This window comes from Bordetella genomosp. 10 (assembly GCF_002261225.1).
Lineage (GTDB): Bacteria > Pseudomonadota > Gammaproteobacteria > Burkholderiales > Burkholderiaceae_B > Bordetella_C.
In genome coordinates, this window is sequence record NZ_NEVM01000005.1 from 398,350 (window position 1) to 453,858 (window position 55,509).

Consider the following 55,509-nt stretch of genomic DNA (forward strand, 5'->3'; position numbering starts at 1 on the left):
CAGGGCCGCGAGCATCAGCACGAAAGCGTAGATACGGAAATGCAGGTTCATGGCTTGGCTCCTTCGGTCGCATCGAGTTCACGGCTCCACGACAGGCCGTTGACGTAGATACCGAGTGGGTTTTTGCGCAGGCGCTGCTCGGTGCGTGGGGTTTGCAGGACAGTGGAAATCACGGCGTTCCAGCGTTCGGTGCCGGCGGCAGCGCCGTTGACGAAGTGCTGTTCCGTCCAGCGCACGTTGAAAGACGAGTCGCTGGCGCGCGTGACGCTGGTGATCTGCACCGTCACGGTTTCCTTGCCGACACGCGCGAAGGGATCGTTCTTGCTCGCGTAGTCGTTGAGCACGGCCGCGCCCTTGTCGGTGGTGTAGTCGTAGGCGTCGAGCCAGTTCTGCCGCACCACGATGGGGTCGATGGACAACGAGCGAACCAGCGTGACGAAGTGCGCAAGGTAGAACGCGATCTGCGCGTCCGCCGGCCGGTACGGTGTGGTGGCTTCTCCCACAGCGCGCACCTGGCCCGTCTTGTCCACCTCAACCACGTAGGGCGTGACGATGGACTGCGCCGAGCGCCAGACCAGGCCGCCCGCCATCAGCAACGCGAGCGCGAGGCAGCCGAAGGCCATGAAGCGCCAGTTCTTCGCCTGCACGCGCGCCGAGCCGATGCGCCCGTCCCATACCTGCGCGGCGGACTGGTACGGAGTGGCAGGCTGCGGCGTACTGGCGTAACGCACCTGGGGTCGCTTGAATCGCATGGCAGGTTCTCCTCAATAGTCGCGTCATTCGTCGGGCTGACCCAGGCTTGGGCCTTGCCCCGAGCCACCGCCATCCCCACCGCGCAGCGTGTATGCGGCCGTACTCGCGGCATGGCTGATCTGCTGGCGGCGATGTAGTCGCTTGGCCCAGGTGGGTTGTTTCTGGTCGGCGGGATTGGTCGGTGCATCGTCGGCGGCGGTCTGGCCGGATGCGGCAGCGCCCGACGCAGCACTGCCGCCAGCCTCCGGCCCGGCGCTATCCGGCCGGAATGCGGCGGCGGCACGTTGCCCGAATGAGCGCGCACCGGCGGCGGCCTTCTGGCCGACCGCCTGCGCCCCGGTTTTGGCGACGTTGCCAAGGCCCGCTGCTGTGCCTTTCGCGCCACCTCCGGCAGCAGCGGAGCCGGCCTGAAATGCCGCGCCAGCACTGCCCGCCGTGGATGCGGCCATGCGCGCGCCCTTGCCGAGCGCACTGGCGGCGGCTGGCGCCATGCGCGCACCGGCAACCACGGCACCACCGACGCCGGTAGCGGCAGCACCGATGGCAACGGCGGTGCCGGCCGCGCCCAATGCCGCGCCGGCCATTGCGCCCGCGCCGAGCTGCGGCGCACCGGACACAAGGCCGGTCGCAATGCCCGGCCCGTAGATGCCGAGCGCGAGCATGGCGAGCGAGGCCAGCATCACGACCAGCGCGTGGTCGATGGACGGTTCGGCCGGCGTGGTCGGAAACTGCGCGAACAGGCCCGTCCCAATACCGACGATGACAGCCAGCACCAAGACCTTGATGCCGGCCGACACGACATTGCCGAGCACTTTTTCGGCGAGGAACGCGGTCTTGTTCCAGAGCGCGAACGGCACCAGCACGAAGCCGGCAAGCGTGGTCAGCTTGAATTCGATGAGCGTGATGAAAAGCTGCACCGCGAGCACGAAAAAGCAGACGATGACGGTGAACCACGCGAGGAACATCACGACGATGGGCGTGATGTTGATGAACACTTCGGGGAAGCCCGCCATCGCACTGATCTGGTCGAGGATCGGCGCAGCGGCGTCGATGCCGGTCTTGGCTAGATGCCCCGGTTGCAGGAACGTCTCCATGCTCACGGCCGAGCCGGTTGCCTTCAGACCCAGGCCCGCGAACGAACGGAACACGATGCCGGCCAGCCAGTTGAAGTTGCCGATGATGTAGGCGAAGGCACCGACATAGAGCACCTTGCGGATCAGCTTGGCGAGCACGTCTTCGCCCTGACCGGTCGCGTAGCCGAGCGCCCAATACAGCCCGGCCAGCGTCATATCGATCACTACCAGCGTCGCGGTCAGAAAAGCGACTTCGCCATGTAGCAGGCCGAACCCGCTGTCGATGTAGGTGGAAAAGACGTTGAGGAAATGGTCGATGATCGAAACGTCGTTCATGGCGTTTCTCCTTCACTCGTAGCCGACACTGGCCCGTCGAACGTGGCGGAAATCGGCGGCAGGTCGGCCAGCGTCTGGTATTCGTCCGGGCCGACGTGCCCGAAGAAGAAGCGCCGCACGTTTGCCTGCATCACCTGCGAGCAGAACGCGCCGTCGTGTTCGCCGCGACGGCATTGCGCGACGAGCGTGTGCAGCCGCGTCGGGTCGGCGGCCAGCGCATCGACCGACAGCGCCTGCGGCCGATCACAACCGGCCAGCAGGCATAAGGCGATGAGGACAGGTGCGCGCGTCATGGCCGTACCCGTCAGTTCCCGTAGAAGCTCACCGACTCCGGCGTGTACGTCGTGCCGGTGCCGAGGAACCGCTGCGTAATAACGCGGCCCTGTTCGACGGCCGCCGCCTGCCGCGCCAGTTCCAGCGACGCGGCACGCCCCTGCGTGAGCTGGAGCTGCTGCGTCTGGATGGATTGCTTCGCCTGCAACGCGAGGAGCTGGTTCGTCGCCTGCTGCGCTTGCAGCGCACCGGTCGCCGACTGGCTTTGCCCGACGAGATCGGTCAGCACGCCCTGGTCAGTGGTCACGTTCTGCGACACCTGCGCCTGCATCTGCATCGCGGTCTGCAAGCCGTTGAGCGTGTTCTGCCAACGCTGGTGCGCGTCTTGGTACATCTGGTTGCCGCTCACGGTCGCGGCGTACTGCTGTGGGTACAACTGCGCGAACTGCTGATCCATGCTCTGCACCTGGAACGCCAGCCCCTGCGCCTGCGCGATAAGCTGCTGCGTAGTGGCGAGCGTCGATTGCAGCCGGCCGACCACGTTGAACGGCAGGCTCTCCAGATTGCGGCCCTGATTTATCAGTGACTGCGCCTGGTTCTGAAGTTGCCTGACCTGGTTGTTGATCTGTTCCAGCGTGCGCGTGGCGGTCATCGTGTTCTGCACGAGGTTGGTCGCGTCGATGACGGCCCATTGCGCGTGCGCGGCCGGCATGACGCCGACGAAGGCTGCGACAGCAAAAGCGAGAAGACGGATCTTCATGGCGAGTTCTCCAGCGATTGGGAAGCGAGGAAGGACGCGGCGGATGGCGCGGACGGCAATAAGTCAGCCGCCCAGCCGAGGCCGCGATGGCGCAGCCAGGCGCCGGCAAAGCCCGGCACGCCGGCATCGGCCAGCACGCCGTCGATGTCGCGCTGGTCTTGCGATGTGGATGCGCCCGCGAACGCGAGCGTGACCGGCCCCAGGTCGAGATCGAAGAGGCGATTGCCAGCGGTGGACTGGTAGTAGTAGTCGCGCTTGGGCTGCGCGGTGGCGACAATCTCGATTTGCCGGCTGTTGAGGCCGAAGCCCTCGTAGATCGTCCGAATCTGCGGCTCGGTGGCCTGCGGATTTGGCAGGAAGATGCGGCTCGCGCAACTCTCGATGATCGCGGGTGCGATCGACGAATCCTTGATGTCGGCGAGCGACTGCGTGGCGAAGATCACGCTGACGTTCTTCTTGCGCAGGGTCTTCAGCCACTGCCGGATGCGTGCGGCGAATACCGGGTCATCGAGGAACAGCCAGGACTCGTCGAGAACCAGCAGCGTCGGCGCACCGTCGAACCGCTCGTCGAAGCGCGCGAACAGATAACCGAGCACAGCCAGCACCGCAGCCTTGCTGTGCATCAGTTCTTCCATCTCGAAGCATTGCACGTCGGCCCCGCCGAGCCGGTCGTGGTCGGCATCGAGCAGCCTGCCGTGTGCGCCGCCGAGCACATAGGGCGCGAGCGCCTGGCGCAGCGCATTGGATTGCAGCAGCACCGATAGGCCCGTGAGCGTGCGCTGTTCGAGCGGCGCACCAGCCAGGCTGCCGAGCGCCGACCAGATGGCGGCTTTCTCGTCCGGGCCGACGGTGATGCCTTCATGCAGCAGACGGCCTTCGACCCATTTAGCCGCCCAGGTGCGGTAGCCCTCGCGGTCGATGCGCGCGAGCGGCTGGAACGCGATCGAACCGTCCGCGCCAAGGTCGTAGTGCTCACCGCCCAGGCCCAGGACCGTTGCCCGCATCGAGCGGCCCATGTCGAAGGCGAAGATGCGCGCACCGGGATAGCGGCGGAACTGCATCGCCAGCGTGGCGAGCAGGACGGATTTACCCATGCCGGTCGGGCCGGCGATCAGCGTATGGCCCACGTCGCCGATGTGCGTGACGAGCCGGAACGGCGTCGCGCCCTCGGTGCGCGTCACGATCAACGGCGGGCCGTCGAGGTGTGCGTTCTTCTCCGGCCCGGCCCACACGGCGGACACCGGCATCAGATGCGCGAGGTTCAGCGTCGAAACGATGGGCTGGCGCACGTTCGCATACGCATTGCCAGGCACGGCCGACAGCCACGCCTCTACCGAATTGAGGGTTTCGGGAATCGTCACAAAACCCCGGCCCTGAATCGCGCGCTCCACCATGCGCAGTTTCTCATCGGCCGTATCGGCCTCGGCATCGAGCACCGCCACGGTTGCCGTGACGAAGCCGTAGGCGACCTGATCGCTGCCGAGTTCCTGCATTGCGGCGTCCGCATCGGCCGACTTGTTGCTGGCGTCGGTATCGACGAGCGGGCTTTCCTGCTGGAAGATCGTTTCGCGCAACAGCGCGAGGACATTCTTGCGCTTGGCGAACCACTGCCGGCGCAGGCGGCCGAGTTCCTTCTCGGCTTCCGACTTGTCCATGCAGATAAAGCGCGTGCTCCAGCGATAGGCGAAGCCGAGCCGGTTGAGGTCGTCGAGAATCCCCGGCCAGGTCGAAGTCGGGAAACCACGCACGGTCACGACGCGCAGGTGCTGGTCGCCGAGCATGGGTGCGTGGCCACCGATCAGCGGCATGTCGGCCAGCAGCGCGTCGAGGTGGAACGGTATTTCCGGCACGCCGACGCGGAAGCGCCGCGTCGAGACGGTCGCGTGCAGATAGGTCAGCGTTTCGGCGTCATCGAGCCAGTCGATTTCCGGCATCACGCCGTCGAGCAAATCGAAGACGCGCGCAGTTTCCGCGACGAACGCGGTCAGGCGCTCGCGCCAGTCCACACCGGCCGTCAGCGTATTCTCATAGAGCAGCTTGGCCGCACGCGCACGGGATTCCTCGGGCGGCAGGTATTGAAGCGTCAGGTGATAGCCGCTCTCGAAGTGGTTGCCCGATTCCTCGAAGGTCGCGCGGCGTTCTTCGTCTACCAGCCAGGACAGCGGCTCGGGGAAATCCGAGTGCGGATAGTCCGCCGCTGGCTGGCGTTCGGCTTCGACGTACAACGCCCAACCCGCGCCGAGTCGGCGCAGCGCGTTGTTCAGTCGGGCCGTGGTGGCGACCAGCTCGCCTTGCGTCGCGCTGTCGAGGTCGGGGCCGCGAAAGCGCGCCGTACGCTGGAAACTGCCGTCCTTGTTCAGCACGACGCCCGGCGCGACCAGTCCGGCCCACGGCAGCCAGTCGGCAAGCAAGGCCGGACGCTGGCGGTATTCGACGAGATTCAGCATGCGAATGGTCTCCCTCTGGCCTCACACGTCCAGCAGCGGCTTGTGCTTCAAGTGCCGGGCGAACACCTGCATGAACTGCGGATCGACGCGCGCACCCCACACGGCGAGCGAATGGCCGACGATCCATAGCGCGATTCCGGGAATCCACAGTTGCAGGCCGAGGCCCACGGCACCGGACAGCGTGCCGTTGGCGATCGCCACGGTACGCGGCGCACCGCCCATCAGGATCGGTTCGGTGAGCGATCGATGCAGCGGCACCTCGAAGCCAGGCAGGTCGTTGGCCGTGCTCATACGACGGCCCCGCCGGAAAAGCTGAAGAACGACAGGAAGAACGAGGACGCCGCGAACGCGATGCTCAAGCCGAACACGATCTGGATGAGCTTGCGAAAACCGCCCGACGTGTCGCCGAAGGCGAGCGCCAGGCCCGTCGAAATGATGATGAGCACCGCGACGATCTTGGCGACCGGCCCCTGGATCGAGTCGAGGATGGATTGCAGCGGCGTTTCCCACGGCATCGACGAACCGGACGCCTTCGCCGTGCCGGCCGCCATCAGCATGACGGTGGCAAGCATCAGCCCCTGGCGTGCTGGCGCAACCAGACGATGCAGGCGAATAAAAGCCGAAGCCGGTTTTACGGAAAAACGGAAAGCAGCAACGTGCATCTGCGTCATGACAGTTCTCCAGAGTGGTTGGGGGACGGGAAAGGCAGCTCGGGATGCGGAGACGGCTCCAGCGCATCAGCCAGGCGGTAGCCCTCGCCGTCGAAGCCGATGACGCGGGCGATGCTCTCGATGCGGCGCTTGCGGCCGCGGCCGGCGATGTGGATGACGACGTTGACCGCCTCGGCGACCAGCGCGCGCGGCGGGTTCACGGCTACTTCGAGAATCAGTTGTTCCAGGCGCAGCAGTGCGCCGACGGCGGAGCCGGCGTGGATGGTGGCAATGCCGCCGGGGTGGCCCGTGCCCCATACCTTGATGAGATCCAGTGCTTCGCCGCCACGGACTTCGCCGACGATCACGCGGTCAGGCCGCAGGCGCATCGTGGCGCGCACCAGCTCGGTCATCGACACGACGCCTGCGCGCGTGCGCAGCGGTACGTGGTCGCGCGCTGTGCATTGCAGTTCGATGGTGTCTTCGAGCACCAGCACGCGGTCGCCCGTGGCGGCGATTTCCGCGAGCAAGGCATTGGCGAGCGTGGTTTTGCCGGTGCTGGTGCCGCCCGCGATCAGGATGTTCTGCCGTTCGCGCACGGCATTACGCAGGAACGCCGCCTGCGCGTCGGTCATCATGCCGTCGGCGACGTAGCGATCGAGCGGGATCACACTCACGGCGCGCTTGCGCAGCGCGAACGCCGGGCCGGGAGACGCTGGCGGCAGGATGCCCTCGAAGCGTTCGCCGGTTTCGGGCAGCTCGGCGGTCAACAGCGGCTGGCCGCGATGCACTTCCGCACCGACGTGTGCGGCGACCAGGCGGATGATGCGTTCGCCATCGGCTTCGGACAGCTCCACGCCCAGCGGCGCGCGACCGGACGACAGCCGATCGACCCACAGGGAGCGATCGGGGTTGAGCATGATTTCCACCACGTCCGGGTCTTCGAGCTCGGCGGCGATGACCGGCCCCATCGCCGTGCGCAACATGCGGATGCGCCGGTCGAGCGAGGTGCTGGCGAAGGACTGGGGAACGGCGCTCATGAGGCACGCTCCGCATCACGTTCATGAGCTTCGGCCTGCGCCGCCGCATCGTCGAGCCGCGCAGCGTCCGGGTTCAGTTCGTCCACCACGTCGCGCACGAGACTGCGCCCGCGCATCAAATGACGGCCGAGTTGTTCGACGAACTGCTCGAAACGCACCTTGCCCTGCGCGCGTGCCGCGTCCCGATGTGCTTCGGGAACCGGCGTGCTGACGGTCAGGAAGTAGCGGACGAACAGCGCCAGCGTCTCGATCTCGATGTTCTGGTCGCGCTCCAGCCGCTCGAACTGGCGCGTGAGCCGGTCGAGCCGTTTGGCAATGGCGGCCTCGCGCTGGTCGCCGGCATCAGGCGACAGCCAGGACGTGAGCGCCGCTGCGACGATGGATGACTTGGACACGCCTTTCTTGGCGGCTAGCTCGTCAAGGCGCTTGGCGTGCCCGTGTGGAATGAACAGGTTGAGGCGGTACTGGCTCATAGTTCGATCCCGTCCTGTTGGTCGAGAGACGCCAGCCGGGCCGTGCGCTGCATGGCCGGGTCGAGCTGGCGGGGAAGCGGCAACGGCAGGTCGTCGTCATCGAGCAGCGCCAGGTCGTTGCCAGCAGGCTGCGGTTCGGGGCTATATTCGGCGACCTCGGAGAGTTCCGGCTGCCGGCGCGGGCCGCCGTCATCGACGGGGCCGGTGCCCGACAGGTCGGCGGCAACGGCTGGCGTAGCCGGCATGGCGGGAATCGCCAGCGCGCTCCAGTCGTCGGGACGAACTGGCGGCACGTCGGCATAGCGCCCGGCGGTGAGCGCGAGCGGTGGCAGTACGCGCCGCTTGAAATTGGCGTCGGTGTAGTAGCGCAGCTTCTTCGCGCGGATCGGTGCCACACTGGACACCATCACCACGGCATCGTCGGGCGGGAGCTGCATCACTTCGCCCGGCGTTAGCAACGGGCGCGCGGTTTCCTGACGCGACACCATCAGATGCCCGAGCCACGGCGCGAGCCGGTGGCCGGCGTAGTTGCGCTGCGCGCGCAGCTCGGTCGCGGTGCCAAGCGTTTCGGAAATGCGCTTGGCCGTGCGTTCGTCGTTCGTGGCGAACGTCACGCGCACATGGCAGTTGTCGAGGATGGAGTGGTTCTGTCCATATGCCTTGTCAATCTGGTTGAGCGACTGCGCGATCAGGAAGCTGCGGATGCCGTAGCCGGCCATGAACGCCAGCGCCGTCTCGAAAAAATCGAGCCGACCCAGCGCGGGGAACTCGTCGAGCATCAACAGCAGCTTGTGGCGGCGCGCGATGCCGTCGCTGCCGTCGAGCGACTCGGTCAGCCGCCGACCGATCTGGTTGAGGATCAGGCGCACCAGCGGCTTGGTGCGACTAATATCGGATGGCGGTACAACGAGGTACAGCGAAACGGGATGTTCGGATGCGATCAGGTCGGCGATGCGCCAGTCGCAGCGCGAGGTGACTTCGGCCACCGTGGGATCGCGGTATAGGCCGAGGAACGACATGGCCGTGGACAACACGCCCGACCGCTCGTTGTCCGACTTGTTCAACACCTCGCGCGCAGCGGACGCGACTACTGGATGCGGTGCGTCGCCTAGGTGCTGCGTCGTCATCATCCGGTGCAGCGTCAGCTCGAACGGGCAAGCCGGATCACTGAGGAAGTTGGCGACGCCGCGCAGCGTCTTGTCCTCGCCTGCGTACAGCACATGCAGGATGGCGCCGACCAGCAGCGCGTGCGAGGTTTTCTCCCAGTGGTTGCGGCGTTCTAGGGCGCCTTCGGGATCGACCAGGATGTCCGCGATGTTCTGCACGTCGCGCACTTCATGCGCGCCGCGTCGGACTTCGAGCAGCGGATTGTACGCGGCCGATTTCGCATCGGTCGGGTTGAACAGCAGGCAATGCGAGAAGCGCGAGCGCCAGCCGGCGGTGATGCTCCAGTTCTCGCCCTTGATGTCGTGGATGACGGCGGATGCCGGCCAGCTCAACAGCGTCGGCACCACGAGGCCGACGCCTTTGCCGGAGCGCGTCGGCGCGAAGGTCAGGACGTGTTCCGGGCCTTCATGGCGCAGGTACTGCCCGTGATGCAGGCCGAGGAACACGCCGGCGGGCTGGTCGAGTCCGGCCTTGTGTATATCGGCGGCTTCGGCCCAGCGTGCCGAGCCGTATGTCGTGACGAGCTTCGATTGCCGCGAGCGCCACACCGACATGGCGATGGCGACCAGCGCGGCAACCAGACCACCGCTGCCCGCGATGGCACCACCTATGCTGAAGATGTGCGGCGCATAGCCATCGAACAGGAACCACCACTCGAACAGTCGCCACGGGTGATAGACCGGCGTATCGAGAAAGTCGAACCACGGCGAGCCAAGGCGTAGCTGATACCCCAGGGCAGCGGCTGTCCATTGTGTGGCGACCCACACACCAACGATCACGATGCCAAAAACGGCGGCGATCTGCCAGAACAGCACGCCCTGAGCTTGCATTGACTGGCCTCCGATTTCCCCTGCACTGATTTCTTGCCCCAAAGCGGCACAATGACGTGCCGTATAGCAAGGATCATTTCTGGATCAGTACCGGTCAAAGACTGTTATCGAAAGCAGGATGACGGAAAAAAACAGGTTTCAGGCTGCGAAGAAACCAATAAAAATGCCGCGAGCGTGGGCGCGCTGCGGCGTGTTTGCAAAATAATGCGATTTTCTGCGAAGGATTGGCGATCAGAACTTCGGTGTTGTCTCCGATGGCGTGTAGGGCGTCTCTCCGTCGCCATAGAATCGCTTGCGCGTGGCTTCAGCGACTCGATTGCAAAGCACGTCACCAAGCGTCGAGCGGTCGGTCTTGCATTGCTATCGCAGCTGTACCGGATCGGCAGCCAGTTCATCCACGCTGGCCCGCTTGGGTCTCTCCGATGGGCCGCAAGCAGTCAGCAGCAGGGCCAGCAGGAGCGAGAGAGATTTCTTCATAGCTCGATTTCCTCTGGGGGATCAGGTTCGGGCGGCAGAGCGGGCCTTGTGCCTTCGGGCAAGTCGATGAGCTGCACCCGCTCGATGAACCGGGACAGCACTTCCGAAACTTCGCCTTCGCGCCGCAGCAGGTAGGTCGTCAGCATTGGCGAACGTGCGGCCAAGGGACGGGCTACTACGCCAGACTCCCGACTTGCCGTGATGTGCGGGCCGCCGGCCAGCCCCAGGGCGAAGCCGGCCGACACTACGATCATCATCAGCTCCAACGAAGCAACGCGCTCAACTATCAGTGGTTCCCTGTCAGAGCGACGAAGCACACGTTCGATTTGCCGCGCGTGACCTTCGCACGTCAATGGATCGCATAACACCAATGGGAATTGCAGAACTTCGTCCAGCGGGATGCGCTTGTGCTTAAGCAGATGGTGCCGGGTGGGCACTGCCACCATCAACGGATCACTCCATACAGCTTCTGCAACCACGCCTTCGCCCACTTCATCCGACTGTGCGAAGCCTACGTCGTACAGATCGCCCTGCAGCCCTTTTATCTGCTGCGATAGCGGCACCTGGAACAGCCGAATATCTACCTCGGGTTCCTCCTGCCGGCACATTGCCAATAAGGCCGGCAGGCGCGACGGTGTGATGCCGTCGGACAATGCAATGCGCAACTGCCCCTGGAAGCCGTTGGCCGCTGCTATCACACTGTCGCGGGCTTGCTGCAAGGCTGTGAAAACGCGAGGCACATGCTCAAAAAACAACTTCCCCGCCGGCGTCAATCGTGTGCTTCGGCTGGTGCGGACGAACAATTTTTCACCGAGGTCATCTTCCAACTCCCTGATGGTGCGCGACAACGGAGATTGTTCGATGTGTAGCCGCTCGGCAGCGCGGGCAAAGTGGAGTTCTTGTGCTACAGCCAGAAAGCAACGCAAATGACGTAATTCCATAGCTGACCGCCCTGATAATTCATGCACTCGATGATGAATCAACTGTTCATCACGGTTCGCCTTCCGCGATCACCTCATCGATTTTTTCCCGATCATTTCTTGCTGGAAGTTCCCGGTTGACGAGCCAAAGCGCGAGGCCGATCAGTACTCCTCCCGCAGCCTGCATCCAGGAAACCGCCGTGTCCAAGATGAAATACGCAAGGATGACCGTGAAGAGCGGAGCCAGGAACAGAAATCCGCTACTCCTCGTTGCTCCACCTCTTTTCAGCGCCACGAACCAGAGGCCAAATGAGCCTGTTGACGCGGGGATGGAGAGCCAGAGAAACCAAGCCCATTGCTCTCGCGTCACATCGCTCGGCCATTGTTCGCCATCGAGATAGGCGATGGCCAAGATGGCGATCGCGCCCACCAGCATTTGCCAGAAACTCAAGGCCCAGGATGAGAGCGGCAATGCTGCCCGCTTATTGATGAGCGTCGCGCTTGCCCAGCAAAGCGCAGAGACGATGCCGATGATCTCGCCAGCCAGCGTCATCCCGCCAGAAAACATGGATGGGCTGATACCAATGGCAAGCGCAACACCGACAACGCCAAGAAGCAACCCGACGAGCCTCGCTCGGTGCAGGCTTTCGCCAAGGAAGATGCGACCCAGGACAGCAACCCAGATGGGATTAGTGAAAAGCAGGATGGCGGCGGTCGATGCGGAGATGAACTGCATGGCCCAGAACAGCAGCCCCATGACGGCGGCCGTCTGAAGCAAACCAATCAGGATCACCAGTGCAACATCACGCAGCCCTGCTTTGGTTGGCAGGAGCGCGGCCACAATATTTCGCTCGCCGGCCAGCACAAGCGGCAAGGTCGCCAAGGCCGCGACAAAGAAGCGCCACCCGACCAGGATCATCGGCGTGAAGCCCTGCTGCAGCAGAATTTTTCCAGCGACAAAGCTGGACCCCATCAAGAAGGTCGATGCGAAAAGCGTGACAAGGAAGCCAGCCTGGCTGGATGCAGGAGCGTGGAAATTTCGTGCCATCAGCGTGCCCCCTCTTTGGAGCTTGCAAATTCCGCAAATTCCGCGATATGAGAAGCCAATGCTTCCGGCACATCCTCTGGCAGGAAATGCCCAGCCTCATCAAATACCTGGATTTGGGCATTGGGCATCTTCCCGGCCAAGCGCTCTGCGAAGTGCATAGGCTGGAATGTGTCGAGCTTGCCCCAGACGATGAGCGTAGGCAGCGCCAGCTTCTCGACGTCTTCCATGCGCGAGGAAAGTTCTTCCGTCCTCAACGCCCGGGCTGCACGCAGGTATGCGTGCCTCCCGTCAATGCCATGGAACGGACGCTCATAGGCCTCGACCAGTTCAGCGGTCACCCGATCGGCATGGAACATGCCTCGTGAAAAGCCTTTCGCCAGGCCCTTCTTCAGATCGAAATCTGCTGCGCCAAGGATTTCGTCCCACCCCGGCTCCTTCAAGCGGGCAATCCCAGGCTCTGGAAACGAGTCATAGAGAATGGAGTCGATCAGAACGAGGCGATCCAGAATTTCGGGATGGTCGATGGCCACGAGCTGGGCAATCCCACCTCCGATGTCGTGGCCCACTATGGTCGCGCGCTTCCACCCCAGGGCCGAAAGCGCCTGAAAGATGATTTCGGATTGCGCGTGGATTCCAAGGTCCGCGTCCGAAGGCTTGTCGGAATCGCCATAGCCGAGAAGGTCGATCGCAAGCACTTCATGGCCTGATGCGGCGAGGAGCGGCATGATGTTGCGCCAAAGATGGCGGCTCGTAGGAATGCCGTGAACAAGGGCGATGGCACTCCCGTGGCCCTGGCACGTGTAGGCAATGCGGTGACCGGCCACGTCAAGAAAGCCATTTTCAAGAATTCCGGTATCCATGGCACTTCCTCATGTTGAAAGGGCAGAAACACTCACTGATGACTCACTGCGCCCCATCCGCATGAACCGCAAGAATTTCGCGGAGTGGGCACGCCGAGCCGTCGACCTCTGCTGCTGACGTCGCCGCTGAGCCACTGCACTTCCAGCCGGTTTCCGCGTTCCAGGTCGCGCAACATGGAAGCGGTCATGTCGGCGGGCAGTTGGTCGCAGAAGCGAAGCCGGTCCACGGCAAAGTCGACGGCGAGGTTGACGCCTTCGGCCCGGCCGACGTCCACCACCTCCTGCATGACGCCTTCGAGCAACTTGCGGGAGGCCGGGTTGCCGCGCACCACGCCTATCGGGCGCCGCGTGGACGCGGTGGTCGCCGAGAGGCCAACCAGAAAAACGAATTTCTCCCAGATCACTCTGGTGATGTCGTCGCTGATCTCGGCGTCGATCCCCGACTGGATGTAGGCCCGATGGAAGCGCTCGATACGCGCGCTGCGATAGCCGCCGTACTCGCCAAAGACCAGCTTCTGCAAGTTGTTGGCATGACCGATGACGCCCGGAGCCTCGATGGTTGCCGCGATGTAGCAGACGCCACCTGCTACCGGCTTTTCTCCAAGCGTGGCTCTCAGCAATTCGTCCTTGATCACCCCGTTCTGGAACGAGATCACCATCGTTTCGGGTCCGATCAGCGGCTTGATCGCTTTAGCGGCCGTCTCGGTATCCCAGAGCTTGACACCGAACAGAACGACATCGACTAGCCCGACGTCCGACGGCGTGTCGGTTGCTCTGGGCGTGGGGACATGCATGTTCCCAAGCGGACTGTGCACAGTGAGGCCTTGGGACTTGATGGCAGCCAGGTGAGCCCCTCTGGCAATGAAGCTGACCTCGTTGCCTTCGAGGGCCAGCTTGGCTCCGAAGTAACCTCCGGTGCCCCCGGTTCCCATGATCGCAGCCTTCATTTTCGGCTCCATTCTTGAATTTGAATTCAATAAAATTCTAGACTCGACAAGTCGCCATAGCAATGTATTTTTGGTACATTGTGAGAATTCTTGATTGATTGATCATCAATAAGCCATGGGCCGAATACGAAACTTTGACCGCGATGCGGTGCTTGAGAGCGCGGTGGACGTCTTCTGGGAGCGGGGCTATGACGGGGCAAGCATGCAGGAGATCTGCCGGGTCACCGGGCTCAACCCGGGCAGCGTCTACGCCGCCTTCGGTGACAAGCACGGCCTCTTCATCGAGGCTTTGAAGAGCTACATGGCGTCCATGTCGCGAGAGACGATCGCGCGCCTGAACAGCAATCCGTCCGGTCGGGCCGGCATTGCCGACTACTACGCGGCGCTCATCGAAGCGATGCTGGACGGCAAACGGCGCTGGGGATGCCTTGTGACGAACTCGATCGTTGAGTTCGCCATGAATGATCCGCAGATCAGCGAAGCCTTCCAACTCCACCTGGCCAGGCTGGAAACAGCCTTATCTGGTGCGATCGAGCGGGCAAAGCAAGCGGGAGAACTATCGCGGGACGTCGATGCGGCCGAAGCGGCCGTATTTCTCGTCTGCACGACGCAAGGACTCAATGTCCTGGCCAAGACCCGGCCCGACCGGCGCACGCTGGAGGCGATCACGCGGCATGCGTTCGCGGCGGTTGGATTCAAGGCCTGAATAGCCATCGGCCCAAGTCGCAGTAGGTGCGCTGCCGCGAGTTCGACACACCAAGATCGAGGGATAGGCATGTCCCGGTAGGGCGCTCAATGCGGTGCCGGGGAACCCGAATCCCAGCCCACGCGCAATCCTCCCCAGAACGCCTTGCTCATGCTGCCGTCGAAAACATCAAAAACTAATCGCCGCGATCCCTGTTAGTACGATCACCGCTCCGACTATGCGGCGTGCGAGATGACCCTCACGGAAGAGCTTGTACGCGAAGAGAGAGCCGATGATGATGGACGACTCACGCAGAGGGGCGACCAGCGCGAGCGGTGCCGTCAGCATGGCGGTTAGCACGAGGATGTAGGCCAGTGGAGAGAATACGGCCACTATGACTATCGGCACGGCATCAGCACGGATAGCTGTGTGAATGTGATGCCGCTGGCGCAGTGCGCTTGGAGTCAGGATCAGGGTTTGCAGAAGCAGTGTGCCAGCGTAGTAGCTCACGGGCGCCAAATGCAGCGACGTGACCGCGTAGCTGTCCCAGACGGTATAGCTTGCGATGGTGGCCCCCGTAGCACCTCCCCAAAACATCCCCTGGAGCGGGCGGCGGCTTCCGCTTCCAAAAGGGTTGCCGGTAACGACGAGGATGCCTAAGACGACGAGGAGCGCGCCGAAAAGCGCGACGACGGAGAGCCGCTCCCCCAGAAGAAGAATCGCAAACAGCATCGTCAGCACCGGCCCTGTGCCACGGGCGATCGGATAAACCACCCCGAGTTCGGCACGATCGTAGCCAGCCTGCAAGGTCAGGGAATACGCAATGTGCAATGCCGCCGAAACGGCCGCTCCCACCCCGAGCCGCCAATCGATCGCCCCTTGGTCCTGAACCATAAGAACGAGACCGACCGGGACCCACAGCAGCGTCGAAGCACAGCTATAAGCCCAGACGAACAGTAAAGTGTCTCCCCGCTTGTACTTCGACGCCAGGTTCCACACCGCATGGGCTACCGCTGCGGCGAGAACCATTGCGATGGTGCCGGGCTGCATCAGGAAATGTCGGGAAGATCGATGCCCGCCCGCTCCGCCAAGCGGGTCCGCTCTTGATCGCGCAGCGCCAGGGATGCGACCAACGCATCGATAACGACGAGCTGAGCCAATCGACTTCCCGCAGCGGCCATCTGTGCCGGTAGTGGTACGCCGCCGACGACAAGCGCGACGTCGGCGAGGGTCGCCAGGGGCGTGTCGTACTGATTGGTGACGGCGATCAGCGAGGCGCCAGCCGAGGATGCCGCATCGGCGACGGCTAGCGTTGAAGACGTGCGGCCGGTCGAGCTGACCGCGATGACGACGTCTTCTGCGCCCAGGAGCCGTGCCGCGATCATGGCCGACAAATGATCCGTGATGCCCACGGTCATCACGCCGATCGTACGCAGACGGAAGACCGCATCGGCGGCAACCGTCGAGGAAGGTCCAGCACCGAAGGCAAACACCTGGCGCGCGCGCTGGATCAAGCCGACGGCTTTATCAAGCGCAGAGAGTTCGATGGCCCCACTGAGCGCGGTCAGTGCATCGGTACCAGCACGAATGGATGTTTCGAGCACTGAGGCTGACGTCGCATCCTCGGCGAGTGCTTCAGGAGGCGCGAAGAACCGGGCTGTGCCGCGAGCACGCGCGATCTCGATCTTCAGCTCGGTAAACCCGCTGAACCCGAGCGCACGCGCAGCGCGGATCACTGTCGGCGGAGAAACGCCGGCACGGGCGGCAACCTCGGCGGTCGTGCTTGCTCCAAAAAACAAAGGATCGGTGAGGAGGAGATCGACAACTTTCGCCTCGCTTGCGGCTAGGTCGCCGCTTCGGGCTTGAATGCTGCCGATCCATTGCCGCAACCGGTGCTCGCTCTCTGAAACGCTATTACCAAATTCATTTTTCATGTGTAATATATTACCTTCGCCACGTGAAGGGCACAACCACCACGTGGGCAGATGCCGTTAAAGGAGTCCGCTTTCATGAATCCTGAAATCAACCCTGGCGTCGCTGTCGTCGGTCCCGGTGCCATTGGCACTACGATCGCGGCGGCGCTACACGAGGTCGGCCGCACGCCGTTGCTGTGTGGACGTAGCCCCCGCGATCACCTGACCCTGCAAGATGGCGACCGCTTTATCAGCGTACCCGGTCCGGTTCGGACGAATCCGACACAAATTGCTCACACGGCTGATCTTGTCTTTTTGGCAGTCAAGGCGACACAAATCGAGGCGGCAGCAGAATGGCTCGCGGTGTTGGTCGGGCCGGAAACAGTGGTGTGCGTTTTGCAGAACGGGATCGAACAGTTGGACAGGGTCCGCCCGTACTCGCCACACGGGCAAATCGTTCCTGCCGTCGTGTGGTTCCCTGCGCAGGCGCAATCCGACGGCTCGGTACGCTTGCGTGGCGAAGCGCGTCTCAGCCTGCCAGACACATCAGCTTCCCGCGTAGTGGCCGCAACACTGCAAGGCACACGGTGCGCCGTAGATTTGGCCGCGAACTTCAGCTTCCTGGCTTGGCGCAAGCTGATGCAGAACGCGGTGGCTGGACTCATGGCACTCACGCACCGCCGCTCAGGCATGTTCAGTCGCGCTGATATCGGCAGGCTTACGCTAGCTTATTTGCAGGAATGCCTAGCCGTGGCACGTGCTGAGGGCGCTGAACTCGGCGACGAAGTGCCGCAAGAGATCCTCGATAAGTTCCGGGCGGCGCCCACAGACATGAGCACCTCCATACTCACGGATCGAGAAGCTGACCGACCGCTCGAATGGGATATCCGCAACGGCGTCATTGCGCGTCGCGGCCAGGTTCACGGCATTCCGACCCCGATCAGCGACATCCTGGTGCCGCTTCTTGCGGCTGCGAGCGACGGCCCAGGTTGACCCTAGAGTCGATGATCGCGCTGTTATTTCTCTTCTTTCTCGCCCTTGGTGCTGGCGTGCTCAGCGGCGTCGTCGGCACCGGCTCGTCGCTCATCATGCTGCCCGTCCTCGTCACGCTGTACGGGCCACGGATCGCTGTACCTGTTATGGCGATTGCGTCCTTGTTCGGGAACATCGGGCGGGTGATTGCCTGGTGGCACGAGATCCGTTGGCGGCCGGTGTTTGCCTATTCGTTGGCGGGAGTTCCTGCGGCTGTGCTCGGGGCGCGCACGCTGCTGACGATCTCTCCTGCCACTGTGGACGTGTTCCTGGCAGCTTTCTTCCTTGCGATGATCCCGCTGCGCCGCCTCATCAGACGATCGAACCTCCATCTGAACCTCTGGCACATGAGCTTTGCTGGGGCGATTGTCGGGTTCCTGACCGGATTCGTGCTGTCCACCGGGCCGCTCAGCGTGCCGGTATTCACCGGGTACGGAATGAGTGGCGGTGCATTTCTGGGATCGGAGGCGGCAAGCGCTATCCTGCTCTATGCCGGCAAGCTTGGTACGTTTGGTGTGTCAGGCGTACTTACGCGGCCCGTCATCGCACGTGGACTTGCCATCGGCATCGCATTGCTCGCCGGTTCGATGATTGCCAAACGTCTCGTCCAGCGACTCCAAACGCGCACATTCGAGCTTCTCATCGATGCGGTTCTCGTCGCTGGGGCGGCAGGAATGATCCTGTCCCTCAACGGATGAGCGGTAGCGGAAAAGGTGGACTCGCTCGCTTAAGTTCACGCCGTTTCAACCAACAGTTGGCCCACGTTGCCGTCCGATCTCCCAAGACACTCCGCCGCCGCGCACCGTCGCGGCGAGCTGCTGCCCAAGACGCTGTTCGATGATCGGCTTCCACGGCACGAGGCTGAACCCTTTGCCGTCATTGAGCATCGCATAGCGCCCGCTGGCAAGCATGATAGAGCGCCGGTAAATACCAGCCACTCGCTGCCCGTCGGCTACTGGTTGATGCTCCAGGCTGGTCTCGGCGGCAATGTCCCTCGCGGCATGCGTCAGTTCCCGATTGCGCAGCGTCGCCAGCAGGTTGCGGGCGAGGATCACCCGCTGCCCGCGCCGATGAGCTAGCCCCTGTTCTTCGAGGAAATCGGTGCGCTGCTGCAAGGCTTCCTTCGCTTCGGAACCAAAGCCCAGGTCGCCCAACCCTCGTCCGCCGCCGATCAGTTGCTGGTCGAGCCAGGTGGCTCCGATCATGCGGGCCTGCCGCTCGATGGGTAGATGCGATTTCAGCTCTACGGCCACGCCACCCAGGCGCTGCGCGTCGTACTGGCGGCCACGCTCGGCCAGGTCGTCCGGCACCTTCCATAGACCTTCGGCCACGCGCTCCACGATGCCGGCCCGGCGCAGGGCTTCCAGCCGCCGGACATGAGCGGCGACAACCTCCTGCGGGTCGCGTCCGGGCGTGGCCCGGCCCTGTTCGATGGCCAGGTGATGATCGGCGCGGTACAGGCCATCGCTCGCCAGCGCAGCGATGTTCTTGTCGGCCGCGCGCATGTCGGCCGAACCCTTCACTTCCACCACCGCGCCCGTGGGGTAGTTCGCCAGCTCGTCACGGGCGTTCGGTGCGACGTAGTGGGCCTTCCCGTCCACGCCGTCGATGACCAGATAGCCGCGGTCGTGCAGCTCGTCGGCCAGCCCCTTGGCAGCCACGCGGCCGACGATGGTGCGGCCGTCGTCGCCCGGCTCGAACACCGCCAGCTCGCGCGGCTGGCCACTCATGGCCCGCTGCATCGTGCGGATGATGTCGCCACGTTCGCCCAGGGCGCGCAAGGTCTTCTCGGCATCGGCATGGATGGCCCAGGAGCCGACCTGCGTCTCGTCGGCCAGGCCCAGGCGCTGCAAGCGCTGCAGACGGCCGATCAGCAGCAGGCGCTGGCGTTGCAGCCGGGGTTCGTTGAGGTGTTCCATATACACAAGGCCATCGTCGCTGGCCTCGCGCTGCAAGGTGCGATCCAGGCTAGTCCACCTCTCCTGATCCACTTCGCGCCCCAAGGTCTGCTGGATCTCAAGCTCAGTGCGCGGCCCCAGCCATTCGGTTGCCAGCTCGGCGGCGCGATGGCGGAAGCCGTGGGCGATGTAGTCACCCGCGATGATGAGGTCTTTGCCGGTGTCGTCGCGCCCGCGCACGATCAGGTGGGTGTGCGGGTTGTCGGTGTTCCAGTGATCGACCGCCACCCAATCCAGCCGCGTGCCCAGGTCCGCTTCTATGCGGTTCACCAGATGCCGGGTATAAGTGCGCAGGTCATCCAGTTCGGCCCCGTCCTCGGGAGAGACGATGAAACGAAAGTGGTGCCGGTCGTCGGCGCAGCGTTCTTTGAAGGCGTCGAGGTCGGCCTCATCGGCCTGCGGCCCGTAGGCGCGGCCCGGTTCGCCATCGCGGCCCGCGCCGTCGCGCTCGATGTAGCGCAGGTGCTTGACGAGCGATTGCGGACTGGCTCGCTGGTGATTGACCAGCAGGGTCTTGATGGTCACGCGCCGCGACATGGGCGTGAGCTTCGCCCCTGCGAAGCGTGCCGCCGTATGGCCGCGCCCAAGCCGCGAACCGGGGCGTGCGACGTTGCCACCGGCGGCGGAATGTCGCATCGAGGACTTGCCGCCGCTGGCCTTGCCTGTCTGCTTGAGCACCTTGGAAACGAAGCTCTGCCCTTGGCCCTTGCCCCGGTTTTTGGGGGCGCTGGGGCGCACGCGGAAGTCGTCGTCGTGGCGGTCGGTCATGGCTGCGCTCCCTGCAAGCTCTGGCGTGTCCTGTCGTGCGAAGCACGCGGACATGCCTGCATTGGCGCGACCTTCGCGCCGAACACGGCACGGCGGCGAAGCCGCTCCGTGCCGCGCCACCCCCATGTGCAGACTGGTTTTCGACGCGGCCCAGTGCCGCGTCCTTTTGTCTTGCCTTCCGCCTTTGCCCCTCGCTGTCGCTCCGGGCGTCGGCGGCCCGGCGGCGCTGCGCTGCTTGCAGCCAGCGCGCCGGCGAACGCGCCAATGGCCGCAGGCCGGGCGCGTTCGAGGCAAGACGCCTGCACATGGGAAGGCAGCGCGAAGTGCGGCGCGGATGCGCTCGCACTGCACGTGCGACGACATGCGGAAAGCCATGGGATCGGCATGCCCGATGGCACGACAAGATGCACGGCAACGTGCAGCGAGTCGGCGGCCATCATGGGCGTCGCTCCAGCCACACCGGATGCGCGATGCCGATCACGGTGGATGCGCTGACCGGGCCGAAATAGCGGCTGTCGAACGACGCCGGATTGGTCACGCTCAACAGGAACAGCTCGCCCGGTTCGAGGTGGCGGCAAAGCTGCAAGGATGGCAGAGGCCGGCCGATCCGGTCGGCAGGCAGCACGGCGGCCACCGGCACGTCGTCGATGCGTACCTGACCGGCGACGATGCAGACGTGTTGCGGCGGGACTGCGCCCACACGTTTGAGCAGCGGCACGCGGGTCGGCAGGTAGCCGCGCTGCGCAGCGAGCGCGGCGGCCGTGGCCGGCAGCGGCACCAGCACGATGCTGTCCACGGACAACGGACGTGGCAGCGGGGCGGTGCGCGGGTCGAACGGGGCGATGCGATACCAGCCGACCGCCACGCTGTCGGACGGGTTGTAGGTCAGGCGCGGCAGCGGCGACACGAAAGCCGCCCAGGCTAGCGCAGCAAAGCCGATGGCGGCCAGTGTCGCCACGACGATGCGAGTGCGCAGGCGCGAGCGAGGACGTGGCGCGATTTCGGGTGTGCGTGCGGTGGTGGAATCAGCGGTCATGGCAGCGCCCTCCCGGCCTGCCAGGCCGCGTGCCGCTCGGCGGTGTATTCGGGAAGCGCAAGGCGCGCCGCCAGACGGTTGCCCAGCGTGCGCCAGTACGCGGGCGACACGTCGACGGCGGCGATGCCCAGCGCCTCGATGGCGTCGATGCGTTCCAGCACGGCGCGCACGTTGGCATCGCCTTCGGCATGCAGCAGCAGGCGCGCGCCCGGCTGCACGCCGGGAATGCGCTGCATGGCGTCCAGTGGCGTGCAAGCCTGCATCACCATGAGCTGCCAGCGGATCGTGCCGTAGTCGTTGGCCTGCCAGCGGATGCGGCAGAGCATCGCGCCCGGCAGGAACACCGCGTAGCGTCGCCAGCGGTCGAGCCGCAGCGTGTGCGCGGGTTCGCCGAAGCGCAGGTGGAGCTTGAAGCGTAGTTCGATGTAGGCCAGCGAAACGCGGGTCAGCGGCACGTTGCTGGCCTGTCCGTCGGGTGCCGACAGCGCAGGTAGCGGCGCAGCCGATGCCGCGTTCGTGGCAGGCATTGCGGATGCCGTCATGGCGTGTTCTCCCTGCGGTGCTCGGGAAACTTCCGCTCCAGCAGCCCGCGCAGCAGGTCGGCCACGGTCACGCCTCGCGTGAAGGCCGACACTTTGATGCGCGCGCGCATGGCGGGCGTGATGTCGAGCGTGAGGCGGGCCGTGTAGAGGTCGCCTTTCTGGATGCTGTCGGCGTCGCCCTGGCGAATCCACGCCTCGGCGTGCGGATTCGCGGGCGGACGTGCGCCGATGCCGACGCGCTTGGCTGTGCGCGCGCCGTTGCGTGTGCTGTTGCCGCTGCTCATGTCGGCCACCGCAGCAGTTCATCGACCAGCGCGGCGATCTCGCGTGCGGCAGCGCTGTCGGGCGCCGTCTCGCGGGCGAGTCGGCCAGCGGCCACGCTGTCGGCGAAGACGATGCGCTGGCGCACTTCGCTGCGCAGCGCCGGCAGCGGCTGTTCGGCCAGCGATTGCCGTGCTTCCCTGCCGATGATGGTGGTACTGACGCGCCGATTGATGACGAAGGCCGCGCGCAGCGCAGGCCGGAACACCTGCGCCTCGCGGATCAGCGCCACCATCTCGGCGCTGGCCCAAAGGTCATACGGGCTGGGCTGCACAGGAATCAGCACACGCTCGGCCGCCAGCAGCGCGGAGCGCGCCAAGGCGGCGATGCGCGGCGGGCCGTCGATGATGACGTGATCGGTGCGGCTTGCCAGCTCTGGGGCTTCCTGATGCAGCGTTTCGCGAGCAAGGCCCACGGTGCTGAACAGCCGTGGCAAGCCCTGCTGGCTCTGGCGCTGTGTCCAGTCCAGCGATGAACCTTGCGGATCGGCGTCCAGCAGCAGGACATGCTGGCCGCGCAGCGCCAGCTCGCCGGCGATGTGCGTGGCGAGCGTGGTCTTGCCGACGCCGCCTTTCTGGTTGAGCAGTGCGACGATCATGGCCTGGCCCTCCCTGCTGGAAAGCCCGGCTGTTGCTGCTGCGTCTGTGGCCGCGCGGCGGTTGTCCACCGCAGCGGCGTTTCCCTACTACAAGTTAGAGAATTTGAGTTAGGGAAGTTAGAGGGCGCGGAAACCCAGTGCTGGCGCGGGTTTGCGGCCGATCGGCACGCCTGATAGCACGATAGTCCCACGCCTGATAGCACGATACCCCGCACGCCTGATAGCACGACACTGTTCACAGGCTTTCCCGGAGTTATCCCCGTGCCGTGGGCGGCACGGGCCGGAAGGTCAGTAGTTCGGCGCCGTTGTCCGGCATCCGCTCGATGCCCAGGACGTAGCCGGGCAGCGATTGCCGCGCGGCGAGCGCGCGCAGGTCGCAGGCGAAGTCGTAGGGCTTGGCGGTGCTGCCGGATTTCTGGTGCAGGTAACGGAAGTCGAACTGCCAGCCGTGTTCCTGCCGACCGCCGTGCTTGCGTACCAGGCGGTACAGCCACCGCTCGATGCCCCCCGTCAGCCGGAAATACGCCGGATCGATGGTCAGCACCAGGGCGGCGTCGAGCACGCCGGCATAGAACCAGTCCGGCAGGATCAGTTCGATGCCCAGCGGCGTGCCGCTGGCATCGGCCAGTTCCTTCCATTCGTTGATCCACGAAAAGCGGTGCAGGCGCCGCCCGGTCGTCTCGCGGATGGACGTGGCCACCGTGGTCGATTGCAGGCGATCCAGGGCCGCTTTGAGGCGCTGGTAGTCGCGCAGCGACTTGCCGCGCCCGATGAAGCGCAGGATCTCGTAAGGCGTGGCCTGCATCAGCCGGGAAGGCCGCAGGCCGGCGTCCTTCGCCTCCACGATCTGCGAGGCCGCCCAGATCAGCACGTCCGCGTCCCAGATCGTGGCGATGCCGTGCTCGGCCGTGCCTTCCACGCGGATCGTGACGTTGCCGGCGCGGAAGTCGATGGGCTTGACCCGCTTGGACTTCGCCAGCGAGAAGAACGGATAGGCCATCAAGTCCTGACTGTCGCGCGGTGCCATGTCGCCCGGCAAGGCGCGGAACAGGTCGAGCTGTTCGCGCTCCTGCACCGGCCGCTGCCGGTACGGCATCGCGGGACTGGACATGACGGCGGCCACCGGCGAACCAGCGATCAGCGGCGATCACGGTAGTCACCCGCGTGGCGCTCGGCGTACTCCGGGTCGGACGTGGCATCGAAACTGCGCGCATCGGCCCAGGCGTCGAGGTCGGCCACGGCGTACATGACGCGCCGGCCGAACTTGCGGAACTTCGGGCCGCCGCCGATCACGCGCTGTTTCTCCAGCGTGCGCGGCGACAGGCGCAGGTATTCGGCGGCTTCGTCATTGGTCAGGTAGCGTTGGGGCTGCGAGGGCGCAGTGACGGCAGCGGCGGCGGGCCGCAAGGGAGCGGGTCGCATGGGATGAACCTCCATCGGTCGATAAGGCCGGCGGCACCAGCGCGGCCGGATGGAAGCAGTCTCAAGAAAGCAAGGCTTTCTGCTCAGGGACGAATTGCAGGGGCCGCGAAACGTCCCCCCCTTACTGCAACGGCGGCATCGGAAGTTGCGCCAGGCGGCGGTAGCCGCCGCGCATCAATCCCTCGCACCGGCGCACCAGCCGGCGCACGCGGGCGCGCAAGGCGCTGTCGGCGTGCCAGTCGGCCGCGACGGCATCGGCGCCGAACAGCCCTTCGGCCACCTTGCGCAAGGACGCGCCCGCCAGGGTCGCGTCGAGCGCCTGCAAGGTGTGCAACTCCAGCAGTGCGGCGGGCGTGGGCCGGGAGCGGGCCGCCGCCGCGGGCGCGGCATCCGTCGCCACGGCCAGGGCATCCAGCTCGGCCGCGAGCGTGCGATAGCGCGCGCAGGGCGTGGCGCAGGCACGGATGGCGTAGAGGTAGGCCATGCCGTCTTCCAGGCCCGGCCCGAGCGCAAGCCGCAGGCAGCAGCCGGGCCAGTGCGATACCAGCACCAGGCGCTTGCCGTCGTGGATCAGTTGCTTGCGGCCAGGCACGCGCCAGAACTCGAAGGCGTAGGCTTCGGGCGGTGGGTCGGCATCGGGATAAAGCTGCACCACGGCGTCATGGTCGGGAAACCAGGCCGGATGTGCGTCGCGCGCATCCAGGGCCGGGTCTTCCAGCAGGCGCAGGCCCCACGCCTGCGCCGCGTCCGGCCGGCGGCGACGGCGCAGCCAGTCGCGGCGGTAGTCGGGATTGCGGCGCAGGTATTCCCAGGCCAGCGCCGGGCCGTCCAGATGCAGGACGTAGAGATACGCGGCGGTCGGATACCAGTGTTCAATGCTCGGCTCGGCCATGACGATGCCTCCTGACGGTCAGCAGGAACGTCGCCACGGTTTTCGCGTGCGGGAGCTATTGCCTCAACATCAAAGCGTCATCGTTGTCGGGTAGGCTGTAACGGTAGGTGTCAAGACTGATTGGCTCCGGTGCATTGCGAAACTCGTCTGAATGCGACGGCTACGCCGCCGGAAATCGACGGGCAGCATCGGATACCGTGCCGCAGCCCGCGCCAAAGACCATGACTGTTTGCAGCACGGTCGCACCGCTTCGGTGCAAGAGTGCGGGTTCAGACGTGTCGGGTCTTGAGTGAGACTGAAATAGTCACAATGCGCCCCGGCCGCGCCGAAGGGTTCCGGTCAATCCGTGATCGAACCGTTCTCCTGCGCCAGCCGGACGTACTCCGACAGCGGGCGCACCGCCTGGAAATAGCGATCCCGCATTACCGGCTGTTTGTGCGGCCCGACGATGGATGCCAGGGCCGATAGCTGCACCGTGCCCAGGTCGGGCATCCCGATGCCGAGGTCGATCAGTCCCCAACAGGTGTCGCCATCCGCAGGATCGAGCGATGCCAGCAGCCAGGTCACATGCGCGTCGGGGGTGAACAGGCGCACCACCGGGAACGGGTCGATGCACCGGCCAATGGCGCGCGCCTCGCCGTTGGCGAGCAGCCGCGCGCGTTGCTCTTCGGTGATGAGCGGGTTCATGGCAGCCTTTCCCACTCGGATGCACGGAGCCGCCAAAGCGCATCGGCACCTTCGCGTACATGCACGAAGGCGCAAGCCCACGCAAACCATAGGTGGCGGCGAGGTACTCATTGGCGCAGGCGTTGAAGACTGTCAGGAAAGCGCGTGGCTTGAGCCAGGAAGCGTTCTCCGACGTGTCCAGCCGCACCTATATGAGTACGTTGGAGCGCGATCTGAAAAGCCCGACCATCAGCAAGCTGGCCGAGCTGTGCGAAGTGATGGAGGTGCATCCGCTCACGTTGCTGACGCTGGCCTATGCCGGCAACAGCACGCGCAAGGCCGAGCAGCTTCTGGCGCAGGTGCGGCAGGAGCTGAAAGAGATTGGTCAAGATGGCTCTGAATAAACGATTGGCCAGGAATGAACGTCCAGCGCCATCCCAAGAAAGTGACGGACTAGCCTGGACGTGCAAATGAAATGGAAAAGCAGGAACCTTAGAGAACTCGCCCACATTGTGTGCGGCGACACTGACAATTTTCGTTATCGCTCCAGCAGTTACATCACTGAATTTTTCCAGGATTGCGACCTAGATTACGTCCATGACGGTTCAACCCGATGGGCATGGGTTGCAAGCAGGCTGGAAGAAGTGTTGTCACTACCACATCCCAGCCCATCGGTTCCGCCAGACGCCTTCATCCGAATCATCCGTGCCACCCTCGATAAAGGCGACGCGCAAGACGGTGACCCCGAGCGAAGCAAGGCACTTTCCACGTTGAACATCGTACTAGCGCGCGAAGGTTGGGAGGCGTTCTACGATGAGCATGGCATCGGGCAGCTTCGCCACATTGCCACGAACACCGTTGCGCAGATGGCAAACCCGCATCGCCCTCTGACTCCAGCGGAAGTCGAGCGTCGGGAGCAACTCACTGCCTATTTGAACAAGTGCTCCGAAGATGAATTGATCGAGGAAGTGCTACTGCCACTGTTTCGTCAGCTCGGATTTCACCGCATCACGGCAGCAGGTCACAAAGACAAGGCGTTGGAGTTTGGCAAGGACGTGTGGATGAAATATACCCTGCCGACCCTTCATGTTCTTTACTTTGGCATCCAAGCGAAGAGGGGAAAGCTGGACTCATCAGGCGTCGGGAAGGATGGCTCCGCCAATGTCGCCGAGATACACAACCAGGCAAACATGATGCTCGGGCACGAGATATTCGACCCAGAGCTGAACCGTCGCGTGCTGGTCGATCATGCCTTTATCGTCGCCGGTAGCGAAATAACGAAACAGGCAAGGAACTGGCTTGGAAACAAGCTTGACGCTGCTAAACGTTCGCAGATTTTGTTCATGGATAGGGATGACATCCTCAACCTGTTCATCGTTACGAATCTACCGCTGCCGAAGGGAGCACTACCTCCCGAGAGGACTGTGGATCAACTCGATGACGACATCCCGTTCTAGCAGAGGGTCCGAGCAGCCGACCGAGAAGAACGATCACATGTCCCGCCCAGTGCCGGAATGGTTCACGATCGCCGAAGACGCCACGCCGAAGGTGATGGAGCGCGTCGGTAGCGCCGTCACCGCTAATGCAATGGTGCCACAGGTGAAATCGGCTCCAATGCTGGCGCACTGGTTCGTACTGGATACCCTGTTGCTGGCAAATCAGGCCAATCGCGACGGAATGCACGCCAATGCCCTTGCGTTGACGCGGCAATGCGTAGAGGCCATCAGCATCATCGAGTTGGGGATATGCAGGCATCCCGATGTCGAAGCAACGCTGCTTAAGTGGGATGCCGATGAACTGACACCCGGCAAGCTGCGGGCATGGCTGCAAGCGAATGTTTGGCACGGTTATGGGGTGGGCCTTTGGAGCGAGCCTTGGTCCACCTTCATGCGTGAGTTCGCTGGCGCGGTTCAGCCCTATGCTCACTATGGTCGCGCTCTTGCGCAATGGCAGCTACGTCTTCTTCGCTTCCACGACGCAGGCCAACCCGACGCCGACTCGCATGCCATCATTGAGATGCGCCCGCACGCCTACGATGCGCAAAAGGCCACTCGCATCACCCTGTTTCACGCCCTGCTTTCCTACGTACTCGGGCGAACTTGGGCGGCGGCAAACCCCGCCGATGCGGAATTCGCCGCCCTGATCGCACGACTTGGCTTGGCATTGGGCAAGTCGCGCTATCTCGATGGACGTCAAACCGACTGGGGCCAGCAGTTCTGGGCGATGGTCTGGGAGCGAGGCGGCGGAACGATCCTCGAATAGTCACCGCGCCGCGTAATAATAGTTACCCATTGCACGGTCTGGAGATGTCCTTGAAACTGCACCTGTTAATAGATACATGCGTTTGGCTGGATTTGGCCAAAGACTATCGGCAGTTTCCGCTTCTTGATGCGCTGGTCGCCATGAAAGAGGCTGGCGAGCTTGAAATAGTGCTCCCAGAAATCGTGGTAGAGGAATTCAACCGCAACAAGGAGCGAGTCATCTCGGAAAGCAAACGCAGCCTTTCAAGCCATTTCAGGCTAGTGCGCGAAGCGATGCTAAAGTTCGCGCCCCAAGATGGACGCGATGCCGCGATTCAAAGATTGAATGAAGTTGATCATCGAATTGTCGTTGGGGGCGAGGCAGTGAACGATGCGGTCGAGATCATAGAAAAAATGTTCTCATCAGCGACTCATATCGCACTGATCGATACTATTAAAGCACGGGCCGCAGATCGAGCCATCGCAAAGATTGCGCCGTTTCATCGTCAACGCAATGGGATAGATGATGCAATCCTCATCGAGACCTACATTGATGTGATTGCGGCCAAGTCCAGCACAGACGACGTGTACGGCTTTGTGACCCATAACACTCACGACTTCAGCGATCGCAGCGGTGACACACGTTTGCCGCACCCCGACCTAGCTGCACTGTTCGATAACAGCGGTTCCCGCTATGCGACGAACCTTGGCCCACTATTGGGTGAATTCGCCGAAGACCTGCTGGACGAAGTAAAGTTTGAGCGAGAATTTGGTCAAGAGCCACGCAAACTATCCGAACTGCTAGAGGCCGAACACAGGCTTTTCAAGCAGGTCTGGTACAACCGGCATTGGAATCTGCGCACTGCCATAGAACGCAGCAAGCACAGGCTCGTCAGCCGTGAGGAGTGGGAGCAGATGCCCTCTAAGAAACGGAATGATGTGACCATCGATACCGTCTGGGAAGTAGCTCTTGCATCAGCCAAGCGAACCGAGGATGAACTTGGCCCGGACGAAATTGGCCCGTGGGATGATTTTGAGTGGGGAATGATAAATGGCAAGCTGTCTGCCATCCGGTGGATGTTAGGCGACGATTGGGACATGCTCGACACATAATGTCGTTTCATTGAAACGACAAAACATTGGGCGTAGTCAGATAACAGAACTAGAGCGTGTTCTGAACTTTGAGCGCCGAAATAGCAGCGAGACTAGAGTGCGGGGATGCCCCGCAAGGCGATACCGCATTGGGCGCTGGTTTGAAAGTAGGAACCACGGACGTACAAGCTTGGCTCTCAAACGGCACGCCAACGATGGGCTTGGTCGGCCGGCTTTTGAAGGATAGGCGTTGACGCGATGAAGCTAAACAAGGCTTGGTGGGAGCATCTGGCGCCGAAGTCGATGATTGCACGGCGGCGCGAGGTTGAGCAGCTGCTTGAAGACTTCGTGCGGTCATCCGACTACGGGCGGGAATGGGCGCGGGTAGCTGCGAATCCCCACGGCGTATTTAGGCTCAAGCCAGGCCAAGTGATACCGGTGGTGCGCATGATTTTCATGGGCGACCGGCCGGGCTTCATATCTCCGTTCCGGAAGCTCATGGATGGGCACAGAACGGTGGACCGCAAGCCAGAGTACGGTCTCGGCGCCCTGGGTGAAGGCGAGTTAGCTATCCAGCCTACGATTTCGGTGGAAATCGTTACTGACCCCGCGTACTTGGCTGCTGCCATGCGCGGAGCTACGCAGATTGACGAAAGCGCCATCAGGAGTCCTAGCCTCGTATTTTCGGTGCCCGCGCACTTCCTGCTAGCGCCCAAGCACTACCCCGAACGCGCATACGTCCTCTACCAGCACATCTTCGGCGCTGGTGGGTCGTACCCCGACGACGGGTCCTTTTATGTGGGTGTGTCCACCCGTAGCTGGCAAAAGCGCTGGTCCGAGCACCGCCGTGCGATTGAGACGGGCAGTCCATTGCTTTTCCATCGCCGATTTCGAGAAGAGCAAGAGGGTGGGCGTCTCACGTATGTGCACCACAAGGTGATGGCTATCACCGACGATCTGGAGCAGCTCTACGAGGCGGAAGAGTTCTTGGTAGAAGGGCATTGGGATGACGAACGCCGGCTCAACATGGTGCCGGGCGGAAAGAGCGGCCTGCGCTACCTGCGCGAAAACGGATTGCTTTCGAAAGGCGTCGTTCCTCTGCCCGATGACCGCGACAAGATTCTGCACAAGTGGCTAAATGACCATCCCCGCTTGGGATTACCGGCGCCATGGGTCACCGAAAAGTGGAAGGACAACGACTGGGCGATAGCGCAAATTTGCGGGCGGGACGGGCGCTTATCCGTGGTCCAAGTCAAGGCAATACGCGAGCTCGCCAAAGACCACACACCCGAGGAAATTTACGTGCGCATCGGGGCGAAAGACGTGGACCAAGTGAAACGAGTCTTGGATGGAAAAACCTACGCACGAATAGCCTGATCTCCCAAGTGCTGTACCAAGCTTTTCAATGCCGCACGACCGCAGGCTTCTGCCAGTAGTTCATAACACGCTCTAGGCGTAGCAAAAAGGGGCCGAAGCCCCCAAAGTCAGAGCAGACCACGCTCTGCAAACGACGTAGCATCGGCACCTGCGACGATGACGTGATCCAGCATGCGAACGTCCATCAGCGCCAACGCCTGCTTGAGCTGCTGGGTCAGTACCCGGTCGGCGCCGCTCGGCTCCGGGTTCCCGCTCGGATGGTTGTGGCTGACGATGACCGCCGCCGCGTTGAGCCGCAGCGCCTGCTTGACCACCTCGCGCGGATGCACCTCGGCCGAATCGATCGTGCCGTGGAACATCTCCACGTAGTCGATCAACCGATGGCGCGTGTCCATGAACAGCACCGCGAAGACTTCGTGCTCGAAGCCGGCCAGCTTGGCGCGCAGGTAGTTCTTGACCGCCGCCGGCGAAGTGAAAGCCTCGCCGCGCTGCATCTTCTGTTCGATGACCTGGCGCGCGGCTTCCAGAATCTGGTCGGCGTCCGCCGGCCGATAGCGCCCGCGGCCATCGCGCACCATCAGCGGCGTATCGAGAGAGAGGGACAGTTGCGATATGATCGTGCTCCGGTTGCTCGGGCGGAATTGCCCGGAACCGGCACCTCACGGCGCAGCGCAAGCCGTCACAGGAGCGCAGCCGGCCACGGCAGCAAGCGTGCGAGCACGCGCAGTCCTTGCACGGCGAGAACGCCGTGATACGGTGAAAGGGACAGCAAGACCGCCCACACCCGCTAACGCACAGGGCTGCCTTTGGACAAGCGGAGCGCGCAGGCCCGGATTAACAACCCGGGCCGAAGGCGTCAGGGGTCAGCGCCGAATGGCCGCGATTCGGCACGAAGCGCGGGGCGCAGCCCGCGAACCCGACGGCGGCACGCCGGGACGCGCCTTATGTTTCCACGGCAACGACGTTGGCCACGGGGAGTTTCTGGGCGACGGCGGTATAGAGGTCCACGTCCGTCTGTGGCGTCCGGATCGAGACCACGAGGCTGTATCGCGCTGGCAACGCATAGCGTTCCAGCGCAGGCCGTGTCCGCCACCAGCCAGCAGACGGGTAGACCGCGATAAAGCCACGGCTGGCCAGTTCAGCGGCGGTGCCTTTCCACACATCCTGATGCAACGAGCCACGATGCCGCCTCTGGCCGCCCAGTAGCCAGTTCGGATCGGAAGGATTGACCGGATCGCCATCACTCTCGTCTTCACGTTGAGCGGCGGCATTCAGCCGTGCAATGAAGTGATCGGTAGAAGCATCCAGCGCGCGCTGCACATCGAAACGCAAACGATGCGAAGGGTAGTGATACTTCGACGCGACGCCCCGTGCCGAAGGATTGGGCTCGACGAAGTACGACAGCGTGACACGCATCTCCACGGGCGTGTCTTGCAATGCCTCCAACTCGTCCTTCGGCCATGGCAAGGAATGCAGGTTCATATCGCGGGTGACGACCCCTTTGCCCTGAATCTTTGCATATGGATGCACCAAATCTTCAACCACCAGCGTCAAGGAATCGCTCGCGCTCCACAGTGCGCGGTCCAGGTCCGGCGTACCCCAACCGCAGTGACGGACCAAATTGACGAAGTGATCTTTGTTTGGAGCAGTCGGCAAAAACATCGCACGCATGGCATCGCTCCATTGCGCCGAATGAACGAGCAATGCGCGCACCGTCTCCGCCCGAAGATGTGGATAGGCAGCCATGATCCGGGCCGCCATGCCGGCACACAGTGCGGAGGCAGCGCTGGTAGCATTGCTGGTGGTGAACAAGCGTGCCTGCGGCTGATTGTGGGCGGTCAGCAGGCTCAAACTGGTCATCCAAGATGCACCAAGATCATCCTTAGCCGCGTTGCCGCCTTCCAGCACAACATCAGGCTTGAGCGGCCAAGCGCGATCCCAGGTTTGTGTCGTGGTGGTAAACGGGCTTAGCCCACCCACTCCGGCAATCGGATTCAATGACGGATGCCCCTGTGTGTCGATCTTATCGGTGCAAGCGCCCACGGTGATGGCATTCCATGCCTGCCCTGGATCATGCACAAGGTTGGTGGCCAGGCAGTCGGGATATGTTGTCCACGCATTGGCATCACGATTGTTGCCGGCGGAGAGCACGAACAGACGCGAGTTCTCGCCGGCACCATCCGCATCCGCCGCAAGGCCATCAACAGCAGCCGACCATGAAGAAGGCCGGCCCCTGTCCCGATAGTCCGAAGCCGTCACGGCAGAAGTGAACACGCGGGTGCGAGCTGGCGCAGAGATCTCGGGGCGGGCGACGCCTTCCGCGAATAGGTAGGCGTGGTGCCGCGCATCGCCTTCGTTGGCACCTTCCGCAGGCAACAGCTTGACCGACTCCAGCCGATGCGGGACGCTGATCGAGTCCGCAGAAGACAGGGCATCGGTGAGGTCACCATAAGCTGCCAGACCGGCCAGTCCTGTGCCGTGATCCGCTTGGTCATCCACGCCCCATGCCGGCTCCACGGTGTGCAAGTCCGTCGCGTCCATCAAGGGCTCCAGCAGTGGATGCGCGCGAGTCACGCCCGAATCCAGCAGGCAGACCCGGGGGGCATCGTCTGCGGGTTGCAACAGCGCACGCCGCAGCAGATCGTCCGCCCATTGGCGCTGTTCTTCCACCTCCATGCCGTCGAAGAATTCGGCGGTCTCTTTGGCATAGCGAAGCTCGGCCACGCAGTTCAAGGTCATCACCGAGCGCGAGAGTTGCTGTTGCGAGCCATACATCAGCAGCACCGTGCGTTCAGGGAAGTTCGCCTGCTCGTCACTGACCACACAATCTGCCAGGCGGGCGAGCTTCTTGAAATCTTCCACCACGGCTTGCCGCTGCCCTGCACCTCGAACCGGTAGCCACACTTCCCACCAAAAAGCCGTGACGGGATCAGCCGGCAGCAGTTCGGGCGCATCGGTCCACAACGCCCTTATCTCTGCTGCCCGGATGGATTCGATAGCGTCGAGCAGCTTTCGATGATCAAGCGCCTGATTCTTGTTGCCCTTCTTCTCCGCCAGGTAGTCCGCGACATATTGTTCGAAGTGTGCGAGCCCTCCATCCGGGACGAAGATGTTGGCGAGCGTGCGGTTGCCCTCTTCGCGGACGCTCAGGAGCTCGATCTTCTTGGTCGCATTGGCCAGACTCTCAAACGCCAGCACCACATCTGGCTGGCTGATGAACTGAATTTGCAGGCCAAGCCCGCTTTCCAGTTGCAGTTCCTGTTGGACGCGCACGGCCTCGGCTGCTGCAGGCTTCAAGTCCTCGATCTGCCCTTGAAGGGAAGCTGCATGCTGCTGTCTGGGCTGAACTGGAATGTCCTTCTGCTTCACGGGCGAAGACTTCGCCGTGAATTCAACTGCTCGTGATGTGTTTCGAAGAATGAGGTGTGGACGCTTAGCTTGCGGTTGATCCGGCATGGTTCTGCACAGCCTTCTTATCGTTCATTCTGATGCTGAATTTCCGGCGTTCCTCAAAGGCCCGCGCCAGCGCCTCAGACACCACGCGGTCCTCGTCGTGCATCACAGCTTCCTTAATGGACTCGTCCACGGCGCGCCTGATTTCCGCGTAGCTCAACCCCTCCGCCTTCGCGGTGAGAGCTTTCAGAGGAAAGGGCTTGGGTGCAAACTTCCCTAGCCGCGCCTGCAGCAGCTTGGCGGCTTGTGGCCCGCTCGGTAGCCGGTACTCGATCACGTTATCGAATCGACGGAAAAGCGCGTAGTCAAGTATCTCCACATGGTTGGTCGCAGCAAGGATCAGGCTGTGAGACTGATCGCTCTCGATCATTTGTAGAAAGCTGTTGAGCACCCGCCTAATCTCACCTACGTCGTTTGCGAGTCCTCGCTGCGAGCCAATAGCATCGAACTCGTCAAAGAAGTAAACGCCGCGAACCTCACTGATGGCGTCGAATATCTGACGCAGCTTGGCGGCCGTTTCTCCCATGAACTTGGTGATGAGGGCATCGAGCCTCACGGAGAACAAGGGGATTCCAAGCTCACCCGCCAGCACGGAGGCCGTCATTGTCTTGCCAGTGCCGGGCGGCCCCACCAGCAGTAGTTTGCGTCGTGGCGTCAGGCCATATTCGCGGATGCGCAAATGATGCTTCTGCTCTTTCAGGATGCGGCCAAGCTGCTCGGCCACATCGTTATCGAGCACCATGTCTACAAGCCGATTCTTCGGATAGGCCACCGTTAGCAGGTTCGCCAACTCGCCGCGGGGGCGCGCCAGAGGCACTAGATTAGCCGACGCACTAGCAGGCGACACGCGAGCCTTGGCCGCATCAATCATGTCCCGCAGTTCCTGAGCCAGCTTGCCGTGGCCCACCTTAGCTTCACGGGCGGCGACCTGCATGGCAACAGAATAAAAGTGCTGATCGTCCCGCTCGATATGGGATTTAACCAACGCCTTGAGTTGTTCGGCATTAGCCATAACGGCCTCCCACTTGCGCTGTCGTATTGGCCGACGTCTCCAGTGATGCCAGCGCAGACTGCATCAACTGATCGGCGAGATGCTCATCAATGTCACCCAGTTCATCCTGATCGGCAGCCAAAACAAAAAGTAGACCGACAGGTACGTGCAATGCCTCGGCGATCTTGGCAACTGTTGAAAGCGTCGGATCGCGCTTGTTGTTCTCAAGCATCGACAGATATGACACTGAGCAACTTGCCCGGGTCGCAATCGCACTCTGCGAAACGCCACGCTGCGTCCGGCACAATCGAATGGCTTGGCCTACATTCATGAGGTTCGCTTTCTCAAGGGTTGCGACAAGCGTGAGGATGAATCAATTTTACCACCAGTGAACCTCATTCCTCCCTTCCTGACAAGAGAGCACTGGCGACGCTGTCCGCTTCGCTGAGGGGATGAAGGCATCGAGGATGCTGATGGGCTCATATTGCAGGTACCGCCAAGGACTCACTTCTCTGTGCGCCTGTGATTGCCTGCCGCCGGCTCGCTACCAGCTCGGCCGCATCGCGCACAGGCTTGTCCTCGGTGTGGACGTAATGCATGAACATCGCCACGGTCTTGTGGCCCGTCAGCTTCATGCCGACCTTGGTGGGCACGCCCGAATTGGCAATGTCGGTCGTGGCGCGGTGGCGAATGCCGTGCGTGCCGACGTGCGGCACGCCGGCGGCCTTGAGCACGCGCTTCCAGCCGCCATAGTGCTCGCCGTGGGTCAGATGCCGGGCCGGGTCATTCGGCGATGGCAGGACGTAGGGGCAGCCTTCTCGGCGCGGCGCAGTGGACAGCAAGCGATAGGCTTCCTCGCTCATGGGCTTGGAAATCCCGCCGGTCTTGCTGTCCGGCCAGACGACACGACGCTTTTCCAGATCAACCCACGCCCATTCAAGCGGGCAGATTTCGGAACGGCGGGCGGCGAACTCGAATTGCAGGCGGATTGCCAGCGGGATGACGTAGTTCTCCAGTCCTTCCGCCTCCAAGTGCTCCAGGTGACGGAAGATCCGTACCAACTCATCGTCCACGATGAGCCGGGTTTCCTTGCCGGGCGGGTACATCGGGACGTGGCGGCAAGGGTTCGTGCCGTCCGGGCGTAGCCCCCACACTTCGGCCAGGTTGAACATCTTGCGCAGCACGCCAAAGGTGCGGTTGGCCTCGGCCTGCTTGTAGGCCAGCTTCTTCATCAGCGCAGCCACGTCCGGGCGCTTCACATCCTGTACCTTCATCCGGCCCATGATCGGGATGATGCAGCGGTCGATGACACCCTGATAGCCGCGCTGCGTACTGGGCTTGTTGCGCTGCTTGGAGTAGTCCTCCATGAAGGTGTGGCAAAACTCCTTCATGGTCGGTGCCTTGCGGGCGGCATTCTTGGCCGCGCTGGGGTCGCCGCCCTTGCGCACCTCGGCCAGCCACTCCTGCGCCATCGTGCGTGCCTGATCGACGGTCAGTTCCCCGTACTGCCCCAGGGCAGGCTTGCGGCGCTCGCCGGCGTTCGTGCGGTACTGGAGCATGAACACCTTGCGGCCGGCCGGGGTGATCTTGCACAGGAAGCCGGGAACTACGGTATCCCGCAGTTCGATGGCCAGCGCCTGGGGCTTTGCCGCATCGACGGCGGACTTGGTGAGCTTGATTCTTGCCATGATGACTCCTCGGAAACCCCGGTTTCCAAGAGCCACATGGGAGCCACGCGACCGGAAGCCAGGTCAAGTTTCGGAAAGCACCGGCATATGTTGAACTCGCCTAAGTGATTGATAAACCTGCTGTAGCGGGCTTAGGCGCAGTCCAGCGAAGTACCGGGCTGGAGTCATCGTCAAACAAAAAAAGAGCGGCACATTGGCCGCCCCAGGGCTCCGGAGACAACCGGAATTTTTATTCGCACCCCATCTGCGCGGCGGACTGGGTAAACAGGTCGGTCGATTGCTTGCACTGCGCCGCCAGCGCCGTCTTGTCCGACACGCTGGCCCATTGCGTGCGGGCCGCGTCGAGCTGCTGGCGGAACGTCGCCACGGCCGGGCTGTTGGCGCCCAGCTTGTCCATGCACGCATTCACCTTGCGGATATAGGCGTCGCACTCGGCCGGCACGTCCCCGGCGCTTGCCGTGGAAGCCGGCGCCGGCGCGGCGCTGGATGGCGCCGTGGAGGACGGCGCGGGCGTGGCTGGCGCCGCGGTCGACGGCGCCGTCGTGGATGGCGTGGACGTGGCAGGGGCCGAAGCCGCCGGCTTGTCATCCTTCTTGTCGCAAGCGGTCAGGACGGTCGCGGCCAGCAACAGCGCGGCCGCGATCGCGGTCTTCCTAGCGGTATTCCCAGATAGGCGATTCATGGTTTCCTCTTTCCCATCGTTCCGGCGGTCGAATGCCGCCGTGGCGGATATTGCCGGGGCGCCGGTCACGCACGCCGTTCGGACGAAGCCATTCTTCATGCAGGCCCCATTTCCACACAACGTCAGCATGTAAGCCAGCGTATCAATACCGTCCCGAGGACCCTGGCGCGGCCGCCTGCGATCCGCACATGATGGGCGCAGGATTTTCATCCCTAAGGATGCTATCCATATTCTGTAGGGCCGCATCAATTCGCTACAAAAAACCCAGTCCGACAACATACGGTAGCGGAGTCATGCACCACGTTGTGCACCAGTCATGTGCGCGACGTACCACGATCCTCCCTATCTTGGGGCAATCCGGCCGCGCCACCGCCACGCCCGCCCCTGGCGTCGTCGAAACCGGGACCTTTCACGCCCGCCATGCCTCCGGCGAACGCATTCGCCCATGTCCAGCGCCGCGTCAGCAATGGATTGACCAAAATTGGCATGGATATTGCTTTTCACGCAATGCCTAGCGCAAACCATGAGAGGAATAAGCCATGAAACTCATTATCGCCATCATCAAGCCGTTCAAGCTCGACGAGGTGCGAGTGGCTCTGTCCGGAATTGGCGTCCAAGGACTGACCGTCACTGAAGTCAAGGGTTTTGGACGCCAGAAGGGCCACACCGAACTTTATCGGGGCGCGGAATACGCCGTCGACTTCCTGCCCAAGCTGCGCGTGGACGCCGCGGTGCCGGACGACCTGGTCGAACAGGCCATCGAAACCATCGAGCAAGCCGCCCGCACGGGCAAGATCGGCGACGGCAAGATTTTTGTCGCCCCCCTGGAGCAGGTCATCCGCATCCGGACCGGCGAAGCAGGCGAAGCAGCACTGTAAATAACGAATAAAGACGCTATTGGAGCCATTACAAATGGATAAAGCAGATATCTCGTGGATGCTGGTATCGACACTGCTGGTGTTGATGATGGCAGTTCCCGGCCTGGCCCTGTTCTACGGCGGGTTGGTGCGCAGCAAGAACGTGTTGTCGGTATTGATGCAGGTCATGGGCACTTTCGTCCTGGGCCTGGTGCTGTGGTTCATCTACGGTTATTCGCTGGCCTTCACGGAAGGCAACGCCTTCTTCGGCGGTTTCTCCCGCGCCTTTTTCTCGGGCATGTTCTCGCCGGCCGACGGCAAGTACGCCATGTCGGCCACGCTGACCGAATTGCTGTTCGCCTCCTTCCAGGCGACCTTCGCCGGCATCACCTGCGCGCTGATAGTCGGCAGCTTCGCCGAACGCGCCCGCTTTTCCGCGGTGCTGGTGTTCACGGTGATCTGGTTTACCTTCGCCTACGTGCCCATCGCCCACATGGTGTGGTTCGCCTCGCCCACCGCGCCCGGCCTGATGAACGCCAAGGGCGCGCTGGACTTCGCCGGCGGCACGGTGGTGCACATCAACGCCGGTGTCGCCGGCCTGGTGGGCGCCTACGTGATCGGCAAGCGCGTGGGCTATGGCCGTGAAGCCATGCAGCCGCACAACCTGCCCATGGTCATGATCGGCGCTTCGCTGCTGTGGGTGGGCTGGTTCGGCTTCAACGCCGGCTCCGCGCTGATGTCGAATGAACAAGCCACCCTCGCCTTCTTCAACACCATGATCGCCACCGCCGCCGCCGTGCTGGCCTGGCTGTTCACGGAATGGGCGCTCAAGGGCAAGCCCTCCATGCTGGGCGCCGCCTCGGGCGCGGTGGCCGGCTTGGTCGCCATCACCCCCGCTGCCGGCCTGGTCGGCATGGTCGGCGCCTTCATCATCGGCATCGCCGGCGGCGTGATCTGCGTCTGGGGCGTGAACGGCCTGAAGCGCCTGCTCAAGGCGGACGACGCGCTGGACGTGTTCGGCGTGCACGGCGTGGGCGGCATCACCGGCGCCCTGCTGACCGGCGTGTTCAACGCCCAGGCGCTGGGCGGCCCGGGCCTGAAGACGGCCGGGGAAATCGGCGGCCAGGTGTGGGTGCAGTTCGAAGGCGTGGTCCTGACCATCGTCTGGTCCGGCATCGTCGCCTGGATCGCCTACAAGATCGCCGACATGGTCTGCGGCCTGCGCGTGCCGGAAGACGTCGAGCGCGAAGGCCTGGACATCACCTGCCACGGGGAATCGGCGTACCACAGCTAGGATCGGTATCGATCCCGGCCCTCACGGACAGGGCCGGGACGGAACACAAGGGGAAACGGGGCGCTCGCGAGCGCCCCGTTTTTTATGGTGCCGGCGCGGCCAAGTGAAGCCCACCCCGTACCCGCTTCGCGGGCCCCCTCAAGGGGGCGGCGTTGGCGGACCGGCGGAGCCGGATCCGCGACGCCCTGGATGGGCATTGAGGCTTGCGCCCGGCCTTTTCAAGGCTGATTGAGGGTTTCCAGGTCGACCGGCAGCGCGCGGTTGAGCACCGAGGCCACCTTCACGCGCAAGGCGTTGGAATGCGCGCGCCGGATCTCGCGCTTGACGTCCAGCAACTGCTGCGGATGCATGGAAAACTCGGTCAGGCCCAGCCCCAGCAGCAAGCGCGTGAGCTGCGCGTCGCCCGCCATTTCCCCGCACACGGCCACCGGCTTGCCGGCCCGTTCGCCGGCATTGATGGTGTGCGACAGCAGGCGCAGGATGGCCGGATGCAGCGCGTCGTACAAGGACGCCACCTGCACGTCGCCGCGATCGATGGCCAGCGTGTACTGGATCAGGTCGTTGGTGCCAATGGACAGGAAATCCAGCGCCTGGGCGAAGGGCTCGATGGCGATCGCGATGGCGGGCACCTCGACCATCGCGCCCAGCTCGATGTGCGGCGCGTAGGCCTGGCCGCGCGCATCCAGTTCCAGCCGCGCCGCGTCCAGCGCCTGCCGCGTGGCCACGACCTCGTGCATGTGCGAGACCATGGGAATCAGCAGGCGCACCGGGCCGTGCGCCGACGCGCGCAGGATGGCGCGCAACTGGGTGGCGAACATTTCCGGCCGCGCCAGGCAATAACGGATGGCGCGCTGGCCCAGGGCCGGGTTGATGGCCACCGTCGCCTCGTCGTCCAGCGTCTTGTCCGAGCCGATGTCCAGCGTGCGGATGGTCACCGGCCGGCCGGCCATGACCCGCAGCACCGAGGTATAGGCCTGGTACTGCTCCTCCTCGCCGGGCAACTGGCGGCGCCCCATGAAAAGGAATTCGCTGCGGAACAGGCCGATGCCTTCGGCGCCCGACGCCAGCGCCAGCTCCGCCTCTTCCGGCAATTCGATATTGGCGTGCAGCGTGACGCCTATGCCGTCCAGGGTGATGGCGGGCTCGTCGCGCAGCAGCGCCAGCTCCGCCCGCTCCTCGGCATAGGCGCGCTGGCGCTCGCGGTATTCGTTCAGGATGGCCGGCGAGGGATTGACGATGACCGCGCCGCTGCCGCCGTCCACGATCAGCATGTCGCCGTCGCGCACCAGTTCGCGCACGTGCCCCAGGGCGACGACCGCCGGCACGCCCATGCTGCGCGCGACGATGGCCGTATGCGAGGTGGCGCCGCCCAGGTCCGTGACGAAGGCCAGGAAACGCCCGCCGCGCAGCCGCAGCATGTCGGCGGGAGAAATATCGTGGGCCACCACGACCAGCGGGTCGTTGCCGTCGACCCGGCTGGGATCGGGGATGGCGGACGTGCCCACCAGCACGTGCAGCACGCGTTCGATGACCTGGCGCACGTCGCCCCCGCGCTCGCGCAGGTACTCGTCCTCCATGGCGTCGAACTGCTCGCCCAGCAACTGGCCTTGCGTGGTCAGCGCCCACTCGGCGTTGTAGTGCCGTTCCTCGATCAAGCCCAGGGCCTGCTGCGCCAGCAGGGGATCGCCCAGCAGCAGGCGGTGCACGTTGAGCATGGCGCCGAGTTCGCGCGGGGCGTCCTCGGGCAGGGTGTCGGCCATCTGCAGCAGCTCGTCCTGCGCCTTCTGCAGCGCGGCGGTCAGGCGCTCGCGCTCGGCGGGGACCTCTTCGGGGGCGATGCGATAGTGGGCGACCTCCAGGGCCGCCGCGCCCATGACGACGGCGCGGCCGATGGCATAGCCGCGCGCCACGCCCTGGCCGTACAGGCACAGCACCGCGCTGGGGGCGGCGCCGGCGCCGCCGTCCTGGCCGGCCGCGGATTGCGCCGGAGCCGAAGCGGCGGCGGGAGGAACGGCTTTATTCGTGCTCACCGAATTTGCTGTCGAACAGGGCTTCGATATCCGCGAGCGCCCGCTCGGCGTCGGCGCCGGTGGCGTCCAGCTTGACGGTCACGCCCAGGCCGGCCGCCAGCATCATGACGCCCATGATGCTCTTGGCATTCACACGCTGCGCGCCCCGGGAGATATAGATATCGCAGTTGTATTTGCTTGCCAACTGAGTGAGCTTGGCGGCGGCCCGCGCATGCAAACCCAATTTATTGCTGATGACGATCTCGGAATTAGCCATAGGAGGAGGAGCGCGGAGCGACTGCAAAATCATGCCGGCGCATCGCCGGCATACGATGGATCAGAATTTTAAACTCAGTCTACACGTAATACGCCCTGCACCCCGCCCGCCAAGGCCTTTTCCCGGGTTTCCGCCAGGGAAAGATTGCGGTAGGTGAGCGCCCGCAGCAGCATGGGCGTATTCAGGCCGGCCAGGACGGCGCATTGCACCCCCTGCGCCTGCGCTTCCAGCACGGCGCGCTTGGCGATGTTGGCGGGCGTCGCGCCGACCAGGTCGGTCAGCACCAGCACCCCGCCGCCGTCGCGGCCCAGCCGCAGGATGTCGGCCACCACCGCCGGCGCGCGCGCCTCCGGCATGTCGTCCGCCTGGATGTCATGGACCGCGACGTTGTCGATCTTGCCCATGACGTGGCCCGCGCAGTCCAGCATGGCGGACCCGAGCGGCGTATGGACGACGATGACGATGCCGGTCATCATGCCTCCGTCAGGCCGCCGCGCTCACGGCGCGTTCCAGCGCCTTGGCGAACATTTCCGGCACGTCGAAGCCGGTCTGCTCGGTGATCTCGACGAAGCAGGTGGGGCTGGTCACGTTGACCTCGGTGACGTAGTCGCCGATCACGTCCAGGCCGACCAGCAGCAGGCCGCGCGCCGCCAGGCGCGGCGCCACCGATTCCGCGATGTAGCGGTCGCGCTCGGAAAGGGGCTGGGCCACGCCGCGGCCGCCCGCCGCCAGGTTGCCGCGGGTTTCGCCGGCCATGGGGATGCGCGCCAGCGCGTAGGGCACCGGCTCGCCGCCGATCAACAGGATGCGCTTGTCGCCATTGACGATTTCCGGGATGTAGCGCTGGGCCATGATGGTCCGCGTGCCGGTGTCCGTCAGGGTTTCCAGGATGGCGTTCAGATTCAGCTCGCCATCGCGCAGCCGGAAGATCCCCGTGCCGCCCATGCCGTCCAGCGGCTTGACGATGACGTCGCGGTGCTCGGCGTGAAACGCGCGGATGCGCGCCATGTCGCGCGTCACCAGCGTCGGAACGGTGAATTCCGGGAACTCGGTGATGGCCAGTTTTTCGGGATGATTGCGTATGGCCGCGCCGTGATTGAACACCCTGGCGCCCTGGGCCTCCGCATACTCCAGCAGGTGCGTGGAGTAGACGTATTCCATGTCGAAGGGCGGATCCTTGCGCATCAGCACGGCGTCGAAAGCCGCCAGCGGCTGGTCGGCCGGCGCGCCGTCGTCCTGCCACCAGTCGTGGCCATGGAAATCGGCATCGGCGCGCAGCGAGATCGGCGTCGCCCGGACCGACACCTTGCCGCCGTCGATATAGAGGTCCCCCTGCAGGGCCACGCTGAGGCGATGCCCGCGTTTGACCAGGGCGCGCATCATGGCGACGGAACTATCCTTGTACGCCTTCAGCAGCGGCAAGGGATCGATAACGAACAAAACATGCATTGCGGCACCCGCAGCGTGCGCCGCCCTCCCCGATCGGGGAGGGCGGCGGTTTAATCAGGGGGAAAAGACGTCAAGCCGCGGGCGCAGCCCCGGCGTCCTTGCCCGGCGTCGCTTTCTTGCGCGGCGCCAACACCATGATCATCTGGCGACCTTCCAGCTTCGGCATGGATTCAACCAAGGCCAGCTCGGTCAGGTCGTCGCGCACTCGCTCAAGCACCCGCATGCCCAATTCCTGGTGGGCCATTTCCCGGCCCCGGAAGCGCAGCGTGACTTTCGCCTTGTCGCCCTCTTCCAGAAAGCGGCGCAGGTTGCGCAGCTTGACCTGGTAATCACCCTCGTCGGTCGCGGGACGGAATTTCACTTCCTTGACCTGGATGACCTTCTGCTTGGAACGGGCTTCGGCCTGGCGTTTCTGTTCCTGGTACTTGAACTTGCCATAGTCCATCAGGCGGCAGACAGGGGGATCGGCATTGGGGGCGATCTCCACCAGGTCCACGTCATTCTGCTCGGACAACCGGAACGCGTCGGCGATCTTGACGATGCCTAGCTGTTCTCCTTCCAGACCTATCAGGCGCACCTCGGGGACACGGATCTCACCGTTGATGCGATTGGCTTTTTCAGTGGCGATGTTGACAACTCCTAAAACGTTGAAAAACCTGCGAAAAATGGACCCGGCGGGAATCAGGCGGCGACGTCGCGCCGTGCGGACACATCCGTCGCCAGGCGGCTGATGAAGTCCTCGAGCTTGATGGCGCCCAGTTCCAGACCGCCCCGGCCGCGCACGGCGACCGTACCGGCCTCCCGTTCTTTCTCGCCTACGACAAGAATATAGGGGATCTTTTGCAGACTGTGCTCTCGGATTTTATAAGTGATTTTTTCACCACGCAAATCCGACTCAACCCTAAAGCCTTGTTTTTTCAGGGTTTGTGCAATTTGGGCCGCATAATCGGCCGACGGCTCGGAGATACAGCACACCACGGCCTGCACCGGCGCGAGCCAGGGCGGCATGGCGCCGGCGTGGTTTTCGATCAACATTCCGATGAAACGCTCCAGCGAGCCCAGGATGGCCCGGTGCAGCATGACCGGCGGCTTGCGCTGGTCGTCGGCGTCGACGTATTCCGCGCCCAGGCGCACCGGCATCGAGAAATCGACCTGGATCGTGCCGCACTGCCAGTGGCGGCCGATGGCGTCCTTCAGCGTGTATTCGATCTTCGGACCGTAGAACGCGCCCTCGCCCGGAGAGATCTCGAACGCGCAGCCGGTGCGCTCCAGGCTGTCCATCAAGGCCTTCTCGGCGGCGTCCCACGTCGCGTCGGAACCGATGCGCTTCTCCGGCCGCGTGGCCACCTTGTACAGCACTTCCGTAAAACCGAAGTCCTGGTAGACCTTCTGCAGGAGCGCCGTAAAGGCGGCGCATTCGTCCTGCAACTGGTCCTCGGTGCAGAAAATGTGGCCGTCGTCCTGCGTGAAACCGCGCACGCGCATCATGCCGTGCAGCGAACCGGAGGGCTCGTTGCGATGGCACTGGCCGAATTCGCCGTAGCGCAGCGGCAGGTCGCGGTAGGAATGCAGGCCGGCGTTGTAAATCTGCACGTGGCCCGGGCAGTTCATGGGCTTCAGGCCGTAGACGCGGTTCTCGGACTCCGTCGTGAACATGTTTTCACGATAGTTGTCCCAGTGGCCCGTTTTCTTCCACAGGGAAATGTCCAGGATCTGCGGCGCCTTGACTTCCTGGTAACCGTTGTCGCGATAGACCGCGCGCATGTACTGCTCGACCTGCTGCCAGAGCTGCCAGCCCTTGGGATGCCAGAAGATCAGGCCCGGCGCCTCGTCCTGGAAGTGGAACAGGTCCAGTTCGCGGCCCAGCTTGCGGTGGTCGCGCTTTTCGGCCTCTTCCAGCATGTGCAGGTAGGCGTCCTGTTCTTCCTTGGTCGCCCAGGCCGTGCCGTAGATACGCTGCAGCATCTCGTTCTTGCTGTCGCCGCGCCAGTAGGCGCCCGCCACCTTCATCAGCTTGAAGACCTTCAGCTTGCCCGTCGACGGCACGTGCGGTCCGCGGCACAGGTCGACGAAGTCGCCTTCGCGGTACAGGCTGAGGACTTCATTGGACGGGATCGAGGCGATGATCTCGGCCTTGTAGTTCTCGCCGATGCTCTTGAAATAGGCCACGGCGTCGTCGCGCGTCCATTCCTCGCGCGTCACGACCTCGTCCTTGCGCGCCAGTTCGGCCATCTTTTTCTCGATGGCCTGCAGGTCTTCCGGCGTAAAGGGACGCTTGTACGAGAAGTCGTAGTAGAAACCGTTGTCGATCACCGGGCCGATGGTGACCTGCGCATCGGGGAACAGCGACTTGACCGCGTACGCCAGCAAGTGCGCCGTGGAGTGGCGGATCAGGTCCAGGCCGTCGGCGTCCTTGGCGGTGACGATGCCCAGCTCGGCGTCGCCGTCGATGCGATAGGACGTATCGACCAGGCGCGGCTTTTCGCCGTTGCGGGCCACGCGGCCGCCCAGGGCGGCGCGCGCCAGGCCCGCGCCGATCGACTGCGCCACCTCGGCCACCGTGACGGGCCCGGGAAACTCGCGGCGGGAACCGTCGGGCAAGGTAATCTGAACCATTTGAAGCTTCCTGATGTATGAAATGAAAAACGCGGCTATCGGCCGCGTTTTCTTTGTCTGGCGCCGCCAACCCCGACCTGCGGGCTGGCCACGAACCTACCTAAGTCGCAGCATGTCAGCATGGACTCAAGGTCGTAGTTCGGGCATATCGTGGAGACATTCGACAACTCGTCGCAAGGGTGGGATCGGCCGGCTGGCGCGGAGCCGATCGGTTCAAAGTGATTTTCGAATTGTATCACCCCTGGCGGCGGGCTGGCACGGGGCGCGGAAGGAATGGGGATGGCATGTAGGACTGGTCCTGTTTTTGCGCGGTTGCCGCCGACAAGCCGCCTGGGGTCCTTAAACTGCCATCCAGCCCCGCCCACGCAAGGAAACGCATGGTCTTCGCGTACAGCCGCCCCGGTATCCGCTCCGCCTTGTCCAGGTATCTCCTCGGCGAGGAAGTCGTCCGCCGCTATGTCCTCAGTGCCCGCCCCCGCCACCGCATCCGTGTTTCCATCCTGGACGACCATCCCATCGTCGGCCTGGGCATGGCCGCTTTCCTGCGCCACCAGGCGGATTTCGAGGTCGTCCAGGCCGAAACCTCGGCGCTGCGCTTCCTGGAAACGCTGAAGGAATCTCCCTGCGACGTCGCCATCGTCGACTTCTACCTGCCGCGCGAGCCTTCGGACGGGGTCGATTTCATCAGGCGGCTGCGCCGGCAGCATCCCGACCTGATCATCATCACCTTCTCCGGCGGCAAGGTGGAGGACACCCAGTACGCGGCCTACAAGGCGGGCGCCAACGGCTACGTGCCGAAGGGGGAGCGCCTGCTTTGCGTCGCGGAAATGATCCGCAAGTCCATCGGCGCCCCGCGCACCTTCCACGCCTGCAGCCAGGGCCGGTTGCACGCGTTCAAGCCGCCGCGGCCGGACCCCCGGCTCACCACGGCCGAGGCCGAAATCCTGCGCAACATGGCGCTGGGCCTTTCGGTCACGCAGATCTCCGGCAAGCTGCTGCGCAGCAAGAAGACCGTCAGCACGCACAAGCGGCGCGCCATGAAAAAGCTGGCGCTGGCCAACGACCTGGCGCTGGCGCTGTACCTGAAGGAAAAATTCGCGCGATCGGCGGAGATGGCCTGAACATGCCCTCCCGCCCCCTGCCGACCGCGCCGCCGCCCGCCTTCGGACAGCGGCTGGAACGCTGTCCGAAAGCGCCGGAATCGCGCCCGTTTCCCCTCTCCGCAAGCAGGCGCCCAGCAGAGGGCGGAAAGAAGGAGATGACAATTTGACTGAACTTCGCTACAATAGCCGACACGTTGCCATCTGTTTTCATCTGTCCGGGTTTCTTGCATCACCCGTCCGGGCGTAGCAATACGCTCCCGCGCCAGCCAAGGCCAGCGCGGTCATGACCTGACGAACACGCGAACAGACGAACATTTGGCAGTCCCGACGATCGGCGGCGCATCGGATGCTTTCTTCTACTCGCGCTGCCATTTGGCCAAAACAACGGCATTTCGCCTTGTCTTGCGCCGCCCCTCCGGAATGCCCGGCCTCACGTGCCGCGCTTCCACCTTCAGGGTCCCGCCCACTTCGGTGACGCACGGACCCACCGCGCGTCCGCCGGTGTTCCTGCCGGCCATGGCGTGCATACGCAATGCTTTTGCACTGTCGCGGGCCTGGCCTGGCGCCCTGCTGCTGCCGGTCTCCGCCCGCTTGTCATTTCCCGTGCTCACAGCGCTTCACCGCGTTGCGGACGCGGGCTGGGAGAGTCATGCTGAAAACCAACTCCACCGCGCGCGCCCTGGCCGGAACGGCCTGCATCCTGGCGCTGCTCGCCGGCCTGGCGGCCTGGATCGGGCCGGACTTCATCCGCCAGCAGCGCGGCCGCCTGCTCTACGACGCCGCCGACCATCTGCGGCTGGTGGGCATATCGATGGTCCTGGCGCTCGCGACCGGGCTGCCGGCCGGCGTCGCCCTGAGCCGTCCCGGCATGCGCCGCTGGTCCGACCGCCTGATGCAGATCTTCAACATCGGCAACACCGTCCCTTCGCTGGCGGTGCTGGCGCTGGCCCTGGCGGCGCTGGGCATCGGCGAAAGACCCGCCATCCTGGCCCTGTGGCTCGCCTCGCTCCTGCCCATCGTGCGCAATACCACCGAAGGCCTGCGCGGCGTGTCGCCGGCGCTGATCGAAGCGGCGCGCGGCATCGGCATGACGCCGGCGCAGCGGCTGTTCCAGGTCGAGCTGCCCAATGCCCTGCCCGTGATCCTGGCAGGCGTGCGCATCAGCCTGGTGATCAACGTGGGAACGGTGCCGCTGTCCTTCCTGATCGGCGCCAACAGCCTGGGCGAGCTCATCTTCCCGGGAATCTATCTGAACGACCAGCCGCTGCTGCTGCTGGGCGCCGCCGCCACCGCCGTCATGGCGCTGGCGCTCGACGCGCTGTTCGCGGCGGGCGGCGCCCTGTACCTGCGCAAGCGCGGCATGGGCCGCTGAGCGGCCTGAATCAAGGAGAACCGATGTCGAACGAACACCACGCCCGCCGCCGGCTGCCGCCGCGCGCGCCTGCACGGAAGCACGCGGCGCCCCGCCTCGCCACCGCCGCGCGCGGACTTGCGCGGCGCCTGGGCGCCGTGCTGCTGGCCGCGGGCCTGCTGCTGGCCTGGCAAGCCCCGGCCCGGGCCGACGCGCCCTTGCGCGTCGGCGGCAAGAACTTCACCGAGCAATTGATCCTGTCCTCCATGACCGCGCAGTACCTGCGCGCCAAGGGCTACGCCACCGACCTCACCACCGGCCTGGGCAGCACGCTCATGCGCCAGGCGCTGGAGAACGGCCAACTGGACGTGGTCTGGGACTACACCGGCACCGCGCTGGTGGTGTTCAACCACGTCCAGGAAAAGCTGAACGCCGAACAGAGCTATGAGCGGGTCAAGACGCTCGATGCGAAGAAGGGCCTGGTCTGGCTGCGGGCATCCACCGTCAACAACACCTACGCGCTGGCCATGCCGCACGAGCGGGCCGAAGCCACCGGCATCACCACCCTGTCGCAGTACGCGAAGATGGTGCGCGACACGCCGGAAAAGCGCCATCCCTTCGCCGTCGACATGGAGTTCGCCGCGCGGCCCGACGGCCTGGAACCTCTGAAAAAGGCCTATGACCTGCCCCTGACCCGGCGCGACATCATCCAGCTCGATCCCGGGCTGGTCTACACCGCCCTGCGCAACAACCAGGTCGACACCGGCCTGGTGTACACCACGGACGGGCGCGTCAAGGGCTTCGGCCTGGTGCTGTTGCGCGACGACCTGAATTACTTCCCGGCCTACAACGCGGCGCCGGTGGTGCGCGAGGAAATCCTGCGCGCCCACCCCAAGCTGGCCGAGCAACTGAATGCCCTGGCCGCCCAACTCGACAACGCCGCCATGACCGAAATGAACTACCAGGTCGACATCGGCCAGCGCCCGGTGGACCAGGTGGCCACCGATTTCCTGCGCCAGCACGGCCTGATCTGAGGGAGCGCCATGAACATCCTCGACTATCTATCGCAAACCTGGCCGTCGCTGCTGAGCCTGGCGGGCCAGCACCTGGCCCTGGTGGGCGCGGCGGTGGGCTGCGCCATCGTCTGCGGCATTCCGCTGGGCATACTGATCGTGCGCGTGCGCTGGCTGGCCACGCCCCTGCTGGGCCTGGCCACGGTGATACTGACCCTGCCTTCCATCGCGCTGTTCGGCCTGATGATTCCCATCTTCAGCCACTTCGGCCACGCCCTGGGCTACGTGCCGGCCGTCACCGCCGTCTTTCTCTATTCCCTGCTGCCCATCATGCGCAACACCTACGTCGCGCTGGCGAACGTCGATCCCGGCATCCGCGAAGCCGCGCGCGGCATCGGCATGACGCCCTGGCAGCGCCTGCGCATGGTGGAGCTGCCGCTGGCGACGCCCGTCATCATCGGCGGCGTGCGCACCGCCGTGGTCATGAACATCGGTGTGGCCACCATCTCCGCGCTGATCGGCGCCGGCGGCCTCGGCGTGCTGATCCTGCAAGCCATCAGCCAGAGCAATATGAGCAAGCTCGCCATCGGCGCGGTCCTGGTCAGCGTGCTCGCCATCGCCGCCGATACCTGCCTGCAATGGCTGCAGCGCGCCCTCACCCCGAAAGGAGTCCGCACATGATAGAACTCGACCAACTCAGCAAATCGTTCACGCAGAAGGACGGTCACGTGGTCAAGGCCGTGGACCGCGTCAGCCTGACCGTGCCGCGCGGCGAAATCTGCGTCTTCCTCGGTCCCTCCGGCTGCGGCAAGACCACGACCCTGAAGATGATCAACCGCCTGATCCCGCCGACCTCGGGCCGCGTGCTGATCGAAGGCGAGGACACGGCCTCGCTGGACGCCGTCAGCCTGCGCCGCAAGATCGGCTACGTGATCCAGCAGATCGGCCTGTTTCCCAACATGACCATCGAACAGAACATCACGGTCGTGCCGCGCCTGATGGGCTGGGACAAGCAGCGCTGCCGCGAGCGCGCGCGCGAGCTGCTGGCCATGGTCAAGCTGGACCCGGGCAAGATGATGAACCGCTATCCGCGCGAGCTCTCCGGCGGCCAGCAGCAGCGCGTGGGCGTGATCCGCGCCCTGGCCGCGGACGCGCCGGTGCTGTTGATGGACGAACCCTTCGGCGCGGTCGACCCGATCAACCGCGAAAGCATCCAGAACGAGTTCTTCCAGATGCAGCGCGAGCTGAAGAAGACGGTCATCATGGTCTCGCACGATATCGACGAGGCCATCAAGCTGGGCGACCGCGTGGCGGTGTTCCGCGCCGGACGGCTGGTGCAGTTCGATCACCCCGATGCGCTGCTGGCGCACCCGGCGGACGATTTCGTGCAGGCCTTCGTCGGCCACGACAACACGCTCAAGCGCCTGCTGCTGGTGCGCGCGGGCGACGCCGCCAGCCTGCCGCCCTGCGGCACGCCGGAGATGGCCATGTCGCAGGCCTACGGGGTAATGGACGAGGCCGACGTGCGCTACATGCCGATCCTGGACGCGGGGGGACGGGCCCTGGGCTACATCACCCGGCGCGACGCGCGCGAGGCGATGCGCGCGAACGACCGCCCCTGCGGCGAATCGCTGCGCGCCTTCACCGTCACCGCGGCGGTCGACGAGCACCTGCGCATCGTGCTGTCGCGCATGTACCAGCACAACACCAGTTGGCTGCCGGTGCTCGACGCCGACGGCGTGTACCTGGGCGAAGTGACGCAGGAATCGATCGCGGGGTACCTGAGTTCAGGCAAGTCGCGGGGATTCGGGACCGCGGCGCCGGCGCAGGCACAGGCCGTGGCCGCCTGAGCGGCGCGGCCGACGCATCCAGGCAACGCTTCCCCCTTCCAGAGACACCCCCGGAGACACCCCGGAGACACCCTCTTTCCAAGTTCCCGGTATGCTTCCGCTGCGCGGGCAGATCGGGAGCGTCCGCGCACGCCCTTTTTTGCCGCCGGGCAGCCCCAAGGCATAAACGCCCCCTTGGGGGCAGCAAGCGGCGTGAGCCGCGCGGCGTGGGGTTTTTTACATGAGCTCCCCAACACCCCTACCTCGTAAAAATAATGGACGTAAAAACGAAAGGTAAGTCTCTCCGCCTGCTCGCCGGTGCCGTCGTCATCGCGCTGCTGGCGCTCATCGCCATCATCGGCTCCTGGTACCAGGTCGACCAGGGCGAACGGGCCGTCGTGCTGCGCAACGGCCGCCTGGTGGACGTCGCCGAGCCCGGCCTGCACCTGAAGGTTCCCGTCATCGACACCACCGTCAACGTTTCCGTCCGCGATCACACATCGACCTTCGACAAGGTCGAGTCCTATAGCGCCGACCAGCAGCCGGCCGACATCCGCATCTCCGTCACGTACCGGGTGCCCGACTCGCGGGTCGGCGACCTCTATTCCCAATACGGCTCGCTGGACAACCTGCAGAACCGCGTGCTCATGCCGCGCACCTACGACCAGATCAAGAAGGTCTTCGGCCGCTATACGGCCGTCTCGGCGATCCAGGACCGCGCCAAGCTGGGCGTGGACGTGACCAGCTCGATACGCGAGGCGCTGCGCGACGAACCGGTCACCATCGTGGGCGTGCAACTGGAGGACATCTCCTTCTCCCGGACCTACGTGCAATCGATCGAGCAGCGCATGCTGGCGCAGGTGCAGATCGAGACCACCCGCCAGCAGAAGGAAACCGCGACCATCAACGCCGAAATCCAGGTCGTCCAGGCGCAGGCCGAGGCCGACGCCAAGCGCGCCGGCTACAAGGCCGAGGCCGACGGCATCGCCATGCGCGGGGAAGCCGAGGCCAAGGCCATCGAGGCGCGCGCCAAGGCCCTGGCCGCCAATACCAACCTCGTCCAGCTCAACGCCGTGGACAAATGGGACGGCAAGCTGCCCAGCACGCAGGTGCCGGGCGCGGCGCTGCCCTTCATCGGCGTGAAGTAAGCGGCGAGGAACAAGGACGGCAGGCAGGCACGGCTATCTGGCATGGCTGTTCCGGGTGAAATGCCCGGTACAATGCCGCGCCATGAAATATGCTGTACTGCTTTGCCTGTCCGTCCTTTCCCTCCCCGTCCACGCCGCCGATACGGCGCTCGTCACCCGCAAGACCGCGGTGGGCCACCGCGATTTCCGCAAGGCCAAGGAAGTGCTGCCGGCCGTCTACCAGGGCCATGAGCGCGAGTACTACTGTGGCTGCGCCTACGCCGGCAAGCACGTCGATCTCGCTTCCTGCGGCTACAAGACGCGCACGAACCTGGCGCGCGCGGAACGCATCGAGTGGGAGCACATCGTGCCCGCGTGGGTGATCGGCCACCAGCGCCAGTGCTGGCAGGACGCGGACAAACGCGGCGGAGGCCGGAAGAACTGCGGCAAGAACGATGCGGGCTACCGCAAGGCCGAAGGCGATCTCGTCAATCTCGTGCCCTCGGTGGGCGAAGTCAACGGCGACCGCCAGAACTTCCCCTATTCGCAATGGACCTCGGGCAAGGTGAACATGTATGGCCAGTGCCAGACGGCCGTGGATTTCAAGCACCGCATCGTGCAGCCGCGCCCTGAAATCCGCGGCGAGATCTCGCGCATCCAGATGTACATGGCGGCCACGTACGGGTTGAAGCTGAGCCGGCAGGACAAGCAGTTGTTCTGCGCGTGGTCCCGGCAGTATCCGGTCAGCGCCTGGGAGCAGGAGCGCAACCGCCGTATCGCCGCCCTGCAAGGCGCCGGCAACCGCTTCGTCGCCGACGCCGCGGCGCGCGACGCATTCTGCCGCTGAAGGCGGGTCGCCGTTCGCTAGGCGGCGATGGCCCCGCCGCCATCGACATAGACGGTGGAACCGCTCATGTAGGGGTTGGCCATGAAGGCAAGCACCTGCGTGGCGACGTCCCCGGGCGTGCCCACGCGGCCGACCGGCAGCTTCTGCGCGGCGCCGTCGAACATGGCCTTGCGCCGGTCGCCCTCCAGCGTGTCGTACATCTCGGTCATGACCAGGCCCGGCGAGACGCAGTTCACCCGCACCGGCGCGAACTCCAGCGCCAGGCCGCGCGTCAGCCCTTCCAGCCCCGCGTTGATCGCGCCCTGGATGGCGGCGCCCGCCTTGGGTCGCACCGAAAGAAATCCGGAGGTCAGCGTCAGCGAGCCGCCCGCCGCGATCCGGGCCGCGCGGGCCAGCCGGTAGGCGCCCCAGAACTTGGAGTCGAAGGAAGCGTAGGCGTCCTCCAGCGGCAACTCGCGCACGGCCGCCACCTTGGTGCGGGCGGCCGAGCAGGACACATGGTCGAAGGGATCATGCCGGGCGAAGAAGCCTTCGAGCGCGACCGCGTCGCCCGTGTCCAGGCTGGCCCCGCGCGCCGCGCCGTCCAGCCTCGCCAGAGCTGTCTCTACCCGCTCCAGGGAGCGCGAAGCGATGGTCACCCGCGCGCCCGCCGCCAGCGCCGCCTGGGCCACCCCGAAACCGATGCCGGAAGATCCGCCCAGCACCAACACCGTCTTGCCGTTCAATGTCATCGCGTCGTTTCCTTTCAGGTTCGTCCGTCACGATTTGCCGTCGCGCATAGCGCGCGGAACGGGCAATCGCCGTGAGCGCAGCGTTCATCCCGCTTACGGCGCAGGCCTTACAGGCTGTCCACCACGCCGCCGTCGACCCTCAAGGCCGCGCCCGTGGTGGCGGAGGCCTGCGGGGAGCAGGCATAGACGATGAGATGGGCGACTTCCTCGACGCTGGCCGGACGCTGGATGATCGAGGACGGCCGCTGCGCCATCACGAAGTCCTTGCCGACTTCCTCCAGCGACTTGCCGGTCTTGTCCACCTCGCCTTGCAGCATGGCCGCCACCCCTTCGGACAAGGTGGGCCCCGGCAGCACCGAGTTGACCGTGACGCCGGTGCCCGCCATGCGCTTGGCCAGCCCGCGCGCGACGGCGGTGCAGGCGGTCTTGGTCATGCCGTAGTGGATCATGTCCGCGGGGATGTTGAAGGCCGATTCCGAGGACAGGAAGACCACCCTTCCCCAGCCCTTGGCCCGCATGCCCGGCAGATACGCGCGCGACAGGCGCACGCCCGACATCACGTTGACCTCGAAGAAGCGGGTCCATTCGCTGTCGGGCGTGTCGAAGAAGTCCTGCGGACCGAAGATGCCGACGTTGTTGACCAGGATGTCGCAGGCCGGATGCGCGGCGACCAGCGCATCGCAGCCTTGCGCCGTGCCCAGGTCGCCGGTGAAGCCGGCCACGCTGGCGCCGGGGACGGCGGCCTTCACCGCCGCGATGGCGGCGTCCACGTCCTGCTGCTTGCGGCCGTTGACGACGACGGTCGCGCCGCAGGCCGCCAGGCCCTTGGCGCTCGCCAGCCCGATTCCCTTGGTCGAGCCGCTGACGATGGCGGTCTTGCCGCTAAGGTCTATCTTCATGAAATCTCCTGGTTCAGGCAACGCGACGGCCGTCATCGACGTCGATGACGGCGCCATTGCGTTGACAAAGCTGTTTCCGGCACGGACGGCGCGGCGCGCGCCTCATGCACCTCATGCACCTCATGCGCTTCGGGCGCCTCGTGCGCCACTTGCCCACGCGACCGTCGGGCAGGCCATCAATGACCTGGGCGGAGCAGGTCGTGGGCTGTCGCTCATGCCGGCCTTTGTGAATTTATAAGATGAACGATGAATAAGAACAATTGCCGCATAATTGGATTCTTAATTCACTTTATGAGAACAAGTACGCCGTGGACCTGTTTTCGCACCTGCGCGACCTCATCGCCATCGCCGACCATGGCAGCCTCGCCGCCGCGGCGAAGGCGCGGGGCGTCGCGCCCTCGGCGGTGACGGCCAGCCTGCAACGCCTGGAGGCGCACGTGGGGGCAAAGCTGGTCCTGCGCTCCACGCGGGGCCTGTCGATGACCCCGGAGGGCGAGCGCTTCCTCCTCCAATGCCGGCGCATCGTCGGCGACCTGGAGGAAGCCATCGACCAGGTGGCCGAGGCGGGGCGGCTGAAGGGAACGATCCGGCTGACCTGCATCAACGATTTCGGGCGCGCCGCGCTGTCGGGGCTGATCGACGGATTCCAGGCCCGCCATCCGGAGGTGAAATTCGAGCTGGCCCTGGGCGACGAGGT

At 64.3% G+C, this 55,509-nt stretch carries 58 protein-coding genes and 1 pseudogene (2 of these 59 cut by a window edge); 18 read left to right on the plus strand and 41 right to left on the minus strand.

Translation table 11 applies throughout. The features are described from left to right. From trbG to CAL29_RS18110, 16 genes and pseudogenes are all read right to left on the minus strand, one after another. Positions 1-51 carry the start of a P-type conjugative transfer protein TrbG gene (gene trbG / locus CAL29_RS18035; protein ID WP_094854447.1) on the minus strand. 939 nt of this gene lie to the left of the window's left edge, so only the first 51 of its 990 coding nucleotides appear in the window; the start codon lies at positions 49-51; the stop codon falls past the left edge of the window. Next, complete coding sequence (trbF, locus tag CAL29_RS18040; RefSeq protein ID WP_094854448.1) at positions 48-752, minus strand: conjugal transfer protein TrbF; 705 nt, start codon at positions 750-752, stop codon at positions 48-50. The genes trbG and trbF overlap by 4 nt, the downstream gene beginning before the upstream one ends. Before the next feature lie 24 nt (positions 753-776). Then, positions 777-2,162 (minus strand): P-type conjugative transfer protein TrbL, encoded by a 1,386-nt coding sequence (gene trbL / locus CAL29_RS18045; RefSeq protein WP_094854449.1) that lies wholly within the window; start codon positions 2,160-2,162, stop codon positions 777-779. After that, entirely contained in the window at positions 2,159-2,455 is a 297-nt protein-coding gene (locus CAL29_RS18050; protein ID WP_094854450.1) for a hypothetical protein, read from the minus strand. The genes trbL and CAL29_RS18050 overlap by 4 nt, the downstream gene beginning before the upstream one ends. 11 nt (positions 2,456-2,466) lie before the next feature. Next, positions 2,467-3,195 (minus strand): P-type conjugative transfer protein TrbJ, encoded by a 729-nt coding sequence (gene trbJ / locus CAL29_RS18055; protein WP_094854451.1) that lies wholly within the window; start codon positions 3,193-3,195, stop codon positions 2,467-2,469. Next, complete coding sequence (trbE, locus tag CAL29_RS18060; RefSeq protein ID WP_094854452.1) at positions 3,192-5,642, minus strand: conjugal transfer protein TrbE; 2,451 nt, start codon at positions 5,640-5,642, stop codon at positions 3,192-3,194. Before trbE ends, trbJ begins: the two co-directional genes overlap by 4 nt. 21 nt (positions 5,643-5,663) lie before the next feature. Further along, a complete protein-coding gene (locus CAL29_RS18065; protein ID WP_094854453.1) occupies positions 5,664-5,933 on the minus strand; it encodes a VirB3 family type IV secretion system protein in 270 nt (89 codons plus the stop codon). Further along, positions 5,930-6,313: a TrbC/VirB2 family protein gene (locus CAL29_RS18070; protein ID WP_094854454.1), complete on the minus strand. Its 384-nt coding sequence runs from the start codon at positions 6,311-6,313 to the stop codon at positions 5,930-5,932. Before CAL29_RS18070 ends, CAL29_RS18065 begins: the two co-directional genes overlap by 4 nt. Further along, positions 6,310-7,332 (minus strand): P-type conjugative transfer ATPase TrbB, encoded by a 1,023-nt coding sequence (trbB, locus tag CAL29_RS18075; RefSeq protein ID WP_094854455.1) that lies wholly within the window; start codon positions 7,330-7,332, stop codon positions 6,310-6,312. The genes CAL29_RS18070 and trbB overlap by 4 nt, the downstream gene beginning before the upstream one ends. Beyond that, a complete protein-coding gene (locus CAL29_RS18080) occupies positions 7,329-7,805 on the minus strand; it encodes a CopG family transcriptional regulator (RefSeq protein WP_094854456.1) in 477 nt (158 codons plus the stop codon). The genes trbB and CAL29_RS18080 overlap by 4 nt, the downstream gene beginning before the upstream one ends. Continuing rightward, complete coding sequence (locus CAL29_RS18085) at positions 7,802-9,802, minus strand: conjugal transfer protein TraG (RefSeq protein ID WP_094854457.1); 2,001 nt, start codon at positions 9,800-9,802, stop codon at positions 7,802-7,804. The genes CAL29_RS18080 and CAL29_RS18085 overlap by 4 nt, the downstream gene beginning before the upstream one ends. Before the next feature lie 231 nt (positions 9,803-10,033). After that, positions 10,034-10,279: pseudogene (locus tag CAL29_RS32055) on the minus strand (entry exclusion lipoprotein TrbK). Continuing rightward, positions 10,276-11,220: a LysR family transcriptional regulator gene (locus CAL29_RS18095; RefSeq protein ID WP_094854458.1), complete on the minus strand. Its 945-nt coding sequence runs from the start codon at positions 11,218-11,220 to the stop codon at positions 10,276-10,278. The pseudogene CAL29_RS32055 and the gene CAL29_RS18095 overlap by 4 nt, the downstream one beginning before the upstream one ends. A gap of 49 nt (positions 11,221-11,269) precedes the next feature. After that, positions 11,270-12,247: a DMT family transporter gene (locus CAL29_RS18100; RefSeq protein WP_094854459.1), complete on the minus strand. Its 978-nt coding sequence runs from the start codon at positions 12,245-12,247 to the stop codon at positions 11,270-11,272. Then, positions 12,247-13,107, minus strand: a complete 861-nt coding sequence (locus CAL29_RS18105; protein ID WP_094854460.1) for an alpha/beta fold hydrolase — start codon at positions 13,105-13,107, stop codon at positions 12,247-12,249. Before CAL29_RS18105 ends, CAL29_RS18100 begins: the two co-directional genes overlap by 1 nt. A 32-nt stretch (positions 13,108-13,139) precedes the next feature. Further along, on the minus strand, positions 13,140-14,054 hold the full coding sequence (locus CAL29_RS18110) for a ketopantoate reductase family protein (protein ID WP_094854461.1): 915 nt from the start codon (positions 14,052-14,054) through the stop codon (positions 13,140-13,142). Between the two features lie 115 nt (positions 14,055-14,169). Between CAL29_RS18110 and CAL29_RS18115 the strand changes: the two genes are divergently transcribed. Then, positions 14,170-14,760, plus strand: a complete 591-nt coding sequence (locus tag CAL29_RS18115; RefSeq protein WP_094854462.1) for a TetR/AcrR family transcriptional regulator — start codon at positions 14,170-14,172, stop codon at positions 14,758-14,760. 168 nt (positions 14,761-14,928) lie between these two features. On the opposite strand, the gene CAL29_RS18120 is transcribed toward CAL29_RS18115, so the two are convergent. Then, on the minus strand, positions 14,929-15,789 hold the full coding sequence (locus CAL29_RS18120) for an EamA family transporter (protein WP_094854463.1): 861 nt from the start codon (positions 15,787-15,789) through the stop codon (positions 14,929-14,931). Continuing rightward, complete coding sequence (locus CAL29_RS18125) at positions 15,789-16,673, minus strand: MurR/RpiR family transcriptional regulator (protein ID WP_034008084.1); 885 nt, start codon at positions 16,671-16,673, stop codon at positions 15,789-15,791. The genes CAL29_RS18120 and CAL29_RS18125 overlap by 1 nt, the downstream gene beginning before the upstream one ends. Before the next feature lie 75 nt (positions 16,674-16,748). Between CAL29_RS18125 and CAL29_RS18130 the strand changes: the two genes are divergently transcribed. Together CAL29_RS18130 and CAL29_RS18135 are read left to right on the plus strand one after the other, a co-directional pair. Next, positions 16,749-17,645, plus strand: coding sequence for an oxidoreductase (locus CAL29_RS18130; protein ID WP_094854464.1), 897 nt, complete (start codon positions 16,749-16,751; stop codon positions 17,643-17,645). An 11-nt stretch (positions 17,646-17,656) separates the two neighbouring features. Next, a complete protein-coding gene (locus CAL29_RS18135; protein ID WP_094856733.1) occupies positions 17,657-18,382 on the plus strand; it encodes a sulfite exporter TauE/SafE family protein in 726 nt (241 codons plus the stop codon). A gap of 45 nt (positions 18,383-18,427) precedes the next feature. On the opposite strand, the gene CAL29_RS18140 is transcribed toward CAL29_RS18135, so the two are convergent. The 9 genes from CAL29_RS18140 to CAL29_RS18190 form a co-directional block, all read right to left on the minus strand. Beyond that, a complete protein-coding gene (locus CAL29_RS18140) occupies positions 18,428-20,410 on the minus strand; it encodes a relaxase/mobilization nuclease domain-containing protein (protein WP_094854465.1) in 1,983 nt (660 codons plus the stop codon). Between the two features lie 436 nt (positions 20,411-20,846). Beyond that, positions 20,847-21,446, minus strand: coding sequence for a S26 family signal peptidase (locus CAL29_RS18150; protein ID WP_094854467.1), 600 nt, complete (start codon positions 21,444-21,446; stop codon positions 20,847-20,849). Further along, positions 21,443-21,988: a DUF2840 domain-containing protein gene (locus CAL29_RS18155; protein WP_094854468.1), complete on the minus strand. Its 546-nt coding sequence runs from the start codon at positions 21,986-21,988 to the stop codon at positions 21,443-21,445. Before CAL29_RS18155 ends, CAL29_RS18150 begins: the two co-directional genes overlap by 4 nt. Beyond that, positions 21,985-22,272, minus strand: a complete 288-nt coding sequence (locus CAL29_RS18160; RefSeq protein ID WP_094856734.1) for a chromosome partitioning protein ParB — start codon at positions 22,270-22,272, stop codon at positions 21,985-21,987. Before CAL29_RS18160 ends, CAL29_RS18155 begins: the two co-directional genes overlap by 4 nt. Further along, a complete protein-coding gene (parA, locus tag CAL29_RS18165) occupies positions 22,269-22,907 on the minus strand; it encodes a ParA family partition ATPase (protein WP_094854469.1) in 639 nt (212 codons plus the stop codon). The genes CAL29_RS18160 and parA overlap by 4 nt, the downstream gene beginning before the upstream one ends. A 253-nt stretch (positions 22,908-23,160) precedes the next feature. Then, complete coding sequence (locus CAL29_RS18175; RefSeq protein WP_094856735.1) at positions 23,161-24,018, minus strand: replication initiator protein A; 858 nt, start codon at positions 24,016-24,018, stop codon at positions 23,161-23,163. A gap of 26 nt (positions 24,019-24,044) precedes the next feature. Beyond that, the gene (locus tag CAL29_RS18180; protein WP_057684238.1) at positions 24,045-24,329 is read right to left on the minus strand and encodes a helix-turn-helix transcriptional regulator; all 285 of its coding nucleotides are present in this window, start codon (positions 24,327-24,329) and stop codon (positions 24,045-24,047) included. Positions 24,330-24,450: 121 nt separating this feature from the next. Continuing rightward, on the minus strand, positions 24,451-25,221 hold the full coding sequence (locus tag CAL29_RS18185) for a DUF2285 domain-containing protein (protein ID WP_094854471.1): 771 nt from the start codon (positions 25,219-25,221) through the stop codon (positions 24,451-24,453). Between the two features lie 339 nt (positions 25,222-25,560). Then, positions 25,561-25,908, minus strand: coding sequence for a DUF2958 domain-containing protein (locus tag CAL29_RS18190; protein WP_094854472.1), 348 nt, complete (start codon positions 25,906-25,908; stop codon positions 25,561-25,563). Between the two features lie 92 nt (positions 25,909-26,000). Between CAL29_RS18190 and CAL29_RS18195 the strand changes: the two genes are divergently transcribed. From CAL29_RS18195 to CAL29_RS18215, 5 genes are all read left to right on the plus strand, one after another. Continuing rightward, positions 26,001-26,291, plus strand: a complete 291-nt coding sequence (locus CAL29_RS18195; RefSeq protein WP_094854473.1) for a helix-turn-helix domain-containing protein — start codon at positions 26,001-26,003, stop codon at positions 26,289-26,291. Between the two features lie 66 nt (positions 26,292-26,357). Continuing rightward, on the plus strand, positions 26,358-27,344 hold the full coding sequence (locus tag CAL29_RS18200; protein WP_094854474.1) for a hypothetical protein: 987 nt from the start codon (positions 26,358-26,360) through the stop codon (positions 27,342-27,344). Beyond that, entirely contained in the window at positions 27,325-28,149 is an 825-nt protein-coding gene (locus CAL29_RS18205; RefSeq protein WP_143277697.1) for a hypothetical protein, read from the plus strand. The genes CAL29_RS18200 and CAL29_RS18205 overlap by 20 nt, the downstream gene beginning before the upstream one ends. A gap of 44 nt (positions 28,150-28,193) precedes the next feature. Continuing rightward, positions 28,194-29,240 (plus strand): PIN domain-containing protein, encoded by a 1,047-nt coding sequence (locus tag CAL29_RS18210; protein ID WP_218831875.1) that lies wholly within the window; start codon positions 28,194-28,196, stop codon positions 29,238-29,240. Positions 29,241-29,477: 237 nt separating this feature from the next. After that, entirely contained in the window at positions 29,478-30,596 is a 1,119-nt protein-coding gene (locus CAL29_RS18215; protein ID WP_094854476.1) for a hypothetical protein, read from the plus strand. 107 nt (positions 30,597-30,703) lie between these two features. Here the strand turns inward: CAL29_RS18215 and radC are convergent, their stop codons facing one another. The 6 genes from radC to CAL29_RS31330 form a co-directional block, all read right to left on the minus strand. Beyond that, positions 30,704-31,210 carry a RadC family protein gene (gene radC, locus CAL29_RS18220; protein WP_094854477.1) on the minus strand — a complete coding sequence of 169 codons (507 nt, stop codon included), beginning with the start codon at positions 31,208-31,210 and terminating at the stop codon, positions 30,704-30,706. A gap of 328 nt (positions 31,211-31,538) precedes the next feature. Next, complete coding sequence (locus tag CAL29_RS18225) at positions 31,539-33,965, minus strand: S8 family peptidase (RefSeq protein WP_218831876.1); 2,427 nt, start codon at positions 33,963-33,965, stop codon at positions 31,539-31,541. Positions 33,966-34,029: 64 nt separating this feature from the next. Further along, complete coding sequence (locus CAL29_RS18230; protein ID WP_094854479.1) at positions 34,030-35,061, minus strand: AAA family ATPase; 1,032 nt, start codon at positions 35,059-35,061, stop codon at positions 34,030-34,032. Beyond that, entirely contained in the window at positions 35,054-35,371 is a 318-nt protein-coding gene (locus CAL29_RS18235) for a helix-turn-helix domain-containing protein (protein WP_094854480.1), read from the minus strand. The genes CAL29_RS18230 and CAL29_RS18235 overlap by 8 nt, the downstream gene beginning before the upstream one ends. 148 nt (positions 35,372-35,519) lie before the next feature. Beyond that, a complete protein-coding gene (locus tag CAL29_RS18240; protein ID WP_094854481.1) occupies positions 35,520-36,728 on the minus strand; it encodes a tyrosine-type recombinase/integrase in 1,209 nt (402 codons plus the stop codon). 229 nt (positions 36,729-36,957) lie between these two features. After that, a complete protein-coding gene (locus CAL29_RS31330; RefSeq protein WP_179284100.1) occupies positions 36,958-37,410 on the minus strand; it encodes a glutaconyl-CoA decarboxylase subunit gamma in 453 nt (150 codons plus the stop codon). Positions 37,411-37,949: 539 nt separating this feature from the next. Between CAL29_RS31330 and glnK the strand changes: the two genes are divergently transcribed. Further along, positions 37,950-38,288 carry a P-II family nitrogen regulator gene (gene glnK / locus CAL29_RS18250; RefSeq protein WP_094854483.1) on the plus strand — a complete coding sequence of 113 codons (339 nt, stop codon included), beginning with the start codon at positions 37,950-37,952 and terminating at the stop codon, positions 38,286-38,288. A 34-nt stretch (positions 38,289-38,322) separates the two neighbouring features. After that, positions 38,323-39,561, plus strand: coding sequence for an ammonium transporter (amt, locus tag CAL29_RS18255; RefSeq protein ID WP_094854484.1), 1,239 nt, complete (start codon positions 38,323-38,325; stop codon positions 39,559-39,561). Positions 39,562-39,779: 218 nt separating this feature from the next. On the opposite strand, the gene ptsP is transcribed toward amt, so the two are convergent. The 6 genes from ptsP to thrS all read right to left on the minus strand — a co-directional run bounded on the left by ptsP (position 39,780) and on the right by thrS (position 45,912). Beyond that, positions 39,780-41,486 carry a phosphoenolpyruvate--protein phosphotransferase gene (gene ptsP, locus CAL29_RS18260; RefSeq protein ID WP_256977849.1) on the minus strand — a complete coding sequence of 569 codons (1,707 nt, stop codon included), beginning with the start codon at positions 41,484-41,486 and terminating at the stop codon, positions 39,780-39,782. 91 nt (positions 41,487-41,577) lie between these two features. Beyond that, positions 41,578-41,847, minus strand: coding sequence for an HPr family phosphocarrier protein (locus CAL29_RS18265; RefSeq protein ID WP_094854485.1), 270 nt, complete (start codon positions 41,845-41,847; stop codon positions 41,578-41,580). A 74-nt stretch (positions 41,848-41,921) separates the two neighbouring features. Then, positions 41,922-42,320 carry a PTS sugar transporter subunit IIA gene (locus CAL29_RS18270; RefSeq protein ID WP_094856738.1) on the minus strand — a complete coding sequence of 133 codons (399 nt, stop codon included), beginning with the start codon at positions 42,318-42,320 and terminating at the stop codon, positions 41,922-41,924. Positions 42,321-42,330: 10 nt separating this feature from the next. Continuing rightward, complete coding sequence (gene gshB, locus CAL29_RS18275) at positions 42,331-43,296, minus strand: glutathione synthase (protein WP_094854486.1); 966 nt, start codon at positions 43,294-43,296, stop codon at positions 42,331-42,333. 70 nt (positions 43,297-43,366) lie between these two features. Next, entirely contained in the window at positions 43,367-43,963 is a 597-nt protein-coding gene (infC, locus tag CAL29_RS18280) for a translation initiation factor IF-3 (protein ID WP_256977850.1), read from the minus strand. Positions 43,964-43,977: 14 nt separating this feature from the next. Continuing rightward, on the minus strand, positions 43,978-45,912 hold the full coding sequence (thrS, locus tag CAL29_RS18285; RefSeq protein WP_094854488.1) for a threonine--tRNA ligase: 1,935 nt from the start codon (positions 45,910-45,912) through the stop codon (positions 43,978-43,980). A gap of 377 nt (positions 45,913-46,289) precedes the next feature. Here thrS and CAL29_RS18290 point away from each other — a divergent pair, with 377 nt between their 5' ends. From CAL29_RS18290 to CAL29_RS18320, 7 genes are all read left to right on the plus strand, one after another. Beyond that, the gene (locus CAL29_RS18290) at positions 46,290-47,033 is read left to right on the plus strand and encodes a response regulator transcription factor (RefSeq protein WP_094854489.1); all 744 of its coding nucleotides are present in this window, start codon (positions 46,290-46,292) and stop codon (positions 47,031-47,033) included. A 631-nt stretch (positions 47,034-47,664) separates the two neighbouring features. Then, positions 47,665-48,387 carry an ABC transporter permease gene (locus CAL29_RS18295; RefSeq protein WP_094854490.1) on the plus strand — a complete coding sequence of 241 codons (723 nt, stop codon included), beginning with the start codon at positions 47,665-47,667 and terminating at the stop codon, positions 48,385-48,387. 23 nt (positions 48,388-48,410) lie between these two features. Continuing rightward, on the plus strand, positions 48,411-49,400 hold the full coding sequence (locus CAL29_RS18300; RefSeq protein ID WP_094854491.1) for a glycine betaine ABC transporter substrate-binding protein: 990 nt from the start codon (positions 48,411-48,413) through the stop codon (positions 49,398-49,400). A 9-nt stretch (positions 49,401-49,409) separates the two neighbouring features. Next, positions 49,410-50,060 (plus strand): ABC transporter permease, encoded by a 651-nt coding sequence (locus CAL29_RS18305; RefSeq protein ID WP_094854492.1) that lies wholly within the window; start codon positions 49,410-49,412, stop codon positions 50,058-50,060. Beyond that, positions 50,057-51,229 (plus strand): ABC transporter ATP-binding protein, encoded by a 1,173-nt coding sequence (locus CAL29_RS18310; RefSeq protein WP_094854493.1) that lies wholly within the window; start codon positions 50,057-50,059, stop codon positions 51,227-51,229. The genes CAL29_RS18305 and CAL29_RS18310 overlap by 4 nt, the downstream gene beginning before the upstream one ends. 254 nt (positions 51,230-51,483) lie before the next feature. Beyond that, complete coding sequence (locus CAL29_RS18315; protein ID WP_094854494.1) at positions 51,484-52,356, plus strand: prohibitin family protein; 873 nt, start codon at positions 51,484-51,486, stop codon at positions 52,354-52,356. A gap of 82 nt (positions 52,357-52,438) precedes the next feature. Then, the gene (locus CAL29_RS18320; protein WP_094854495.1) at positions 52,439-53,182 is read left to right on the plus strand and encodes an endonuclease; all 744 of its coding nucleotides are present in this window, start codon (positions 52,439-52,441) and stop codon (positions 53,180-53,182) included. A gap of 17 nt (positions 53,183-53,199) precedes the next feature. Here the strand turns inward: CAL29_RS18320 and CAL29_RS18325 are convergent, their stop codons facing one another. Beyond that, on the minus strand, positions 53,200-53,913 hold the full coding sequence (locus tag CAL29_RS18325) for an SDR family oxidoreductase (RefSeq protein WP_094854496.1): 714 nt from the start codon (positions 53,911-53,913) through the stop codon (positions 53,200-53,202). A 107-nt stretch (positions 53,914-54,020) separates the two neighbouring features. Beyond that, positions 54,021-54,812, minus strand: a complete 792-nt coding sequence (locus tag CAL29_RS18330) for an SDR family NAD(P)-dependent oxidoreductase (protein ID WP_094854497.1) — start codon at positions 54,810-54,812, stop codon at positions 54,021-54,023. A gap of 308 nt (positions 54,813-55,120) precedes the next feature. Between CAL29_RS18330 and CAL29_RS18335 the strand changes: the two genes are divergently transcribed. Beyond that, positions 55,121-55,509, plus strand: partial view of a LysR family transcriptional regulator gene (locus CAL29_RS18335; protein ID WP_094854498.1) — the 5' end (the start) only. Its footprint extends 496 nt past the window's final position; the window shows 389 of its 885 coding nt (coding positions 1-389); it begins with the start codon at positions 55,121-55,123; its stop codon lies off the right edge, out of view.

Excerpts from the sequence above, each read along its gene's own strand:
- trbF (WP_094854448.1), bottom strand. The coding sequence starts at position 752 with ATGCGATTCAAGCGACCCCAGGTGCGTTACGCCAGTACGCCGCAGCCT.
- trbL (WP_094854449.1), bottom strand. The coding sequence starts at position 2,162 with ATGAACGACGTTTCGATCATCGACCATTTCCTCAACGTCTTTTCCACC.
- CAL29_RS18050 (WP_094854450.1), bottom strand. The coding sequence starts at position 2,455 with ATGACGCGCGCACCTGTCCTCATCGCCTTATGCCTGCTGGCCGGTTGT.
- trbJ (WP_094854451.1), bottom strand. The coding sequence starts at position 3,195 with ATGAAGATCCGTCTTCTCGCTTTTGCTGTCGCAGCCTTCGTCGGCGTC.
- trbE (WP_094854452.1), bottom strand. The coding sequence starts at position 5,642 with ATGCTGAATCTCGTCGAATACCGCCAGCGTCCGGCCTTGCTTGCCGAC.
- CAL29_RS18065 (WP_094854453.1), bottom strand. The coding sequence starts at position 5,933 with ATGAGCACGGCCAACGACCTGCCTGGCTTCGAGGTGCCGCTGCATCGA.
- CAL29_RS18070 (WP_094854454.1), bottom strand. The coding sequence starts at position 6,313 with ATGACGCAGATGCACGTTGCTGCTTTCCGTTTTTCCGTAAAACCGGCT.
- trbB (WP_094854455.1), bottom strand. The coding sequence starts at position 7,332 with ATGAGCGCCGTTCCCCAGTCCTTCGCCAGCACCTCGCTCGACCGGCGC.
- CAL29_RS18080 (WP_094854456.1), bottom strand. The coding sequence starts at position 7,805 with ATGAGCCAGTACCGCCTCAACCTGTTCATTCCACACGGGCACGCCAAG.
- CAL29_RS18085 (WP_094854457.1), bottom strand. The coding sequence starts at position 9,802 with ATGCAAGCTCAGGGCGTGCTGTTCTGGCAGATCGCCGCCGTTTTTGGC.
- CAL29_RS18095 (WP_094854458.1), bottom strand. The coding sequence starts at position 11,220 with ATGGAATTACGTCATTTGCGTTGCTTTCTGGCTGTAGCACAAGAACTC.
- CAL29_RS18100 (WP_094854459.1), bottom strand. The coding sequence starts at position 12,247 with ATGGCACGAAATTTCCACGCTCCTGCATCCAGCCAGGCTGGCTTCCTT.
- CAL29_RS18105 (WP_094854460.1), bottom strand. The coding sequence starts at position 13,107 with ATGGATACCGGAATTCTTGAAAATGGCTTTCTTGACGTGGCCGGTCAC.
- CAL29_RS18110 (WP_094854461.1), bottom strand. The coding sequence starts at position 14,054 with ATGAAGGCTGCGATCATGGGAACCGGGGGCACCGGAGGTTACTTCGGA.
- CAL29_RS18115 (WP_094854462.1), top strand. The coding sequence starts at position 14,170 with ATGGGCCGAATACGAAACTTTGACCGCGATGCGGTGCTTGAGAGCGCG.
- CAL29_RS18120 (WP_094854463.1), bottom strand. The coding sequence starts at position 15,789 with ATGCAGCCCGGCACCATCGCAATGGTTCTCGCCGCAGCGGTAGCCCAT.
- CAL29_RS18125 (WP_034008084.1), bottom strand. The coding sequence starts at position 16,673 with ATGAAAAATGAATTTGGTAATAGCGTTTCAGAGAGCGAGCACCGGTTG.
- CAL29_RS18130 (WP_094854464.1), top strand. The coding sequence starts at position 16,749 with ATGAATCCTGAAATCAACCCTGGCGTCGCTGTCGTCGGTCCCGGTGCC.
- CAL29_RS18135 (WP_094856733.1), top strand. The coding sequence starts at position 17,657 with ATGATCGCGCTGTTATTTCTCTTCTTTCTCGCCCTTGGTGCTGGCGTG.
- CAL29_RS18140 (WP_094854465.1), bottom strand. The coding sequence starts at position 20,410 with ATGACCGACCGCCACGACGACGACTTCCGCGTGCGCCCCAGCGCCCCC.
- CAL29_RS18150 (WP_094854467.1), bottom strand. The coding sequence starts at position 21,446 with ATGACCGCTGATTCCACCACCGCACGCACACCCGAAATCGCGCCACGT.
- CAL29_RS18155 (WP_094854468.1), bottom strand. The coding sequence starts at position 21,988 with ATGACGGCATCCGCAATGCCTGCCACGAACGCGGCATCGGCTGCGCCG.
- CAL29_RS18160 (WP_094856734.1), bottom strand. The coding sequence starts at position 22,272 with ATGAGCAGCGGCAACAGCACACGCAACGGCGCGCGCACAGCCAAGCGC.
- parA (WP_094854469.1), bottom strand. The coding sequence starts at position 22,907 with ATGATCGTCGCACTGCTCAACCAGAAAGGCGGCGTCGGCAAGACCACG.
- CAL29_RS18175 (WP_094856735.1), bottom strand. The coding sequence starts at position 24,018 with ATGTCCAGTCCCGCGATGCCGTACCGGCAGCGGCCGGTGCAGGAGCGC.
- CAL29_RS18180 (WP_057684238.1), bottom strand. The coding sequence starts at position 24,329 with ATGCGACCCGCTCCCTTGCGGCCCGCCGCCGCTGCCGTCACTGCGCCC.
- CAL29_RS18185 (WP_094854471.1), bottom strand. The coding sequence starts at position 25,221 with ATGGCCGAGCCGAGCATTGAACACTGGTATCCGACCGCCGCGTATCTC.
- CAL29_RS18190 (WP_094854472.1), bottom strand. The coding sequence starts at position 25,908 with ATGAACCCGCTCATCACCGAAGAGCAACGCGCGCGGCTGCTCGCCAAC.
- CAL29_RS18200 (WP_094854474.1), top strand. The coding sequence starts at position 26,358 with ATGAAATGGAAAAGCAGGAACCTTAGAGAACTCGCCCACATTGTGTGC.
- CAL29_RS18205 (WP_143277697.1), top strand. The coding sequence starts at position 27,325 with ATGACGACATCCCGTTCTAGCAGAGGGTCCGAGCAGCCGACCGAGAAG.
- CAL29_RS18210 (WP_218831875.1), top strand. The coding sequence starts at position 28,194 with ATGTCCTTGAAACTGCACCTGTTAATAGATACATGCGTTTGGCTGGAT.
- CAL29_RS18215 (WP_094854476.1), top strand. The coding sequence starts at position 29,478 with ATGAAGCTAAACAAGGCTTGGTGGGAGCATCTGGCGCCGAAGTCGATG.
- CAL29_RS18230 (WP_094854479.1), bottom strand. The coding sequence starts at position 35,061 with ATGGCTAATGCCGAACAACTCAAGGCGTTGGTTAAATCCCATATCGAG.
- CAL29_RS18235 (WP_094854480.1), bottom strand. The coding sequence starts at position 35,371 with ATGAATGTAGGCCAAGCCATTCGATTGTGCCGGACGCAGCGTGGCGTT.
- CAL29_RS18240 (WP_094854481.1), bottom strand. The coding sequence starts at position 36,728 with ATGGCAAGAATCAAGCTCACCAAGTCCGCCGTCGATGCGGCAAAGCCC.
- CAL29_RS31330 (WP_179284100.1), bottom strand. The coding sequence starts at position 37,410 with ATGAATCGCCTATCTGGGAATACCGCTAGGAAGACCGCGATCGCGGCC.
- glnK (WP_094854483.1), top strand. The coding sequence starts at position 37,950 with ATGAAACTCATTATCGCCATCATCAAGCCGTTCAAGCTCGACGAGGTG.
- amt (WP_094854484.1), top strand. The coding sequence starts at position 38,323 with ATGGATAAAGCAGATATCTCGTGGATGCTGGTATCGACACTGCTGGTG.
- CAL29_RS18265 (WP_094854485.1), bottom strand. The coding sequence starts at position 41,847 with ATGGCTAATTCCGAGATCGTCATCAGCAATAAATTGGGTTTGCATGCG.
- CAL29_RS18270 (WP_094856738.1), bottom strand. The coding sequence starts at position 42,320 with ATGACCGGCATCGTCATCGTCGTCCATACGCCGCTCGGGTCCGCCATG.
- gshB (WP_094854486.1), bottom strand. The coding sequence starts at position 43,296 with ATGCATGTTTTGTTCGTTATCGATCCCTTGCCGCTGCTGAAGGCGTAC.
- thrS (WP_094854488.1), bottom strand. The coding sequence starts at position 45,912 with ATGGTTCAGATTACCTTGCCCGACGGTTCCCGCCGCGAGTTTCCCGGG.
- CAL29_RS18290 (WP_094854489.1), top strand. The coding sequence starts at position 46,290 with ATGGTCTTCGCGTACAGCCGCCCCGGTATCCGCTCCGCCTTGTCCAGG.
- CAL29_RS18295 (WP_094854490.1), top strand. The coding sequence starts at position 47,665 with ATGCTGAAAACCAACTCCACCGCGCGCGCCCTGGCCGGAACGGCCTGC.
- CAL29_RS18300 (WP_094854491.1), top strand. The coding sequence starts at position 48,411 with ATGTCGAACGAACACCACGCCCGCCGCCGGCTGCCGCCGCGCGCGCCT.
- CAL29_RS18305 (WP_094854492.1), top strand. The coding sequence starts at position 49,410 with ATGAACATCCTCGACTATCTATCGCAAACCTGGCCGTCGCTGCTGAGC.
- CAL29_RS18310 (WP_094854493.1), top strand. The coding sequence starts at position 50,057 with ATGATAGAACTCGACCAACTCAGCAAATCGTTCACGCAGAAGGACGGT.
- CAL29_RS18315 (WP_094854494.1), top strand. The coding sequence starts at position 51,484 with ATGGACGTAAAAACGAAAGGTAAGTCTCTCCGCCTGCTCGCCGGTGCC.
- CAL29_RS18320 (WP_094854495.1), top strand. The coding sequence starts at position 52,439 with ATGAAATATGCTGTACTGCTTTGCCTGTCCGTCCTTTCCCTCCCCGTC.
- CAL29_RS18325 (WP_094854496.1), bottom strand. The coding sequence starts at position 53,913 with ATGACATTGAACGGCAAGACGGTGTTGGTGCTGGGCGGATCTTCCGGC.
- CAL29_RS18330 (WP_094854497.1), bottom strand. The coding sequence starts at position 54,812 with ATGAAGATAGACCTTAGCGGCAAGACCGCCATCGTCAGCGGCTCGACC.